The 55883-nt window shown below is 71.7% G+C and carries 49 protein-coding genes and 1 pseudogene (2 of these 50 cut by a window edge); 22 read left to right on the top strand and 28 right to left on the bottom strand.

The window, feature by feature from the left end; translation table 11 throughout:
* The 4 genes from IEZ20_RS24475 to IEZ20_RS24490 form a co-directional block, all read right to left on the bottom strand.
* On the bottom strand, positions 1 to 1242 hold the 5' portion of the coding sequence (locus IEZ20_RS24475; protein WP_189302346.1) for an NAD(P)/FAD-dependent oxidoreductase. The gene continues 42 nt to the left of window position 1, outside the view; 1242 of the gene's 1284 nt are visible here — the first part of the coding sequence; the start codon lies at positions 1240 to 1242; its stop codon lies beyond the left edge, outside the window.
* Between the two features lie 163 nt (positions 1243 to 1405).
* A complete protein-coding gene (locus IEZ20_RS24480) occupies positions 1406 to 1606 on the bottom strand; it encodes an SCO3870 family protein (RefSeq protein ID WP_189302348.1) in 201 nt (66 codons plus the stop codon).
* A gap of 1227 nt (positions 1607 to 2833) precedes the next feature.
* Entirely contained in the window at positions 2834 to 4558 is a 1725-nt protein-coding gene (locus IEZ20_RS24485) for an acyl-CoA dehydrogenase family protein (RefSeq protein WP_189302350.1), read from the bottom strand.
* Between the two features lie 180 nt (positions 4559 to 4738).
* Entirely contained in the window at positions 4739 to 5314 is a 576-nt protein-coding gene (locus IEZ20_RS24490; protein WP_189302352.1) for a PadR family transcriptional regulator, read from the bottom strand.
* Between the two features lie 192 nt (positions 5315 to 5506).
* On the opposite strand from IEZ20_RS24490, the gene IEZ20_RS24495 reads away from it, so the two are divergent.
* Complete coding sequence (locus tag IEZ20_RS24495) at positions 5507 to 7930, top strand: SpoIIE family protein phosphatase (RefSeq protein WP_189302354.1); 2424 nt, start codon at positions 5507 to 5509, stop codon at positions 7928 to 7930.
* Between the two features lie 82 nt (positions 7931 to 8012).
* On the opposite strand, the gene IEZ20_RS24500 is transcribed toward IEZ20_RS24495, so the two are convergent.
* Positions 8013 to 9068 carry a PP2C family protein-serine/threonine phosphatase gene (locus IEZ20_RS24500; protein WP_189302357.1) on the bottom strand — a complete coding sequence of 352 codons (1056 nt, stop codon included), beginning with the start codon at positions 9066 to 9068 and terminating at the stop codon, positions 8013 to 8015.
* 283 nt (positions 9069 to 9351) lie between these two features.
* Between IEZ20_RS24500 and IEZ20_RS24505 the strand changes: the two genes are divergently transcribed.
* A complete protein-coding gene (locus tag IEZ20_RS24505) occupies positions 9352 to 12162 on the top strand; it encodes a SpoIIE family protein phosphatase (protein ID WP_189302359.1) in 2811 nt (936 codons plus the stop codon).
* Here IEZ20_RS24505 and IEZ20_RS24510 read toward each other — a convergent pair.
* Positions 12159 to 12314: a hypothetical protein gene (locus IEZ20_RS24510; protein WP_189302361.1), complete on the bottom strand. Its 156-nt coding sequence runs from the start codon at positions 12312 to 12314 to the stop codon at positions 12159 to 12161. The two genes, IEZ20_RS24505 and IEZ20_RS24510, sit on opposite strands and share 4 nt — an antisense overlap.
* A 36-nt stretch (positions 12315 to 12350) precedes the next feature.
* Between IEZ20_RS24510 and IEZ20_RS24515 the strand changes: the two genes are divergently transcribed.
* Together IEZ20_RS24515 and IEZ20_RS24520 are read left to right on the top strand one after the other, a co-directional pair.
* Positions 12351 to 12683 carry a putative quinol monooxygenase gene (locus IEZ20_RS24515; protein WP_189302363.1) on the top strand — a complete coding sequence of 111 codons (333 nt, stop codon included), beginning with the start codon at positions 12351 to 12353 and terminating at the stop codon, positions 12681 to 12683.
* A 396-nt stretch (positions 12684 to 13079) separates the two neighbouring features.
* On the top strand, positions 13080 to 14267 hold the full coding sequence (locus IEZ20_RS24520) for a beta-ketoacyl-[acyl-carrier-protein] synthase family protein (RefSeq protein ID WP_189302365.1): 1188 nt from the start codon (positions 13080 to 13082) through the stop codon (positions 14265 to 14267).
* A 116-nt stretch (positions 14268 to 14383) separates the two neighbouring features.
* On the opposite strand, the gene IEZ20_RS24525 is transcribed toward IEZ20_RS24520, so the two are convergent.
* Positions 14384 to 16546: a SpoIIE family protein phosphatase gene (locus IEZ20_RS24525; RefSeq protein WP_189302366.1), complete on the bottom strand. Its 2163-nt coding sequence runs from the start codon at positions 16544 to 16546 to the stop codon at positions 14384 to 14386.
* 285 nt (positions 16547 to 16831) lie between these two features.
* A complete protein-coding gene (locus tag IEZ20_RS24530) occupies positions 16832 to 18091 on the bottom strand; it encodes a SpoIIE family protein phosphatase (RefSeq protein WP_189302368.1) in 1260 nt (419 codons plus the stop codon).
* 344 nt (positions 18092 to 18435) lie between these two features.
* Between IEZ20_RS24530 and IEZ20_RS24535 the strand changes: the two genes are divergently transcribed.
* Both IEZ20_RS24535 and IEZ20_RS24540 read left to right on the top strand, forming a co-directional pair.
* The gene (locus IEZ20_RS24535) at positions 18436 to 18681 is read left to right on the top strand and encodes a DUF2283 domain-containing protein (RefSeq protein WP_189302370.1); all 246 of its coding nucleotides are present in this window, start codon (positions 18436 to 18438) and stop codon (positions 18679 to 18681) included.
* A gap of 352 nt (positions 18682 to 19033) precedes the next feature.
* On the top strand, positions 19034 to 19264 hold the full coding sequence (locus IEZ20_RS24540) for a hypothetical protein (RefSeq protein ID WP_229896246.1): 231 nt from the start codon (positions 19034 to 19036) through the stop codon (positions 19262 to 19264).
* 148 nt (positions 19265 to 19412) lie between these two features.
* Here the strand turns inward: IEZ20_RS24540 and IEZ20_RS24545 are convergent, their stop codons facing one another.
* Positions 19413 to 20012: a YdcF family protein gene (locus tag IEZ20_RS24545; RefSeq protein WP_189302374.1), complete on the bottom strand. Its 600-nt coding sequence runs from the start codon at positions 20010 to 20012 to the stop codon at positions 19413 to 19415.
* A gap of 113 nt (positions 20013 to 20125) precedes the next feature.
* On the opposite strand from IEZ20_RS24545, the gene IEZ20_RS24550 reads away from it, so the two are divergent.
* From IEZ20_RS24550 to IEZ20_RS24560, 3 genes are all read left to right on the top strand, one after another.
* A complete protein-coding gene (locus IEZ20_RS24550; RefSeq protein WP_189302377.1) occupies positions 20126 to 21082 on the top strand; it encodes a GlxA family transcriptional regulator in 957 nt (318 codons plus the stop codon).
* Positions 21083 to 21225: 143 nt separating this feature from the next.
* Positions 21226 to 22224: a type I glyceraldehyde-3-phosphate dehydrogenase gene (gene gap, locus IEZ20_RS24555; protein ID WP_189302380.1), complete on the top strand. Its 999-nt coding sequence runs from the start codon at positions 21226 to 21228 to the stop codon at positions 22222 to 22224.
* 247 nt (positions 22225 to 22471) lie between these two features.
* Positions 22472 to 23071, top strand: a complete 600-nt coding sequence (locus tag IEZ20_RS24560) for an SUKH-4 family immunity protein (protein WP_189302382.1) — start codon at positions 22472 to 22474, stop codon at positions 23069 to 23071.
* Between the two features lie 660 nt (positions 23072 to 23731).
* On the opposite strand, the gene IEZ20_RS24565 is transcribed toward IEZ20_RS24560, so the two are convergent.
* Together IEZ20_RS24565 and IEZ20_RS24570 are read right to left on the bottom strand one after the other, a co-directional pair.
* Positions 23732 to 24238 carry a GNAT family N-acetyltransferase gene (locus IEZ20_RS24565; protein WP_189302384.1) on the bottom strand — a complete coding sequence of 169 codons (507 nt, stop codon included), beginning with the start codon at positions 24236 to 24238 and terminating at the stop codon, positions 23732 to 23734.
* 333 nt (positions 24239 to 24571) lie between these two features.
* The gene (locus tag IEZ20_RS24570; protein WP_189302386.1) at positions 24572 to 25486 is read right to left on the bottom strand and encodes a helix-turn-helix domain-containing protein; all 915 of its coding nucleotides are present in this window, start codon (positions 25484 to 25486) and stop codon (positions 24572 to 24574) included.
* A gap of 184 nt (positions 25487 to 25670) precedes the next feature.
* Here IEZ20_RS24570 and IEZ20_RS24575 point away from each other — a divergent pair, with 184 nt between their 5' ends.
* Positions 25671 to 26312 carry an NAD(P)-dependent oxidoreductase gene (locus tag IEZ20_RS24575; protein WP_189302388.1) on the top strand — a complete coding sequence of 214 codons (642 nt, stop codon included), beginning with the start codon at positions 25671 to 25673 and terminating at the stop codon, positions 26310 to 26312.
* A gap of 241 nt (positions 26313 to 26553) precedes the next feature.
* Positions 26554 to 27423 (top strand): SDR family oxidoreductase, encoded by an 870-nt coding sequence (locus IEZ20_RS24580; protein ID WP_189302390.1) that lies wholly within the window; start codon positions 26554 to 26556, stop codon positions 27421 to 27423.
* A gap of 345 nt (positions 27424 to 27768) precedes the next feature.
* Here IEZ20_RS24580 and IEZ20_RS24585 read toward each other — a convergent pair whose 3' ends face one another.
* From IEZ20_RS24585 to IEZ20_RS24610, 6 genes are all read right to left on the bottom strand, one after another.
* On the bottom strand, positions 27769 to 28539 hold the full coding sequence (locus IEZ20_RS24585; RefSeq protein WP_189302392.1) for a S1 family peptidase: 771 nt from the start codon (positions 28537 to 28539) through the stop codon (positions 27769 to 27771).
* A 258-nt stretch (positions 28540 to 28797) separates the two neighbouring features.
* Positions 28798 to 33543, bottom strand: coding sequence for a CHAT domain-containing protein (locus tag IEZ20_RS24590; RefSeq protein ID WP_189302394.1), 4746 nt, complete (start codon positions 33541 to 33543; stop codon positions 28798 to 28800).
* Positions 33544 to 33613: 70 nt separating this feature from the next.
* Positions 33614 to 34570 (bottom strand): hypothetical protein, encoded by a 957-nt coding sequence (locus IEZ20_RS24595; RefSeq protein WP_189302396.1) that lies wholly within the window; start codon positions 34568 to 34570, stop codon positions 33614 to 33616.
* Complete coding sequence (locus IEZ20_RS24600; protein WP_189302398.1) at positions 34567 to 34956, bottom strand: hypothetical protein; 390 nt, start codon at positions 34954 to 34956, stop codon at positions 34567 to 34569. The genes IEZ20_RS24595 and IEZ20_RS24600 overlap by 4 nt, the downstream gene beginning before the upstream one ends.
* 192 nt (positions 34957 to 35148) lie before the next feature.
* Positions 35149 to 35424, bottom strand: a complete 276-nt coding sequence (locus IEZ20_RS24605) for a hypothetical protein (protein WP_189302400.1) — start codon at positions 35422 to 35424, stop codon at positions 35149 to 35151.
* Entirely contained in the window at positions 35421 to 36239 is an 819-nt protein-coding gene (locus IEZ20_RS24610) for a phytanoyl-CoA dioxygenase family protein (RefSeq protein ID WP_189302402.1), read from the bottom strand. Before IEZ20_RS24610 ends, IEZ20_RS24605 begins: the two co-directional genes overlap by 4 nt.
* A gap of 73 nt (positions 36240 to 36312) precedes the next feature.
* On the opposite strand from IEZ20_RS24610, the gene IEZ20_RS24615 reads away from it, so the two are divergent.
* The 3 genes from IEZ20_RS24615 (at position 36313) to IEZ20_RS24625 (ending at position 40822) form a co-directional block, all read left to right on the top strand.
* Positions 36313 to 37107, top strand: coding sequence for an AraC family transcriptional regulator (locus tag IEZ20_RS24615; protein ID WP_189302405.1), 795 nt, complete (start codon positions 36313 to 36315; stop codon positions 37105 to 37107).
* A 356-nt stretch (positions 37108 to 37463) separates the two neighbouring features.
* A complete protein-coding gene (locus tag IEZ20_RS24620) occupies positions 37464 to 38963 on the top strand; it encodes a glycoside hydrolase family 43 protein (RefSeq protein WP_189302407.1) in 1500 nt (499 codons plus the stop codon).
* Positions 38964 to 39064: 101 nt separating this feature from the next.
* Complete coding sequence (locus tag IEZ20_RS24625) at positions 39065 to 40822, top strand: cellulase family glycosylhydrolase (protein ID WP_189302409.1); 1758 nt, start codon at positions 39065 to 39067, stop codon at positions 40820 to 40822.
* Positions 40823 to 40893: 71 nt separating this feature from the next.
* On the opposite strand, the pseudogene IEZ20_RS24630 reads toward IEZ20_RS24625, so the two are convergent.
* Positions 40894 to 41265 (bottom strand): annotated as a pseudogene (locus IEZ20_RS24630) (LacI family DNA-binding transcriptional regulator); the annotation flags it as partial.
* A 38-nt stretch (positions 41266 to 41303) separates the two neighbouring features.
* Here IEZ20_RS24630 and IEZ20_RS24635 point away from each other — a divergent pair.
* Positions 41304 to 41720 carry a DUF3592 domain-containing protein gene (locus IEZ20_RS24635; protein ID WP_189302411.1) on the top strand — a complete coding sequence of 139 codons (417 nt, stop codon included), beginning with the start codon at positions 41304 to 41306 and terminating at the stop codon, positions 41718 to 41720.
* Positions 41721 to 41810: 90 nt separating this feature from the next.
* Here IEZ20_RS24635 and IEZ20_RS24640 read toward each other — a convergent pair whose 3' ends face one another.
* From IEZ20_RS24640 to IEZ20_RS24655, 4 genes are all read right to left on the bottom strand, one after another.
* On the bottom strand, positions 41811 to 42032 hold the full coding sequence (locus IEZ20_RS24640) for a ferredoxin (RefSeq protein ID WP_189302413.1): 222 nt from the start codon (positions 42030 to 42032) through the stop codon (positions 41811 to 41813).
* Positions 42029 to 43228 (bottom strand): cytochrome P450, encoded by a 1200-nt coding sequence (locus IEZ20_RS24645; protein ID WP_189302415.1) that lies wholly within the window; start codon positions 43226 to 43228, stop codon positions 42029 to 42031. The genes IEZ20_RS24640 and IEZ20_RS24645 overlap by 4 nt, the downstream gene beginning before the upstream one ends.
* 318 nt (positions 43229 to 43546) lie before the next feature.
* Positions 43547 to 44806: an MFS transporter gene (locus IEZ20_RS24650; protein WP_189302417.1), complete on the bottom strand. Its 1260-nt coding sequence runs from the start codon at positions 44804 to 44806 to the stop codon at positions 43547 to 43549.
* 9 nt (positions 44807 to 44815) lie between these two features.
* Entirely contained in the window at positions 44816 to 45613 is a 798-nt protein-coding gene (locus IEZ20_RS24655; protein ID WP_189302419.1) for a GntR family transcriptional regulator, read from the bottom strand.
* A gap of 257 nt (positions 45614 to 45870) precedes the next feature.
* On the opposite strand from IEZ20_RS24655, the gene IEZ20_RS24660 reads away from it, so the two are divergent.
* Positions 45871 to 47877, top strand: coding sequence for an alpha/beta hydrolase family protein (locus IEZ20_RS24660; protein WP_189302421.1), 2007 nt, complete (start codon positions 45871 to 45873; stop codon positions 47875 to 47877).
* A gap of 60 nt (positions 47878 to 47937) precedes the next feature.
* Here the strand turns inward: IEZ20_RS24660 and IEZ20_RS24665 are convergent, their stop codons facing one another.
* Positions 47938 to 48411, bottom strand: coding sequence for a hypothetical protein (locus IEZ20_RS24665; protein ID WP_189302423.1), 474 nt, complete (start codon positions 48409 to 48411; stop codon positions 47938 to 47940).
* On the opposite strand from IEZ20_RS24665, the gene IEZ20_RS24670 reads away from it, so the two are divergent.
* Complete coding sequence (locus IEZ20_RS24670; RefSeq protein ID WP_189302425.1) at positions 48410 to 48610, top strand: hypothetical protein; 201 nt, start codon at positions 48410 to 48412, stop codon at positions 48608 to 48610. The genes IEZ20_RS24665 and IEZ20_RS24670 overlap by 2 nt on opposite strands.
* 19 nt (positions 48611 to 48629) lie before the next feature.
* Here the strand turns inward: IEZ20_RS24670 and IEZ20_RS24675 are convergent, their stop codons facing one another.
* Positions 48630 to 49295 (bottom strand): MSMEG_1061 family FMN-dependent PPOX-type flavoprotein, encoded by a 666-nt coding sequence (locus tag IEZ20_RS24675; protein ID WP_189302427.1) that lies wholly within the window; start codon positions 49293 to 49295, stop codon positions 48630 to 48632.
* A 202-nt stretch (positions 49296 to 49497) separates the two neighbouring features.
* The gene (locus IEZ20_RS24680) at positions 49498 to 50568 is read right to left on the bottom strand and encodes a zinc-dependent alcohol dehydrogenase family protein (RefSeq protein WP_189302430.1); all 1071 of its coding nucleotides are present in this window, start codon (positions 50566 to 50568) and stop codon (positions 49498 to 49500) included.
* A gap of 350 nt (positions 50569 to 50918) precedes the next feature.
* Here IEZ20_RS24680 and IEZ20_RS24685 point away from each other — a divergent pair, with 350 nt between their 5' ends.
* The 4 genes from IEZ20_RS24685 (at position 50919) to IEZ20_RS39850 (ending at position 53195) form a co-directional block, all read left to right on the top strand.
* Complete coding sequence (locus IEZ20_RS24685; RefSeq protein WP_189302432.1) at positions 50919 to 51923, top strand: Acg family FMN-binding oxidoreductase; 1005 nt, start codon at positions 50919 to 50921, stop codon at positions 51921 to 51923.
* Between the two features lie 80 nt (positions 51924 to 52003).
* On the top strand, positions 52004 to 52540 hold the full coding sequence (locus IEZ20_RS24690; protein WP_189302434.1) for an NAD-binding protein: 537 nt from the start codon (positions 52004 to 52006) through the stop codon (positions 52538 to 52540).
* Positions 52537 to 52911: an NAD-binding protein gene (locus IEZ20_RS39845; RefSeq protein WP_229896247.1), complete on the top strand. Its 375-nt coding sequence runs from the start codon at positions 52537 to 52539 to the stop codon at positions 52909 to 52911. The genes IEZ20_RS24690 and IEZ20_RS39845 overlap by 4 nt, the downstream gene beginning before the upstream one ends.
* On the top strand, positions 52884 to 53195 hold the full coding sequence (locus IEZ20_RS39850) for a TrkA C-terminal domain-containing protein (RefSeq protein WP_229896248.1): 312 nt from the start codon (positions 52884 to 52886) through the stop codon (positions 53193 to 53195). Before IEZ20_RS39845 ends, IEZ20_RS39850 begins: the two co-directional genes overlap by 28 nt.
* Before the next feature lie 30 nt (positions 53196 to 53225).
* Here IEZ20_RS39850 and IEZ20_RS24700 read toward each other — a convergent pair whose 3' ends face one another.
* Positions 53226 to 53669, bottom strand: a complete 444-nt coding sequence (locus IEZ20_RS24700; protein WP_189302437.1) for a universal stress protein — start codon at positions 53667 to 53669, stop codon at positions 53226 to 53228.
* Positions 53670 to 53925: 256 nt separating this feature from the next.
* Between IEZ20_RS24700 and IEZ20_RS24705 the strand changes: the two genes are divergently transcribed.
* On the top strand, positions 53926 to 54138 hold the full coding sequence (locus IEZ20_RS24705; protein ID WP_189302439.1) for a hypothetical protein: 213 nt from the start codon (positions 53926 to 53928) through the stop codon (positions 54136 to 54138).
* Between the two features lie 27 nt (positions 54139 to 54165).
* Here IEZ20_RS24705 and IEZ20_RS24710 read toward each other — a convergent pair whose 3' ends face one another.
* Positions 54166 to 54645 carry a hydrogenase maturation protease gene (locus IEZ20_RS24710; protein WP_189302441.1) on the bottom strand — a complete coding sequence of 160 codons (480 nt, stop codon included), beginning with the start codon at positions 54643 to 54645 and terminating at the stop codon, positions 54166 to 54168.
* Positions 54642 to 55883 carry the 3' portion of a Ni/Fe hydrogenase subunit alpha gene (locus IEZ20_RS24715; protein WP_189302443.1) on the bottom strand. The gene runs 105 nt beyond the window's last position, so only the last 1242 of its 1347 coding nucleotides appear in the window; the start codon falls outside the window, past its right edge; its stop codon occupies positions 54642 to 54644. Before IEZ20_RS24715 ends, IEZ20_RS24710 begins: the two co-directional genes overlap by 4 nt.

Consider the following 55883-nt stretch of genomic DNA (forward strand, 5'->3'; position numbering starts at 1 on the left):
CGCGGAAGAGTTCGTGGACGAGTTCGTGGGCGAAACCGCCGGCGTGCCCGCGGACGTGTCCAGGGACGTGTCCGGGGCGGCAACCAGGCTGCGTCGGCGTTTGGGCAACCCGAAGGTCGGGTGCGAGGTGGTCCACAGCGAGGCGTTGAGAATGCCCGCCTTGATCCGTGCGGCCTTCCGGCCGCCCATGTACTTCGGCTTCGCCCGCGCTTCGTCGTCGACCATCTGCAGGATGCCGTCCCGCCGCCCGAGGCTGATGTGGTTGCCCAGGTACTCCAGTCTGGTGTGGGGGATCCGGCGGCCGGTCAGGCGTCCCACGACCGCGGCAACCGCCTGCATGCTGGTGTAGCCGGCCGAGGCGCAGGACATCGGCAGGGGCCGGCCGTTGTCGCCGACGGCACAGACGCTGTCGCCGGCGGCGTGGACGTCCGGGTGCGAGACGGACCGCATCGTGCGATCGACGACGATCCGGCCGTCCCCGGTCACCTCCAGCCCGCCCGTGGCGGCGATGGGGCTGACCGCGAACCCGGCTGCCCAGACGGTCGCGTCGGATGCCAGCACAGTGCCGTCGGCGCACAGCACCCGGGTCGGTTCGACGGCTTCGACGCTGGTGTGTTCCAGGACGGTGATGCCCAGCCGGGCACAGGCCCGACGCAGGTGGCTGCGGGCTCCGGCGGACAAGTGGGCGCCCAGCCCACCGCGGGCGACCAGCGTCACCGACAGGCCGGGCCGGGACTCGGCGAGTTCGGTGGCGGTCTCGATGCCGGTCAGCCCGTCCCCGACGACCAGCACACTCCCCCTTTCGCCCCGCTCGTCCAGGCTGTCCAGGCGCTCGCGCAGGCGCAGCGCCGAGGGCCGGCCGGCGACGTCGAAGGCGTGCTCGGCCACGCCGGGGACGCCGCGGTCGTCGACGTGACTGCCGAGCGCGTAGAACAGCGTGTCGTAGCCGATCTCGCCGCCGCCCTCGGCGTCGGCCACGGCGACGGTCCGGCGCTCGGGGTCGACAGCGGTGACACGGGCCAGACGCAGCCGTATCCCCGTCCCCGCGAAGACGTCGGCGAGCTTGGGGGTCTCGATCTCCTGGCCGGCCGCGAGCTGGTGCAGCCGCAATCGCTGGACGAAGTCCGGTACAGCGTTGACCACGGTGATCTCGGCGTCCGCCGGAGACAGCCGGCGCGCCAGGTTCCCGGCCGCGTAGGCCCCGGCATAGCCGGCCCCGAGGACCACGATGCGGTGCTTCATGTGTCTCTCCTGCCTGTTCGCTTGCTCCCTCGGTGGGTTGAGCGGAACAGCAGCCCGATCCCTGACAGACATCGCATGTGTCGTGCGTCACATGGCCACGGGGTGCAAGGTGGCGGGCGCCAAGCCACCGGCTCCGCGCCCGCCGCCGTTGCCGCCGTGGAACTCAGTTCGAGTGCGGCCGGCCGTCACGGAGCCACGTCACCACGATCAGCGCCGCGGTCACGTACATCACGACGCTGAAGTTGGCCACTGATTCGACGTACTGCTCGTATCCGTCTGCGCGGAGCTGGAGCGCGAAGAAGCCGAGGGCCGTCCCGAGCGCCGCGATCGCGGCAGCCAGGGAGCCGAACGGGACCTTGGACATGGGTGTACTTCCTCCACAATGCGAGGCGACTGGTCAGTACCAGACTCTACGTGTCCGGGGTCAACGTCCCTTTGCCCGGCCTGAGTCGGGGTCGCCACCGGCACGGCGAGGGAACCGAAGGACGCCTTGGTCTGCCGGCCGGCGTGGAGCCCGGGTCCCACTCGGCTGCGCGGGACTTGAGTTCAGGGGTCAGCGGGCGGGGGAAGGCGACGTGCTCGGTGAGCCGCTCCTGGTGGGAGAGGGGCTGGTGCCGTCCGAAGGACTGGCGGAGGGACGCGTGGACGGGGTCGCCGTTCGCGAGGGCGGGCTGGAACGGCGGCTGCTGGAGGGCCGGGGGGTGGGCTTCTCCTTCACTGGTGGCGGCGCACTGGTGGTGGCGGCGGAAGGCGAGGAGACCGGTGGCCTGCGGCGAGGCGGCGCCGGTGCGGGGCGCCGGTCGTCGCCACTGTTCCGGTCCCGGACGCCGCTTCGCGCCGGATGCGTGGACTCCCTCTCCGGTGAGGCCGGGGAGCCGGTGACGCGGACCTCCGGCTCCACCGAGGACGACTCCGGGGGCGGGGCTGCTCGCGGGGCTGTCGACTGGAGGAGCACCGACGCGGTGGCCACGCCGCCGAGGATGGTGAAGGCGACCGCGACAACGGACTGGACGGCGTACTTCTTCAGCCGCGGCGGGCGGTCGTACCGGTCCGCCGGCAGGTCCTGCGGCGGAGTCGGCGGGCCGAGAAGGGGGGACTCGGAGGAGCCCGGATCCCCGTTGAAGAGGACTTCCGGCATCGCTCCGTCGACGGCCGGAGCACCGTCTCTCCGCTCGCTCGGCTGTGTCATGCCGGAGTCGTACGCCCCGCACTCGGGGCAGGTTACGGCGCCGTTGAGCGTGCGGTTGCACGGAATGCAGTAGTCCATGAAGCGGCCGTTCTCAGTTGTCGAGTTGACGGAAGGCAAGGGGTGACCCGAGCCGGGCAGCGGTCAGCAGCTACCGGGGTCAACGGGACGCAGGCAACGCGTGCTCAATCGTCGGCCGACAATGTGGGGTATGTAACGCTGCGGCAAAGTCGTTGGTGACCGGCCTCCCGTGAGGCGTGGGGTACGGCGGGGAAGGCCCAGCCGCCGTGACGCGCTCCCCCTGTGCTCTCACGGTGCGGACCAGGTGACCAGCGGCGGCAACCCGGGGGCCGGGCCCGCGCGGCCCGGCCCCCGTGAGGCGCTCCTTCGATGTGTACGGCGTGTCTACGGGGCCATCTCGTACGCGCCGGACAGCGCCTCGACCCGATGCCAGACCCGCTCGGTGCGTGCCGCGTCGACGACCGGCCGTCGGATCGAACCCAGCGCCCATTCCTGCTGCTGTGCGGTCGCCGAGTCCTTGCCGTGCAGCTCGACGGCGTGCGTGGAGAAGTCCCGGACGAGGACGGCGAAGAGTTCGTCGAGCACGTCCTCGTCGAGTCCGGTCAGGGCGACCTGCTCCAGGATGAGCTGCGCGTGCACGACGAGGGCGAAGAGCTGACCGACCGAGAGCACGAGGTCGAGGTCGCGGCTCTGCTCGGCATCGGGAGCGGCCGTGGCGACGAAGTCGCAGAGGGCGTCGGCCTGTTCGCGGAAGCGGCTCACGTTGGGCAGGTGCGCGTACGCGTCGAAGGCGGGCCGCCAGTCGTGGAAGCGCACCGCGCCGAGGCCGCGCGCCGGTCCCTGCCGGAACAGGAAGTCGTCGTCGGCCGCGTCGAGGCGGGTCGGTACGGCGGGGTACTCGACCGGGTCGAGGAGGTGGGCGCGCATGAACTTCAGGATCAGCGCCAGGTTGACGTGGACCGTGCCCTCCAGCTTCGGCAGGCCGCGGATCTCGACGGCCGCCTGGCCGAAGTAGTTGTCCTTCTCGAAGCCCTTGGCCGCGATGACGTCCCACATCAGGTCGATGACCTTCTCGCCCTCCGTGGTCACCTTCATCTTCGTCATCGGGTTGAAGAGCAGGTAGCGGCGGTCGTCCGGGCCGGCGGAACGGAAGTAGTCGACAGCGCGGTCGCTGAAGAACTTCATGCCGACGAGCCTGACGTACGCGTCGGTCAGCTCGCGCCGCACGTGCGGGAAGCTCGTCACGGGACGGCCGTAGAGGATGCGGTTGTGGGCGTGGGTGACGGCTTCGTACATCGCGTGCTCGCAGATGCCGATCGAGGCGGTGCACAGGTTGAACTTGCCCACGTTGACCGTGTTGAGGGCGGCGTCGAAGGCGGCACGGCCGGTGTGCAGGACGTCCTCGGCCGCTACGGGATAGTCCTCCAGGCGGAACTCGCTGACGAACTTCGAGGAGTCGACGACGTTCTTGACCAGATGGTAGGCAGGGTGACGGCTGTCGGCGGCGAAGAAGACGTAGCCGTCGGGGCCCTCGACGTCGGTACGGCGGCCGAAGACGGAGACGAGTCCCGCGGCGTTGCCGTTGCCTATGTAGTACTTGGAGCCGGTGGCCCGGAAGCCGCCGTTGCCGTCGGGTTCGAGCAGCATGTCGGTGGAGTAGATGTCGGCGCCGTGGGCCTTCTCGGACAGGCCGAACGCGAACACCTCTCCCTGGGCGAGGAGTTCTGCGGCGCGGGCGCGTGCGGCGGCGTTGTCGCTCTGCCAGACCGGGCCGAGGCCGAGGATCGTGACCTGCCAGGCATACCAGTAGTCGAGGCCGTAGAAGCCCAGGATCTCGTTGAGTGCGGCGATCCGGGCGGTGTCCCACCGCTTGTCCGGTTGCCCCTCCCCCGCGGCGGACGACGGCGTCAGGAAGGTGGCGAACAGGTTCTCCTTGGCCGCGAAGGCGAGGAAGTCACCGAGCCACGCGCGGGTGCGGTAGTCCTCGGTCAACCGCCGCTTCCCGCGCTCCTCGAACCAGTCGACGGTGGCCCGCAGCAGGCGGCGCGTCTCGGGGTCGAAGTGCGCGGGGTCGTAGGTGCGCGGGTTGAACAGCAGCTGGTCAGCCATGGGGATGACGCCTTTCGGCTGGTGGACGGGGAATGGGATCGGGGGTCTGACGGCCGGCCCGCCCGAGGCGGGACGGGGCGGACCGGGACCGGGCGGATCAAGGCCAGGTGGATCGGGGCCGGGCGGATCGGGGCCGGGCGAGGCAGGTGGTCGGGAGTACGGCGGCGGGTGCGGCGTCGGTCAGCGGGCCGGGCCGAACCGGGCCAGCGTGGCCAGCACGTCGTCCAGCCAGCCGATCATCATCCGCTCGTACGCGATGCCGCCGCGCAGCACGACGTGCTGCAGCTCCCGTTCCGCGTCGAGCGGCGCCCCCGGGCCGGCCCCGCTCGCCTCCGGCGCCGGGAAGTCCCGCGCCTCGCCCGCGAGGTAGTGCGCCAGCCGGCCGCGATGCGTCTGCCGGTGCCGTTCCACCTCGTGGATCAGGGCGGACGGGTCGTCGTCGAAGGCGGCGCCCCGGATCTTCACGGCCAGGTCGTGGCGGACGCTCTCCGGCTCGATCGGATCGTGCAGCCAGGAGGTCAGCGCGGCCCGGCCGAGGTCGGCGACGGAGTACTCCTTCTTGTCCGGGCGGCCCTGCTGCGGGACGTCCCGGACGTCGACCCAGCCGTCGTTCTCCATGCGCTTGAGCACGCGGTAGATCTGCTGGTGGGTGGCGGTCCAGAAGTAGCCGATGGACCGCTCGAAGCGCCGGGCCAGCTCATAGCCGGAGCCTGGCTTCTCCAGAAGTGACACGAGGATCGCGTGTTCGAGCGCCATGACGACGATCATGCTATGCAACTCGTTGCATAACAAGCCTTCCCGCCCGGATGCGACACGGCTCACCCCGCGGACGGCCCCTGTCCCCGTTGCCCGCCCCGTGCCGGCCACCCGGCACGTCGTGATCACGGGTGCGGTTGTCGTCCGTCCTGCCGCACGGGATCCTGAGGGGGCACGAAGGGAAGCGGTGCCATGGATCGTTTTCCGAATGCCGCCAACGTCGATTTCCACAGCCCCCTGGACCTCTCCAAGGCCGCCGCCGCGGTACTGGACGCCGAGGGCCGCGTGTGCGGATGGGGATCCTCGGCCCGGCGCCTGCTCGGACATTCCCCCGAGGACGTGCTCGGGCAGTCGGCTGCCCGGCTGCTGGCAGCCACCCCCGAGCAGCGACTGTCCAGCCTCTGCAAGCTGTGCACGGCGCACAGGCCCCGCAGCACGGTGCTCGACCTCTGCTGCCGGGACGGCCGTACCCTGCGCGCGGCCGTGACGTTCAGCCCGCTCGCGCACCAGGGCGCCGCTGCGACCGTCGTGGTCGCGGCCGACCTGGCAGTGCTGCGCGGCTGGGAGGCTCAGCTGGCGATGCTGCAGGGACTGGCGACCGAGTCCGCCGTGGGCTTGACGATCTTCGACACCGACATGCGCGTGGTCTGGGGGAACGTCTCCACCGATCTGGAGCTGGCGGGCATCGGCCAGTACATCGGCCGACCGGCCGCGGACCTCTTCCCCGAGGGCGAGTTCATCTCCCGCCACCACCCTCCGGACGAAGACCAGATCATGGAGCACGTGCTGACGACGGGGGAACCGATCATGGGCATGCACTATCGCGGGCGTGCCCCTGCCGACCCGGTGCGCGAGCACGTCTGGTCCTGCTCGTACCACCGCATGGTGGACGCCCGGGGGGAACTGCTGGGGCTCTTCGAGGAGTCCCTCGACATCACGGACCGCTACCGGGCCCAGGAACGACTGTCGCTGCTCGTACGGGCGGGAAAGCGCATCGGTGCCTCGCTGGACGTGCGGCGTACGGCCGCGGAACTCGCGGACGTGGCGGTACCGCAGCTGGCCGACGAGGTGCTGGTGGACCTGGCGCCGGCGGTCATCGAGGGGCGGCAGCCGCCCACGGGCTCGGCGCCGGGGCACAGCCTGCTGCGGATGCACGGCCGGACACCGGAGGAGTTCCGGACCAGTCCCGTCTCCTACCCGCCCTCCTCGCCGCAGGCGCAGAGCCTGGCCTCCAGCCGCCCCGTCGTCGACGCCGCCCCGCCAGGAACACCGGTCGGCTCCCCGCCCGGGACTCCGGTCGGTACGGGCCCGGCCTCCTCGCACTCCCCCCACCCCTCGCACTCCTCCCTCTTCGTCCCGCTGCTCACCCGCAACGCGGTCCTCGGTCTTGCCACCTTCCGGCGCAGCAGCAACCCCGACCGCTTCGGGCCCGAGGAGCAGACGCTCGCCGTGGAACTGGCCGAACGAGCCGCCGTCGGCATCGACAACGCCCGCCGGTACACCAGTCAGCACGCGGCGGCCCTGGTCCTCCAGCGGAGCCTGCTGCCACAGCACCTGCCCGAGCAGAGCGCGGTCGACGTGGCGTACCGCTACCTGCCCGCCGACAGCCGCGTGGGCGTGGGCGGCGACTGGTTCGACCTGATCCCGCTGTCCGGTGCCCGAGTGGGCCTGACCGTCGGCGACGTGGTGGGCCACGGGGTGCACGCGGCCGCGACCATGGGCCGGCTGCGCGCCACCGTACGGACCCTGGCCCTGCTGGACCTGGATCCGGCCGAGCTGCTCACCCGGCTGGACGGCCTGGTCGCGCAGGACGCGGAGACCGATGCCGACGACGGGCTCGGCGACGAGACGCTCGGGGTGACCTGCCTGTACGCGATCTACGACCCGGTCGGCGGCCGGTGTGTCTGGGCGAGCGCGGGTCATCCCCCGCCGATCGTCGCCGACGCGAGCGGCTCGGTGGCCCTGTCCGCGCTCGCACCGGGACCGCCCCTGGGCCTGGGCGGGCTGCCCTACGAGAACGTCGAGCTGAGTCTGCCCGGTGGCAGCGTCGTGGCGTTCTTCACCGACGGGGTCGTGGAGGACCGGCACACCGACATCGACAGCGGCATCGACCGGCTGGCCCATGTACTCACCTGGCAGCGCTGCCCGCTGGAGGAACTGTGCGACCGCGCCCTGTCGGCCCGGCCGCCCGGCCCGCAGCCGGACGATGCCACGCTGCTGCTCGTCCGCACCCGGCGGCTCGGCGCCGACCGCGTGGCGGACCTGGAGCTGCCGCCCGACCCGGCCATGGTGGCGCGGGCCCGCACGGACACCGAACGCCAACTGGCGGACTGGGGCCTGTCCGAACTGTCGTTCAGCGCGGCACTCGTGGTGAGCGAGCTGGTCACCAACAGCATCCGGTACGCCACCGGGCCCGTCATGCTGCGGCTGATCAGGGACCGCTGCCTGCTGTGCGAGGTCTCCGACAATGCGCACACCGCACCCCATCTGCGGCGAGCGCGACGGGACGACGAAGGAGGCCGCGGCCTCTTCCTCGTCGCCCAGATGTCCCAGCGCTGGGGCACGCGCTACACCGCGTCGGGGAAGACCATCTGGGCCGAGCTGGCCATTTCCTAGCAGCGCGTTGCCGCAGCGGGCGCACCCGAAGGCTGCGGTGAACCGCCGAGCGCCTCGAGCCGCGACGGTGGCTCCCGGCCGCCTATGCGGAGCCCTGTCGGGCCCCGGGGTGTCCGCAGCGGACGGCGACGGCAGCGATGTCGTCCTCGAGCCTTCCGCCGCTGTAGCGGAGCAGGTCCCGGTGGAGCCGGTCCAGCAGCTCACGGGGCGCCGCCGGGCCGAGTTGCCGGATCCACTCGGGCAGCGGGAAGAACGTGCCGGTGCGGTCCCGGGTCTCCGTCACTCCGTCGGTGTAGAGCAGCATCTGGTCGCCGGAGGCGAAGGGGACGGTGTCGATGGTGTAGTCGCCGCCGAGGAGCGCGGCCAGGTTGAGGGGCGGTGAGGGCACGGTGGGTTCGAGGACGCGGATCTCTCCGCTCCGCATCAGCAAGGGCGGGGGATGCCCGCAGTTGAGGATCTTGACCTGCCCTCCCCCGTACTGGATCTCGGCGATCAGGGCGGTGGCGAAGTGCTCGGGCTGGTCGGGGTCGAGCATCGCCACGCTGTAGCGGCCGATGCTGGTCTCCAGGCGATGGATGACGCCCCTCAGGTCGGGCTGGTCGTACGCGTTCTCCCGGAAGCAGTTGATCACCGCCGAGGCGGCCCCCACCGCGGACAGCCCCTTACCGCGCACGTCACCGATGAGCAGCCGCACCCCGTAGGGCGTGTCGGCCACCTCGTAGAAGTCGCCCCCGATGCGGGCCTGCTCCTGGGCGGCCAGGTACAGCGACTCGATCTCGACGTCCTGGACCCGGCGCGGCAGCGGGCGCAGCAGCACCTGCTGGGCGGCGTCGGCGACGAGCCGGATCTGGAAGATGGTCTCCTCCCGCAGGAGCCGGAGATGGCTCGTATAGGCGGCCGCCAGAGTGACCGCGGCGATCGCAGCCGCCGTGTAGGGCGTTCCCAGGTCGGAGTAGACGAGGCTGAGCCCGATCATGACCAGCAGGCAGAACACCCCCAGCAGGATCGTCGGGACCACGGGCCACATCGCGGCGGCGATGGCGGGTGCGACGGGCAGGAGACGACTGAAGGCGATCTCCCTGGGGGTGGCGAAGGCCAGCGCGGAGATGACGACGGTGAGGAGCACCGGGGACAGCATCACGGGCTCGCGTCGGCCACCGTAAGGAGGGCGGTGACGCCGAGGCCGTCCTGTCCTGATCACAAAAGTATCTTATCGGGGCACAACGGTCTTCGTTCCGTGAGAGCGCCCGCCCCGAGCGCACCGGCCGGCCGCCGGACGCGCGAGGGGTGCCGGACGCGCCAGGGGCCGCCGGACCCGCCAGTACGGTCCGACGGCGAACGCTCCTCGTGGACGGTGACACGGCGGCCGCGCGACGGGACCGAGCAGCGCCGACTGCCCACAGTGGTGTTATCAAGGGTGTATGGAGGTCTTTTCCGGGCGCTCACGGGGCCCGGAACATCATCCGCTCGACGGACGTCCGCGTGAACGTCGCACCTCCCTGCTGGATCCGCGCAGTGCGGCCGGTCAGGTGTTCCTTCTCCAGGTCGCCATCGTGCTCCTGCTGGTCGTGGCCGCCATGGCGGGCATGTTGCTCCAGGCGGCGCGTGACGCTCTGCTGCAGGGGCGGCGGGCGTCGGTCATCGCGGCCGAGTCGTTCGCGAGCGCCCCCGGCACGGCCGCGGCCCTGCGGAGCCGGGACCCGTCGGCGGTGCTCCAGCCGCGGGCCGAGGAGGCACGCAAGCGCACGGGCATGGACTTCGTTATCGCCATGAGCACGACAGGAATTCGTTATACGTACCCCTATCCGCGGGAGATCGGGAAGAAGTTCGTCGGCACCATCGAACCGGCGCTGCACGGCCGTACCGTCATCGAGGAGGCCGGCGGACCGCCTCTGCCCGCGGGCAAGGGGACGACCGTGCAGGCCGTCGTCCCGGTGACCGACTCCCGCGGCAAGGTGGTCGGCCTGGTCTCCGCCGGGCTCGAGGTCAAGAACGTGGCGGCGCTGTGGCTGCCGCAACTGCCGATCGTCCTGGGCAGTGGCGCGACCGCGCTGGCGCTCGCCGTGACGGGAACGACGCTGGTGTCCCGCCGGCTGCGACGGCACACGCACGGCTTGTCCCCGGAGGAGCTCGCGCAGTTGTACGAGCACCACGACGCGGTCCTGCACGCGGTGCGGGAGGGGGTGCTGATCACCGGCGCCGACGGACGACTGCTGCTCGCGAACCCCGAGGCGACGCGGCTGCTCGGGCTGCCGGACGACGTGCGGGGGCGCCCGGTGCGGGAGCTGGGGCTGCCGGATCCGCTCATGCGCCTGCTGACGTCGCCGGAGACGGTCACCGACGAGGTGCATCGCGCAGGGGACCGGCTGCTCGCGGTGAACAAGCGGCCGACGTACCCGCACGCCGACCGGGGAGGCAGCGTGGTGACCCTGCGGGACACCACCGAGCTGGCGGCGGTCTCGGGGCGGGCCGAGGTCGCACGGGAGCGGCTGAAGCTGCTGTACGAGGCCGGGGTGAGGATCGGTACGACCCTGGACGTGGGGCGTACGGCCCAGGAGCTGGCCGAGGTGGCGACGCCGCAGTTCGCCGACCTGGTGACGGTGGACCTGCTCGACGCGGTGCTGCGCGGGTGGGAGCCGACCGCGGAGGGCTGGCGGCAGCTGCGCCGCGTGGCGATCGGCGGTGACCAGCGGATGGTGCCGGTGTATCCGCTGGGCGAAGCGATCACCTTCTCGGCCCGGAGCCCGCAGCTGCGGACGCTGCAGGAGGGGCGGGGCGTGCTGGAGCCGGACCTGCGGCAGGCGCACGGCTGGCGGGAACAGGATCCGGAGCGCGCCAGGACGGCGCTGGAGTGCGGGCTGCGGTCACTGGTGACCGTCCCGCTGCGGGCGCGGGACGTGGCACTGGGCGTGGTGAACTTCTACCGCACGGTGGACTCCCCCACGTTCGAGCCCGAGGACCTCACCTTCGCGGAGGAACTGGCCGTACGGGCCGCGGTGGCCATCGACAACGCCCGGAGGTTCACCCGGGAACACGCGATGGCGGTGACACTCCAACGCAGTCTGCTGCCGCGGGGGCAGCCGGAACAGGACGCGCTGGAGGTGGCCTGGCGGTATCTGCCGGCGGAGGCGGGTGTGGGCGGGGACTGGTTCGACGTCATCCCGCTTCCCGGGGCCCGCGTGGCCCTGGTGATGGGTGACGTCGTCGGGCGCGGCCTGCACGCGGCGGCGACGATGGGCCGGCTGCGTACGGCGGTACACAACTTCGCCGTCCTGGACCTGCCCGTGGACGAGGTGCTCGGGAACCTGGACGACCTGGTCGCCCGCATGGACAACGAGGAGCAGACGGGTGGCGCGGAGGAGGAGCGCGAGGGCGAGGGCGTGACCGGGGCGACCTGCCTCTACGCGGTCTACGACCCGGTGGCGGGGGTCTGCACCATGGCCCGTGCGGGGCACCCGGAACCGGTCGTGGTGCGCCCGGACGGGACGGTCACCTGTGCCGGGGTGCCGGCCTCGGCGCCCCTCGGTCTGGGCGGCTACCCGTTCGAGACCACCGAGCTGTCCCTGCCGCAGGGGTCACAGCTGGTGCTGTACACCGACGGCCTGGTGGAGGACCGCACCCAGGACATCGACGTGGGACTGGAGAGGCTGCGCCGGGCCTTGGACGGGTCCGGGAGCCGTACCCCGGAGGAGACGTGCCAGACGGTGATCGACGCCCTGCAGCCGTCCCACTCCAGCGACGACATCGCGCTGCTCACGGCACGTACGCGGACGTTCCCGCCGTCGCGCGTGGCCGAGTGGGAGGTGCCGCCGGACCCGGCGCTGGTTCCCTCGGTGCGGGCGCGCTGCAGGGAGACGTTGCGGGAGTGGGGGTTGGAGGAGACCGGGTTCGCCACGGAACTGATCGTCAGCGAACTGGTCACGAACGCGATCCGGTACGGCTCGCCGCCGGTGGGCGTGCGGCTGCTGCACGGACGCTGCCTGATCTGCGAGGTCTCGGACGGCAGCGGCACCTCGCCGCGCCTGCGGCGGGCGGCGACCACGGACGAAGGCGGGCGGGGGCTGTTCTTGGTGGCACAGTTCGCCCAGCGGTGGGGGACGCGGTACACGACCCGCGGCAAGGTCATCTGGGCGGAACAGGATCTCCGGGACGGCACGTCCGCGGCGCCGCGGCTCGCACCGGTCGACTTCCTTCTCGACCAGCTCGACCTCGACCAGCTCGACCTGGACTAGCTCGACCTGGACCAGCCGGCCTCGGCCGGCTCGACCTGGAACCAGTGGGTCTCGACCGGCTCGGCCTCCAGCCGCCTGGTCCGTGCGGCCACGGCCACCCACACGTCCTCGGCGCGTCGGCCACCTCGGCAGCGGCGGACCACACAGACCATGGAGGCAGCCAACACGAAGCCCGTCGAGGAGCTTGAATGATCTTCATCACCGCGAAGTTCCGGGTGCTGCCGGAACATGCCGACCAGTGGCCGGAGATCTCGGCCGCGTTCACCGAGGCGACACGCGCCGAACCGGGTTGCCTGTGGTTCGACTGGTCCCGCAGCGTCGACGATCCGACCGAGTACGTGCTCGTCGAGGCCTTCCGCGACGAGGAGGCGGGTGCCGCGCACGTCCGCTCCGCCCATTTCCGCAACGCGCAGCAGACGCTGCCGCCGCACCTCGCCGAGACCCCGCGCGTCGTCAACATGACGCTTCCGCAGGAGGACTGGTCCCTGCTCACGGAGATGGCCGTACAGAACCGGGGCTGACCGCCTCCGCGTCTCCACGGCGTACCGGCTCATCGGTGCGAGGGGGCGAGGTCACCTCGCCGGTGCCAGGTGACGGTGTGTCCGGTCACCCGGTGCTCGGCGAGGTCGCCGCCCGAGTCGCTCCCCGTGCCGGCACCGGCCTGGGGAGGACCTGGGGAACCGTCTGAGGGTCCCTCACCGCGCTGTGTCCCGTGTCACTCGTTCCATGGGCGCATACGTTGCCTGCATCACAGCGGAAATGTCCATTTATCGCCCATGCTCGAAACGGACACCGCCCCCCAAAGAGGGCTAATCGGCGTCACTTTGGGCTCGCACGTCCGAAGTGACCCATGACACAGCACTCGTGACGCTCCTCCCCCTCACCCCACCCCAGGTTCCCCGAAGAGGTGCCCCCTTATGGCCGCTTACGTCTGCCCTCCTGCCGTGATGAACGGCGAGCACACCGTGAAGACCAGCCAGATCGTGGCGGAGGTGCGCGACCGGCACCCGCACGCGGCGTGGGCGCCGCGGATCGACGGCATCGCGGCCAGTACGGGCATCGAGACCCGCGGGTGGATGCTGCCGCTGGAGACCGCCGTCGCACGCGGCAACGGCAGTGGCCTGCGGGCTGTCGGGATCGAACCGGCCCAAGAGGCGCTGGCACGCGACGGGTTCACCCAGCAGGAGGTGGACCGCGTGCTCGCCGCCTTGGAGACCGTACCCGCGCCGCAGACGGTCCAGGAGCGAACCGCCCCGGCCTGGGAGGCCGTTCAGTCGTACGGGGAGCGTGCGGCGCGCGGGGCCCTGCAGGCGGCCGGACTGGACGCCGCGGACGTCGACTGCCTGATCACCAGTCACTCCACCACCCCGGCACTGCCGGGCCTGGACATAGCCCTGGCCAACAAGCTTCCGCTCCGTGACGACGTGATGCTCCTGCCGGCCACACAGTGGGCCTGTGTCGCGGGGACCCGCTCCCTGGCGCTGGCGGCGGACCTCGTGGCGGCGGACCCCGACCGAGTGGTCCTGGTCGTCATCGCGGAGGCGCTGAGCACGACCTACCAGCCCGCGGACGACACCCTCGAGTCCCTGATCGTCCGGCTGCTGTTCGCGGACACCGCGGTCGCGGCGGTCGTCACGGGCCGCCCGAGGCGCGAGTCGGTGCTGCGCCTGGACGCCGCCTGGCACCACACCCTGCCCGGCACCCAGGACCTGCACCGCCTGGAGACGCGGGCGGACGGCACCCACTTCGTGATGGACCGGCGCGGGCCGCGCGCCGTACAGGCGACGGTCAACGCGATGTGGGAGTGGCTGCGCGCCCGTTACCAGGACACCCCCGACTCGTGGCACCCCGACGTGCTGCTCGCGCACCCCGGGGGGACCCGGGTGCTGGAGTACATGGAGCAGACGATGCCCGACGCGTGGCCGGCGGGACTGCTGGACTACAGCCGGGCCGGCTACGCCACCGGCAACCGAGGGGGCGCTGCCGTGTTCGACATCCTGCGACGGGCGCACGACGCCGGGAAGCAGAAGCCCGGCGATCGGGCCGTCCTCTACGCGGCGGCACCGGGCCTCACCGCCACCGCCTTGGAAGGGGAGTGGCTGTAGTACGAGGCCGCGCCACCACTCGTCGCCCCGACGTCGCATGTGGCCCCGCCATCGCACGTCGCTTCACCGCACGTCGCCCCCCCGTCGCACGTCGCCGCGTCACCGCACCTCGCCCGTCACCGCGCGACTTCGGCCCAGACCACCTTCCCGGTGTCCGTCCACCGCACCCCCCACCGGGTGGTGAGCCTGTGCACGACGTGCAGGCCACGACCGCCGTCGTCGAGCAGGCCGCCGCGCCTCAGACGCGGCCTGCCGTGGCCGGTGTCGCCCACCTCGCACAGCAGGCCGTGGCCGGACCTGATCAGCCGCACCGTGACGGGACCCGTGGCGAAGCGCACCGCGTTCGTGACCAGCTCGCTGACCAGCAGCAGTACGGTGTCCCGGGTGTCGTTCCTGGAGGACCATCGCCGCAGCAGCGCGGCGACCTGCGCGCGGGCACGGGCGGGGGCGTCGTCGCGGGCGGGCAGCCGCCAGGTCGCGGTGTCCCCCTTGCGGTAGCCGATCATCCGTGCGAGCAGCAGGGTCACGTCGTCGCGCTGGTGCACGGGCGCCAGTACGGAGACGACGTGCCGTGCCGCCTTCTGCAGGGCGTCCCAGGGGTGCACCGTGGACACGGCGTCCGTCAGCCTCCCGATGCCCTCGTCGATCGATATGGCCGGATCCTCCACCAGTCCGTCGGTGTAGAGGGCGAGCAAGGAGCCCGGGGGTGCGCCGAAGGTGTGCACGTCGAACGGTTCCCGGAGCGCGAACTCGGCGCCCAGACCGGGGTGGGGGCGGACCGCGAGCGTGTCCGCGTGGCCGTCCGGGAAGACCAGGACCGGGGGGAGGTGGCCGGCGCTGGACAGTGTCACCTGGTGGCCGACCGGATCGTAGAGGGCGATGCAGCACGTCGACCCCAGGGCGCTGTAGCCGGCCGTCAGCCCTGACTCCGCGTCGTCCAGAAGCGCCACGGTCTCGTCCAGGTGCTCCAGTACCTCGTCGGGCGCGAGCCCCGCGGACAGCAGCGCGCGGGCCTCCATGCTCAGCTGTCCCATGGTCGCCGCGGCTCCCAGGCCGTGCCCCACGACGTCACCGACCACCAGCGCGGTCCGGCCGTCCGGCAGCGGGAAGCTGTTCACCCAGTCGCCGCCGACGCCCGCGCTGTCGGGCGTGGCGGGCTGGTAGACGCTGGCGATCTCGATGGTGTCGCCGCCGCTCCGCGGCAGGAGCCGGCGCTGCAGGGCCAGCACCTGCGTGTGCTCGCGCTGGTGCTGGCGGGCCAGGTCGACGTGGTGGGCGGTCCTGGCCACCAGTTCCTGGAGGTCGAGCAGCTCGCTGTCGCGGAAGGGGCAGTCCGCCCGCCGCCAGACCTCCGCCACGCCCAGTACGACGGGCGGCGTGCCGTCCAGGACCAGCGGTACGCAGGCCACACCCGCCGACCGGTCACCGGGCACCAGGGCCCGCACGACCCGGGGACTGCCGAGGACCCGCTCGACCGCCTCCCGGTCGGGTATGACGATGGTCTGCGGGGCATCGTCGCGCAGCACCGCCTGTGCCAGCAGGCGACTCGCGTCACTCGGAAGATCGTCACCAGGGGTCACGTAGCCCTCGGGCCACGGCCGGTCCGGCACCAGGGCCGCCCGCCGCAGCCGGATGCGTCCCTTCGGCCGGGCGCTGACTCCCTCCCCCGTCCACACCGCGAAGTCGAGGTCGACGGCGGCGACGTCCCCCCAGGCCAGCAGGGACTCCGCCAGCGACTGGGCGGTCTCGCCGATGTCCAGCGAGGTGCCGATCGCGGTCTCGGCGGCGTACAGGTGCAGCCTCCTGGCCATCGCGATCAGGGAGACGGTCAGGCCCCCCTCGGGCGCCGCGGCGGGCAGGATGCTCATCGATACCACCAGCTCGGACCTGTCGCGGCGGCGCAGACGTTGGATCCGGGCGACGTGCGCCTCACCGGTCTCCACGACCTGCCGCAACCGGCGGGTGACCGTCGGTACGTCCCCCGGCGGCAGGAGATCGACGAACGGCGTCCCGACCACGGCGTCCAGACCCGCGAACACGGGGGCGTCCAGATTGCAGCGGGTGACGACCAGATCCCTGTCCAGGTTGACCGCGCCGAGAATCTGCTCCTGCCGGGCCTCCGCCGGATCCTCCGGTACGCGTCGGCGCGTCGCGCGGTCGCCCTGCGCGTCGCCGGAACCGGCGTCCGCCGCTGCCCCGCCACGCGGGATGTAGCGCCCCAGGGCGCTGCTGACCAGGTCGAACGCCGAGGAGGACGAGGGGGAGGGTGTGGAGTCCATACGACTCTCCCAGCAATCCCCGGCGCACTGCCGGGGCCGTACTCGGACCCGTGCGACGGGGCCCCCGAGATCCCTGACCGCACACCTCATTGAATAACAGCGGGGGTCGCTTCGCCCACACCAGCGAACCGCGCGGTGAAAGCGGAGGCGGAGGATGGCCGGAGCCGTAGGACGCCGCGCGCTTCGAACCTGTCGGGCAGGGCCCGGGCCGCCCCGAACCGCCTCTCCCCCACGGCCTCACGTCCACCGACACCGACACCGACACGGGCACCGGCAATGCCCTGATCAGTACGGTCGGGTGCTTCGGTCGAGGCGGACGACGACGATGGCGATGTCGTCCGCGGCGCCGCTGGCGACGTCGAGGCGGGCGAGAAGGGCGTCGGCGAGGTGCTCCGCGCTGAACTCGGAGCAGGTGGCGAGCGTGGAGGTCAGGCGGTCCAGGCCGGTGTCGATGTCCTCGCCGCGGCGTTCGACCAGGCCGTCGGTGTAGAGGACGAGTGTGTCGCCGGGGGTGTAGGTCAGGTTGGCCTGGGGGCGGGGGACGTGTTCGGGGCGGGCGCCCAGGGGTGGGTCGGTGGCCTGGTCGAGCAGTTCGCAGGAGCCGTCCGGGTGCAGCAGGACGGGCGGGGGGTGGCCGGCGCTGCTGTAGATGAGCAGCTGGCTGTGGCAGTCGACGAGGACCTGGACGGCGGTGGCGGCCAGAGCTCCCTCGACCGAGCGGGCGTACAGTCCCAGGACCTCCAGTGCCTGGGCGGGGCCGTGGACGGTGCGGGTGGCGGCACTCAGTGCGCTGCGGAGTCTGCCCATGACGGTCGCGGCCATCAGTCCGTGGCCGACCACGTCGCCGACCGTGACGGTGAAGCGGTCCGCGGGCAGGTCGACCGCGTCGTACCAGTCGCCGCACACGTTCAGTGATCCGGTCGCGGGCAGGTAGCGCACGGCGATGTTCGGGTGGTCGGCCAGGTCCGGCGAGTGGAGCATGGCTTCCTGGAGGGCGACGGCGATGCGCCGTTCACGGGCGTGTGCCTGCCGCAGTTCCTCGTTCAGCTGCTGCAGCTGCCGCGCACGGGTGTACAGCTCGGCTTCCATGGCCGCTTCCCGGCCGGGACTGACCGACGGCAGCTGCGCCGTGCGACGGGCGTGGACGACGTCGGTCATGTCCTCGGACCGGTGGATGATCCAGGCGACCTTGCCGTCCGGGCCGCGGACGGGCACGTTGATCGCGGTCCACCAGCGTTCCTTGAACGCTTCGGGGTTTCCGGCGATCGGGATGTCGTACTTCTGCAACGCCATGTGATCGGTCTGGCCGGAGGAGAGGACGCGGTGCAGGGAGGCTTTCAGCGTCTCGACCCCGCTGGCCTCCGGGTCGCCGGGATTGTCCGGGAAGGCGTCGAAGAGGTACTGCCCGACCAGCTCGGCCCGGCTCCGTCCGGTCACCTCGCAGAAGGCCACGTTGGCGTCAGCGATCGCCAGGTCCGTGCCGAGGATCACGCACGGGCTCGGGAGGGCCGCGAAGACCCCTATGTAGTCGATCTTCGGCGTCACACGCATTCCCTGCCAGTCACTCGCTCTCAATCTACGAAAGGTCCAGCCCCGGCGCCCACCGGACTTCTCCGGCCGACTCCTCCGGCACGGCTCCTCGGTCCGGCTCCTCCGGCACGGCTCCGGCGGCCAGGCTGGTCGCTCCGGTGGCCCGGCCGGTCGAGGCGCCGTCGGTGGACCGCGCGGACGGCCCCACCCGCACAAACCCCGTTGCGACGCCACCCGCGTCACCGGCATCGTCAAGCCCGTCCTGGCCTTTTCGGCTTGCCGGCCCCGCCTGAGCCCGGGACGCGCTCAGGCTGACCATGCCGGTCGGCCCCCCCTCGCACCGAAGGAGCCCGCCAGCCATGGCGCATGTGAACGTCACCTACGACAAGACGGCGGATGCCGCCTATGTGTACTTCACAGATCCACGAGCACGTCCGCGGGTGGCACGCACGTACCCCTGTGATCCGGTGGACGTCGACGGCATGATCAATCTCGACTTCGACGAACAGGGACGCGTGATCGGTGTCGAGGTGCTGGCGGCCGGCTCGAAGCTGCCGGCATACCTGCTCGAAGCAGCGCAGCGTCTGGATACCGAAAGCGCGTGAACCGGCACGACCAGGCACGTCGCGACCATCCCGGGTCCCCGCCGGCAGGAGGGCCGGCCCGCCAGCGGACGGCAGCCGGGGTCATGACGGCTCGGAGGACGTCGGACGACCCGCGAAGGGCCCGTTCGACAGGGCCCACGGGATTCAGGTAGCCCGCCAGGAGATACCTGGCGGTTGCTGCGAACGGAGTCCCGTGGCACGCACCGCTCACCATCTCCCCCCTTCACACAGTCGGAACGCGGACGACTACTCGTCAGGAAGGCCTTGGCGTTCTGTGGTTCTCCACGACCTCAGGTACAGCGCGGACAGCTTCGCCGACGCGGCACGAGAGTCCAGGAGGCCCCGACCCCGCATGGTCCGCCGCACGGTGGAGGTCCGCTCCTTCGCCCGGCACCGGCGGGACCGCTCCGTCGCCCAGTGGTCCGCGCTGGAGGAGCGCCGGGCGAGACAGCGGCTGCGCGCCCACGTGGGGACTCTTCTGAAGCTGGTGAACTCCATGGCCGGCGAACTCGCACTCGACGCCGCGGACATGGTGGACATCCCGCCGGCGCGTCATCGGCGCAACGCGCTCTGGCTCGCGTAGCCGCCACCGGGGAGACGCCCCACCCGGACGCCACGCCGGCCGACGCCCCTCGCGTCGGCCGGCCGTGGAGGCCGCAGGCGCCTCGCGAGGGGGGTGGCCGGCGGATACGCGAGCGCCCCCGTGAGTGACGCCGAGCGACAGCGGCTGCCTACGACGAGACCTTCCGTTCGTCGGCCTGGAGACCGCGCAGTGTCCAGAGTCCGTACAGAGCCAGCAGCGGTTTGACGACCGTCCACTCTCCGGGACGGTAGTCATCCGCCCGCACCAGCCTCTCCGCGAGATCGGGGCGCTGACGCCGCACGTACGCACGGGCCTTGAGCGCATGAGCCGGCTGGGAGGCGATCTTGATGCGGTCCACGTCTTCCAGCAGCGGGATGACGTTGGTGATGTTCTCCCACGTCGTCGCGCTCTGGTCTTCGAGAAGCACCGTGCCGTCGAACCCGAGCACCGTCTTCGCATACTCGGCCATCAGATGGGCCTCCGACGCGCCGCTGCCGATCGCACCGCCGCTGAAGACAACCCGGGTCTCCTGCGCACCGTCAGCGGCGACGGACCGGATTCCGGCACGGACTCGCCATCGGTTGATCAAGTTCACCGTCATTCCGGGATTCCGGTACCCCAGCACCACCACGGCCTCGGAAGCGCCCCCGCTGTTTCCCACCAGAGCCCGGGACCAGCGCCAGTTCAACCACTCACCCCAGGCCAGGGCCGCCACCCCGGCTACCGTCAGTCCCGTCCTCCACCGCATGCGGCGACTCTAGGGCACCTCGGTGCGAAGCAGCGCGACACAAGGAGACAGAACCCTCTCGTGCACCGGCCGCGGCCGGAGATCGAAGGGCACGCCCCCGTAGCCTCTGTGCCATGCCAGCCTCCCGCCTGCACCGCGTCGCCGTCCTCGTGCTCGAGGGCGCCAAGCCGCTCGATGTCGGAATTCCCGCACAGGTCTTCACGACCCGCGCGAGCATGCCGTACGAGGTGCGGGTGTGCGGGGCGGCACCCGGGCTCGTGACCGGCGGTGACGGCCTGTCGTACTCCGTCGCCCACGGCCTCGACGCGCTGGCGTGGGCCGACATCGTCTTCGTCCCCGGCTACCGGTTCCCGGGCCGCGAGGACCCGCCGCAGGCCGTCGTCGACGCACTGATCGCCGCCCACGCCCGGGGCGCCCGGCTCGCCGCCATCTCGACGGGCGCCTTCGCGCTCGCCGCCACGGGCCTGCTCGACGGCAGGCGCGCCACGACGCACTGGCACTACACGCGGGAACTCATGGTCAGGCATCCGCTCGTCCAGGTCGACGAGAACGTGCTGTTCGTCGACGAGGGCAGCGTGCTCACCTCGGCCGGTGCCGCCTCCGGCATCGACCTGTGCCTGCACATCCTGCGCGGCGACCTCGGGGTGGCCGCGTCCAACCACGCGGCCCGCCGCCTGGTCGCGGCCCCCTACCGCAGCGGCGGCCAGGCCCAGTACGTTCCGCGCAGCGTCCCCGAGCCGCTCGGCGAGCGCTTCGGCGCCACCCGCGAGTGGGCGCTGCACCGGCTCGGCGAGCCCCTCACCCTCGACATACTGGCGCGGCAGGCCGGGGTCTCGCCGCGCACGTTCTCGCGACGCTTCGTCGAGGAGACCGGGTACACGCCGATGCAGTGGGTGATGCGCGCCCGCATCGACCTGGCCCGCGAGCTGCTCGAACGGTCGCAGCGCAGCGTCGAGCAGATCGCCGCCGACGTCGGCCTCGGCACCGGCGCGAACCTGCGCCTGCACTTCCAGCGCGTCCTCGGCACCACACCGAGCGAGTACCGGCGCACCTTCACCCAGGGCGAATGACGCCCTGTCGAGGTCCTTGTGAACGCCATGGCGAGATCCCTGTGACCCCCCATGGCGGGATCCTTGTGAACACTGGCGATCTCGCCACTGTCAGCGGTGCGCGCCGCGGGCGAGCCTGGTGGCGAACCGAAGGGACATCACTCATGACTCGCATCGCCATCAACGGATTCGGCCGCATCGGACGCAATGTGCTGCGCGCACTGCTCGAACGCGACAGCGCCCTCGACATCGTCGCCGTGAACGACCTCACCGAGCCCGCCACGCTCGCCCGGCTGCTCGCCTACGACAGCACGGCCGGCCGGCTCGGGCGTCCGGTGACCGTCGACGGGGACACCCTCGTCGTCGACGGCCGTCGGATCAGGGTGCTGGCCGAGCGGGAACCGGCGGAGCTGCCGTGGGCCGAACTCGGCGTCGACATCGTCCTGGAGGCCACCGGCCGCTTCACCTCGGCCAAGGCCGCCCGCGCCCACCTCGACGCGGGTGCGAGGAGGGTGCTCGTCAGCGCGCCGTCGGACGGCGCCGACGTCACGCTCGCGTTCGGGGTCAACACCGACGCCTACGACCCGGCCGTGCACACGATCGTCTCGAACGCCTCCTGCACCACCAACGCGCTCGCGCCGCTGGCAGCGGTCCTCGACGAACTCGCGGGCATCGAGCACGGGTTCATGACGACCGTGCACGCCTACACGCAGGAGCAGAACCTGCAGGACGGTCCGCACCGCGACGCCCGTCGCGCCCGGGCCGCCGGCGTCAACATCGTGCCGACCACGACCGGCGCCGCCAAGGCGATCGGCCTGGTGCTGCCGAACCTCGACGGCAAGCTGTCGGGCGACTCGATCCGCGTACCCGTGCCGGTGGGTTCCCTTGTCGAACTCAACACGGCCGTCGCCCGCGACGTGACGCGCGACGACGTGCTGGCGGCCTACCGCTCCGCGGCGGAGGGACCGCTGGCCGGCATCCTCGAATACTCGGAGGACCCGCTCGTCTCGTCCGACATCACGGGCAATCCCGCCTCCTCGATCTTCGACTCGGCCCTCACCCGCGTCGACGGCCGCCACATCAAGGTGGTCGCGTGGTACGACAACGAGTGGGGCTTCTCGAACCGCGTGATCGACACCCTCGAACTCCTCGCCACCCGCTGACCGGACGCCGGAGCGGTACGGCTCCTCCAGCGACCGCTCCGGCCAGTACCTGCCTTGAGACCGCTGGTGTGGCACCCGATCCGTCCGGTGCCCGGTACGAGGGCGTGGGAACCTGTGTCCGAGGCGGCGGCTCCGCGGAACCGGGGTCGCCGCAAGCGCCTCGACCCGCAACGCCGTCGTGGGGACCGCTCCCGTCCGCCAGGAGTCCCACGGCGCCCGTGCCGCCACTGAGTTCGGAGTTCTGGCAGTGCTTTTCGACATCACCCGCGAGGGAGTCGCCGCCACGTTCGGCGAGGACCGGCTCGCGACCCTGCCCGCCGCCGCGGACACCGAGGGTGCCAGGCTCCTGGGGACGGTCGGTGTCCCCACCGGGACGCTGTGGCTGCGTCAGCCCGACGGTGACTCCGGCCGGCTGCCCCTCGTCCGGGACGTCGTCGACGTGGAGGACTTCGAGGACGCCTCGGAGGACGCCGGCGCATGGCCCGTCATCGGCTGGCTGCTCAACGCCCACCTCGCCCTCGACCCCGGTTCGGGCAAGGTGCACGCCTTCGACGCCGACGAGGAGACCGTGCGGGAACTGCACACGGACGTCTCCTCCCTGGTCCAGGTCACCCTCCGGTTCCAGCGCCTGCTCGAAGAGTTCACCTTCAGCGGCGACGACGCCGACGAGGAAGCCGACTTCGAGCGCCTGGGTCGCGAGGTGGAGCGGATCCGTCAGGAGACGAGCAGCATCGACCCGCTGCCCTTCCAGGACGACGAGACCGTCTGGTCGGTGGTCGGCGAGGAGATCGCCGCGGGCCGGCGCTTCACGGGCGACAGCCCCGGAGCCCGCTCGCTCTACGGGTGACCACCCGCCGATGCCGCCTGGCCGCGGCCCGGAAGTCGCCGACGAGGCCGTGCACATCGGGGCCGAGACGGGACGTCGTCACGGTTTGTTCGCGTACCCGACCAAGAAGACGACGCCGGCAGCGAACAACATCAGCACGATCGCGAGGATGCTCGCGCCCGGCCCACCCGGCCCACCTGGACCGCCGTTCCGGCTGCCCCCGCTGCCACCGCTACTGGAGAAGACTCCCCCGTCGCTCCCTCCGTGAGAGCCGCCACCGTCGCCACCGCCACCGCCGCCGTCCATACGCACTCTCCTTCGCCTGTTGGGCCGGCACAACGCCCCTGGAAGAATGTCGCCCCGAGGGCCAGGCAACGCCCGCTTCCCACCCTCGGTGGCGGCACTCAACGCCCGGTACGGCGGCGTCATCTTGAGCCTGCCGGACAAGCGGCACCATGTCGCTGGCGGAGAGTCCACACTTGCTTGGTATTGCGTCTACTCGGCTGTGGGACGGATGTGGCGGCTGGCCTCCGCCGTGGTCCGCGACCGGGAAGACCGCTGGCCGCTCACGCCGAGCACCTCACCGGCATGAACCGTTGGGGGTTGCCGGTGGGACGGAACCCGCACGAGGCAGCCGTCGCGGTGCGGGACGCGGTGACGCGGCCCGCACCGCAGGGTGGGTCAGATGCCGAACGGTGCGGCGTAGCGGACGGTCCCGGCGGGCAGCGGGTGGTCGGCGTCGAGGGCGAGTGCCATGAGGGCCTCGTCCGGGACGTCGATGGTCAGGCCGATGCCGTGGGCGGAGGCGCGGGTGAAACCGAACCGCGGGTAGTAGGCCGGGTGTCCCAGGACCACGACGTGGTGCTCACCCCTCTCCCTGGCCGCCGTCAGAGCGGCGCGGACGGCCGCGGAGCCGGCGCCGCTCCTTTGGTGCTCGGGCCGTACGGCGCAGGGGGCCAGGCACAGGGCCGGCTCGTCGCCGATGTGGCAGCGGGTCAGCAGTGCGTGGCCGACGGGCCGGCCGTTCTCGTCCGTGGAGACGACGGACAGGCCCTCGATCCAGGAGGCGTCGGCGCGCAGGGCGTCGACGAGGTCAGCCTCCTCGGAGGTCTCGAACGCGGTGAGGAGGATGTCACGGATGGCGGGAATGTCGGCGCCGGTCTCGGCGCGCGTGATCCAGTTGCGCATGGTGGAGGAAGGTCCGTTCCGGAGTGGTGTTCGTGTGGGCCCCTCGCGAGCTCACGCTCCCAGCGAGGGCGGACAGGACGAGGTCAGGCCACGGCCCGGGACGTGAGGGAGACCCGGACGCCGTACAGGGCGGCCTTGCACGCGGTCATCGACCTCACCTCCCTGTTTCTCCGCTCCTGGTCGCATACGAACGGGTCCCAGCGTACAGGAGCTTGCCTCCGGCCAGGAGGTGGTTGCGTCGGCGAGAGCGAGCAGCGTTGGCCGGTGGTTCCGGGCGGCGGGGAGCGATCGGGCAGCTCGAAAGTGTCGACGAGAACGCGTCGTCTGTCGTCGTCACCGAGCAGGCCCGGCAGTGCCTCCACGTCCCCGGACGGCCGTACGGAAGGCGATGGGGGTCTGGCCGGTGCGGTGGTGGAAGTACTTGCTGAAGTGGGTGGGGCTCGGGAAGGTCAGCCGGTCGGCGATCCGGCTGGCGGTGTGGTCGCTGTGGGCCAGCAGCCGCTTGGCCTCCAGGACGACGCGGCGGTCGATGAACTCCTTCGCGCCGACGCCTGCGGCGGCCAGGGTCGCGCGGGACAGGGTGCGCGGGGAGTAACCCAGCAGGCGGGCGTAGTCCTCCACACGGCGGGTGTGGGCGAAGTGCCGCTCCACCGCGTCCCGGAAGCGCGCATATGTCTCGTCCGGTGCCGGGGCGGTGCCGCCCGCCGAGCTGTCCGGCTGGGCCAGGCGCAGGACGAGGACGGCCAGCAGGTGGCGCAGTGTCGCCGTGTGGACGGTCAGGGGAAGCTGTCCGAGGGCGCGGAACTCGTGTGCGAGGTGCGCGGTGGCCAGGTCCAGCGACCGGGCCTCGTCACCGGCCGGCGTACGCAGGACGGGGTCGTGGAGGTCGTCCAGACGGGCCGTGGCGGCGGTGGTGGAATCGAGGAAGTCCTTCTCGAACAGCACGAGGGTGCCTTCCACGTCCGTGAGGTCGCCCCACTGCTGCACCTGGCCGGGGCGGACCCACATCCACGAGCCCGGCGGGAGGACGTGGGCGGTGAAGTCCACCTTGTGCCGCAGTGTCCCGGCGGTCACGTGGAGCAGGTGGTGGAAGGCGGGTCGCTGCGGCAGGGCGAGGCTGCGCGCCGGGAGGCGCCGGCGCAGGTCGGCCAGGGACAGCACTTCCACGCCGGCCGGAGTGCCGGCCGGGGCGGCGAACGGGACCTCGGGAATGTCTCCGGAACCGTCGTGTCGGATTTTGGCCGTCATCAGTCGCAAGCGTATCCAGACGTGCGCAGGAAGCCGCCTTAGCGTAGAGATATCGGGAACCGGCTACAGCCTGAGAGTGGCGGAAAAAGGGAGCAGGCAGGTGACGGCCGGGTGGCGCGAACCGCCCGACGCGCTCGACCACACGGGTGCCGTCGAGCGCGCCACACGGAGAAGGGACAGACCCATGAAGATCGTTCTGCTCGGTGCCACCGGTATGGTCGGCAGCCGCATCGCCGCCGAGGCCGTCGCCCGGGGTCACGAGGTGGTGGCCGTCTCCCGCTCCGGCTCCGCACCCGTCGACAGCCCGCGGCTGACCGCGGCCGCCGGTGACGCGGGTTCGGCCACCGAGGTCGCCGGCCTGGTGGAGGAGGCCGATGCGGTGGCCTGCGCGCTGGTCCCGCCGCGGGACGGTTCCGACCCGTGCGCGCCGTTCGCCGCCCTGTACGACGCCGTCCTGAACGGTGTGCGCTCCGCCGGTGTGCGCCGCGTCGTCATCGTCGGCGGTGCCGGCAGCCTCGACGTCGCCCCCGGCACGGTCCTGCGCGACACCCCCGGCTTCCCGGACGAGGTCAAGCCCGAGGCCGACGCCCATGCCGCGCTGCTGGCGACGCTGCGCGGGGTGAGCGACCTGGAGTGGACGTACGTGTCCCCGGCCGCGCTCATCGCTCCGGGCGAGCGCACCGGCACCTTCCGCGTCGGCGGTGACAGCCTGCTCACCGACGCCGAGGGCAACAGCAGGATCAGCGCCGAGGACTACGCCGTCGCCTTCGTCGACGAGATCGAGAAGGCCGCACACCCCAAGGCCCGTATCTCCGTCGCCTACTGATCCCGGCCGGAAGAGGCCGCAGGACGGCCCTGCGGGACAACCCCGCGGGGACGATCCCGCAGGACAGCTCCGCAGAACCACAGCAGACCACCGCAGAAGGACATCGCAGTCGCTCCTGCATCCGGACGTCCCCGACCACCTCGCCGACCGCGCCCCGGCGCTCGCCCACCCCGCGCGGCAGGTGATCGCCGCGCTCGCCCCCCGGAACCGCCGCACCCGCACCCGCACGAGGAGACCCACGATGGCTCCCACCGAGCCCACCTACGCCGTCACCGGTGCCACCGGCCGCCTGGGCGGACGCATCGCCCGCCGCCTGGCCGCCGCCGGCATCCCCCAGACCCTCCTGGCGCGTGCCCCCGCCCGCGCGCCCGAGTTGCCCGGCGCGACCGCGGTACCCGGGGCCTACCACGACCACGAGGCCGTCGTACGCGCCCTGCGCCGCACCGACCGTGTGCTGATGGTCTCCGCCTCGGAGTCCCCCGACCGGCTCCAGCAGCACCGCGCCTTCGTCGACGCCGTGGCCCGGGCCGGCGTCGCGCACCTGGTGTACATCTCCTTCTACGGCGCCGCACCGGATGCGACCTTCACCCTGGCCCGGGACCACTGGCACACCGAACAGCACATCCGCGCCAGCGGGGTGCCCTTCACCTTCCTGCGCGACAACCTGTACGCCGACTTCATGCCCGGCCTCGTCGGCGACGACGGCGTCATCCGCGGCCCCGCCGGTGACGGCCGGGTCGCCGTCGTCGCCCAGGACGACATCGCCGACGCCGCCGTGGCGGTGCTCCGCGACCCGGCCCCGCACGTCGGCCGCGTCCACGAACTGACCGGCCCCGACGCTCTCACCCTCGCCGACGTCGCGGCCACCCTCACCGCCACCACCGGCCGCCCCGTCTCCTATCACCCGGAGACGGTCGAGGAGGCCTACGCCTCCCGGGCACACCACGGTGCCCCCGACTGGCAGCTCGACGCCTGGGTCTCCACCTACACCGCCATCGCCGACGGCTCCCTCGCCCGGGTGACCACGGCCATCAGCGAGCTGACCGGCCACCCCGCCACCCCGCTCCATCGGGTCCTGCGGACCGGCCCCGGCCCAGCAGCCCAGGCCTGACCCGTCAACCACCGCCCGCGGGCTCCCGCTTGAGGGAGGAGGCGCCCGGGTGCCGGGGCGCCGGGGTGCCGCCACGGTCACCTGGCGTTCAGTAGCCGATGGTGAAGCGGCGCTGGATGAAGGGGACACCTGCACGGCCTGGTGTCCCTGGAGGTCTACGGCCACATGCACACCCAGACCACCAACCCGGACAAACTCTTCCGGGAGGAACTTACCCAGCTTCTCGGCATGCTGGGCGTTCCGCACCGGAGCTGAACGTCCCGGGCGCCGGCCGGCTCCCCGCACCGCCGCGTTCGACACCGCGCCGTGGGAGGAGACGGCCGCACCTCACCGCGTCAGGACCTCCTACTCAACCCCGGCCGGCACCGGACCGGACCCGCGGGCGCCCTTGTGGCCCCTGCCACGGATGACACCCGTGATCCACGCGCGCAGGCGCGTGACGTCTCCGAACGACGCGACGTCCGTCCTGTCCGATGCGGACAGCACTCCCACGAGCACCTCATGGCCGGCCTGGTCGAACGCCGTTGCCGGGCCCCCCGAGTCGCCCCCGGCCGGAAGGCCGCTGCCGCGCTGTACGCAGAAGTCTCCGGCTCCCACCAGCAGATCACATCGCCGATCCGAGTGCGCCACGATCTTCACCTGCGCCTGCTTGAGCACGTTCGACTGGCACGAGGCCTCGTTCTTCGGCGGCGCACAGGTGGCTCCCCATCCGTAGGCCCGCACGCTGCGCCCCTCCTTCACGCGGTCACCGCGTCCCAGCTTGATCGGCTCGACGCCCAGGCGGGGCACCCGCACGAGGGCGACGTCGGCCCCGGGCGCGAAGAAGGTGGCGTTCGGGACCCGGTGGACGACCTTCCCGCGCCGCTGATCGAGACTGCCGACGCGGAAGGCGACGTCCCAGTTGTCGTACCGGACGCAGTGCCCCGCGGTGATCACCCACTGGGGGTCGACGACGGTGCCCGTGCAGGACGGCTCGCCGTCCGTGTACACACGCACCGCCCACGGGCCGTGCTTGCTGACCGTGCCTCCCTGGATGGCGGAGGCCGGTTCCGCCATCGTCAGAGAGACGGCGACGAGACCCAACGCCGCGCCGCACACGCGTAGTTTGCTCCACATGAGTGTTCCTCAGGTTTGGTAGGGGGAGACGGGTGTGACGTCATGCCACCCCGTCAGTGACTGCCAGTTGTCTGCATCCGGCAAGACCGACGGCCCTTCGGGGCGGTTCCGCGGCCGCGCGGTCTGTGCACTCCTGGACCTGCCACTGACGCTGTTGAGTCATGTCGGCGCCGGCGAGCGGTGGTTGTCGCGGCAGGGCCCTGGGCATGACGCGTGAGGCGTCTCACGCCGCCGCCGGTGGCCGTCTCCCCGTGACCGTCACGCGCCGGTGTGCAGGTGGGCGGCCCAGGTGCTGACCAGCCTGGGGTATTGGTCCCGCAGCGACCGGAGCGTCCTGTGCAGTGCCAGGGCCGCGTCGTCCGGGCCGGCTTCGGTTTCGACGAGGTGGCCGTAGAAGGCCGTGGCGACCCGGAGGGCGGCAGCGTCGTTCACCTGCCACAGGGTGCCGATGACATGGGGGAAGCCGGCGAGCTGGAACGCCGATGTGAGGTGGATGGCTTCGTCGAGCAGGGGGTCGGCCGCGGTGGCGGCAGTGCTGCAGGCGGACAGGTAGGCGAGCTGGCCCTGCTGGAGGTGCAGGGTGTTCAGGCGTCGCACGGTCATGGGGGCGCCCTCGTGGTCCGCGAGCAGCAGCGTGCTGTGGGACGGGTCCGTCGGATGGCACAGGGCGTGGCAGGCGAAGTGCACGATGGGGTAGTCGGCCACGTGTGTCATGACCTGTGCGCTGGTCGGAGCCGACAGGTGGAGCGATGCGGGGAGCAAGGCCTTCAGGAGGTCGGCTTCTCGACCGGCGCAGTCAAGTGGCGCGTCAAGTCCGGGAGTTGTCGGCATGGCGACCACGAGCGCCTTGTCCGGGCGCCGGTGGTGGTTCCTGCTGCGCGCACGGGAGAAGTCCAGCGCGCGGAGACTGGGTGAGAAGGAGGAGACCACGCGGTCCATCACCGTCCGGCGGTCCACGGCGTCGGGGCTGTCGTCGTGGTGGCCGGCCGCGTGCAACGGGAGTTGTCCCAGCAGTCCTCCCGGTACCCACCACACGCGCGGCCACGGCGTCGACGTCCGGTGCGTCGTGTCGATACCGAGGTGATGCAGCACGGGGCCGGTGGCGTTGTCCCAGAGCCAGGCGAGACCCGCCCGCAAGCGGTCCTGGGCGCCCTGGCGCTGCACGGGGTCCAGTCGCGCGTCCGCGGTGTGCCGCAGCGCCCGCTGGAAGGCCCGGAGCTGACTCCGTACCGCCTGGGGATCGAGTGCGGGCAACTCCAGGTTCGTCACGCCGCCTTCCGTGATGATCAGGGCATCACTGCGGTACGTGCTGATGTTGTGGACGACGATGGGACCCTGCGCGGCCTGGGCGGTCAGCGACTCGAGGGTCGGGGGCATGGCGAACGAGGCGAAACCGGGCTGCCGGCGGATCTCCTGGAGCAACGTGGTGAGTTCCTCGGCCGGATGACGGCTGTGAGGGGAGGCCAGCGCCGGTGAGCCACCGGCGGTCTCCTCCTCCCCCTCCCAGTCACCGTCGGGAAGATGCAGGGCGGAGCGGATGTCGACGAGGTGCCGTGCGAGGGCGGGATGGTGCTGTTGGAGGAGTGCGACGTCACCGCGCACCTCAAGCGCCTGACCGATCAGTACCGCGCGGCCCGCCTCCAGCAGCGTCAGAGCCCGCAGTGGCGCGGGATCCAGCCCTTCCACCTCCCCGCCGGCGAGTGTGAGCGCAACCGCGTCGGCGACGAGGCCCGGGAACGCCGACAACGCGCGCTGCTGCACGTCCCGCGTCTGCTGTCGCGGGGCGGTCTCGGGCAGCAACCGCACCGCTGTACCGAGAACCCGGGCGGCTTCCCCGGGGTCGTCCGGGGCCAGGATGTCGGCGGCGGCCCGGGCGGCGTGGATCCGGGCCGTCGGCGCCGCGGTGGGGTACGCGGATGCGCGCACGTAGGCGTCGATCGCCGCGGTGCGGTCGGAGTCGTCGCCGTCGGTGCGGTGACGGTGGTGCAGCAGTGCGGCCAGTCGTGTGAGGTCGGTGGCGCGGGCCGCCCGCGGCACCGCCGTCGCCTCGACCACACGCCGGGAGACCTCCACGGCTTCGTCAAGGGACCGGCGGTCCCCGGTGCGAGCGTGACGGAGACGCAGAAGCTCACCGAGACTCGACTGGCATGCCACCCGGTCCGCATCGTGACCGGGCAGAGCGCGGAGTACGGCGCGGCACGCCGCGATCAGGTCGTCGAGCGGGCCGAGAGGACCTGCGGGATCCGGTCCCCCGTGCGACCACCAGACGCACAGCGCCCGGTACAGCTCGTGATCAGGGTCCTCGGCGGTCAGACAGGCCTGTGCCTGTTCCAGCGATCGCAGGACCTCTGCACGATCCCGTTCGTCCCGCCACCGCTCGAAGGCCAGCCGATGGGCGCACGCGAGATTGAAGTACAGCCGGGCCGGCCCCTGACCGGTGGTGGGGAGCATCCGCGCCAGCTGACGCAGTGCGGTGATCGCGCCCTTGAGGTCTTCCGGCTCCCCGGCCCGCTCGTAGCGTTCTCGTAGGGCATCGGCCAGGAACCAGTGGTGCGCGGCCTGCTCGTGGTGGCCCGGGGGCGTCGCCGCCATGGCGGAGCGCACGGCACGCAGGGCTGTGTCGAGTTCGGGCAGCCGCCCCGAATGCTCGTACAGGGCGAGCCTGGCGCAGGCCAGGGCCAGGTGGGAGTACCTGTGGCCGCCGGATTTCAGGTCCTGGAGCAGAGTTTCCTGCATGTCGATCGCCGTGTGAACGCGAAGCTCCGCGTACGGCTGTGTGTCGGGGTTGTCGAACTGGGCTCTGAGTTCTTCGAGGAAGGCGTCGAAGTCGAGGCGCCCCCCGGCGGTCTGCCGCACGGGGATCGGTACAAGGGCCGCGCTGTAGTCGTCGACGGCCTTCTGTACGCCCGGTAAGCCTCCGAGTGTTTCCGGTGGCTCGCTCAGGACTTTCTTCAACTGCTGCGCGTAGGGCCACTCGGGAGATGTCGTCGGGATGGCGGCCAGCGTCTCGCGTACCTTCACGAGGATCGGCAGCAGTCCGCCGTTCCAGCGGTTGTTCTCAAGGCGCACGACGCCGTGCTCGTCCATGAAGTAGCCGATGTTCTCCCGTTGCGGAAGGCCGGCGGAGGCGGGGACGTACGGTTGGGCCTTCGTGGCCGCAGCGGCGGCCTCCATGTCCCGCCAGTCGCGGGTGACTTGGGACCGCAGTCGGTAGGCGTCCCGAAGGGCGTGCTCGAGCATCGCCACATGCGGGCTGTCGTCGTCCGCGAGCTCCAGTCCCGTGCGGAGTACGTCGATCGCCTCGTGCACGTTCGCGGCTTCGTCCGTCACATGGAACCGGAAGGCCAGTGCGTGGCCGAGGCGAAGGAAGTACAGGGGGTACTCGGGATCTTCCGGGCGCGCAGAGCCTTTCAGCAGCCTGTTGATCTCGATTTCCGTGTCGAGATCCGTGACGCTGCCCGTCAGACGGTAACGGGCGTTGTGTGAGGCGGCGAGATTGGTCTGCAGGGAGGCGAGCAGCGGGTGACCGGGCGGCGCTTCGTCGACGGACTGGCGGCATGCGGCCACGGACGCGTCGATGTCGCTTTCGCTCCCGGATTTCTGTGACCGCTTACGCAGGGCCGAGCCCAGGTGGGCCAGCGCGTTGAGGCGTACCGTCGGATCGGGCCCGGGAACCGCCGAGGCCCACCGGTACCGGCCGATCGCGGAGTCCAGGTCCGCGGGCTCCGACAGGCGCTCCTCCCTCAGCTCCAGGACACGGCCGTGGAGCAGGAGCACCTCGGCGACCTGCGGAGCACCGTCGGGCAGTCGACGCCTGGTGGTCTCCAGCAGCGCCACCGCCGCGTCGATGTCCTCCCGCGTGCCGGTGGTCTCGAAGCGGGTCGTCAGCATCCCGGCCAGGCTGTGGACGACCTCGCTGTGCAGAGGGCCGGCTTCGTCGGTGGTGTGGAGCAGCAGCGTCAGGAGGTGGATGCTCTTGTCGAGATCCGTGCTCCGCCGGTGCAGTCGGTACAGCTCGGACACCGCCTCGGCGAGGTCGCTGATCTCTGCCACCCGCAGCTCGCGGGGATAGCCGGCAGGGGTGCTCCGGACCAGTTCGTCGAAGGCGTCGGCGGCTCCCTGAAGGTCCGCTGCGGACCCGGTCCTTCGGTACCGGCTGTCCAAGGCGGTGGCCAGGGCGTGGAGGCAGGTCCGCCGATCGGCTTCCTCGGCGTCCGCCAGCGCGCGGTGGGCGTCCTTGACGACTGCGTCGAGTTCCTGCGACCGCGCCGTACGTCTGAGGTGGAGGCGCGCCATCATGCGCCGTCGGCTCGTCACGTCAGGAGGGGTCGGATGGCCGGCAGGAGTGATCTGCTGGGCCGTGCGGCTCGCTTCGTAGGCTGCCTTCAGATCCGCCTCGGCGTCCTCGGAGAGGAAGCGTCCGAACAAGGCGTTGGCCAACGCGTCCAGGCGGCGGGCTCGGTCACCGTGCTCCGGAGGGGTTACGGAAACGATGGCTCGGCCCACGTCGACCAGTAGGTCGACCTGCTCCGGCCCATAGGTGCCGCCGGTGGGCAGCACCCTGGCGATGATCTCCTCACGCGGGCCGCTGGGTGCTTCCCGGAGGCTGCGTGCCCAGGCGGACACCAACACGCTGGGCGGGGGGCCCGCCGAACCGGCGAACGTCTCGTCCAGTCGGTCGGTGAGCAGCCGCAACGAGCGCTCGGCCAGGACCGGCACCAGGGGGGCCGGGAGGTCCGGCCGCCCAACGCCGTAGCACGGCAGCAGGAGTTCCTCCGCTCTTGCGCGCTCCCGCGGGGTGTCGCGCCCGGAGCGAACGCGACTGCGGTACCAGTGGAACAGGCCAAGGGCGAAGTGGCTGCGAAAACCGGGGTCGGAATCGAGCGTACCGGCCAGCTCTCTCGCTTCGGCCTCTGCCTTCTCGTCGAGCAGACGGCCCGGATCACCGTGCGCGTGGAACCACCGCAACCGCGCTTCCATGGACGCCAGTGCGTCTCGGCCCACGGCTGTTCACCCCCCGGTCACGCTCCCCGACTCACCTTCCCACGCGAGGAGTCGAACCGCCATCGTGTGGTCACACCGGCTGCCTGGGCTGCGGCCATCCGACGGTCAGGGGAATCACATGGCTCTGCCCCTGCACCAGGAGTGTCATCGCCCGGCCGGTGCGGGCATCGAGTGGACCGTGGTGGTCCAGGCCCAGCCCACGGGCCAGTTCGGGGGCGTGCAACCGGGTCGCCGCCTCCACGAGTACGGCGTACGTCTCCACCGCCCGGCGGCCTCGCTGCCGTGCCGTCACGAACAGGCCGGCGACCACAACGGAGGCGGGCCACCAGAGGACGGCGACCGCTGTGTAGAGCACGGCCCAGCCGGCCAGCGTCGTGGCCCTGGTGATCCGCTCCCGGGCCTCCCGGATCTCGGTGCGTGCCTGGTCCGGCAGCATGAGCCACAGAAACGGCCAGACACTGGGCAGGTCCAGACCGCACTCCTGCCGGTAGCGCGTCACGACGGCCTGCACACGGTCCCCCATCCACGTGGGACGGGCGGGACGCTCCTGGGCGGTCGCCAGGACTCTGCTCAGCGCCAGGTCCAGGTCCAGTTCGCTGACACCGGAAGGCGGGTTGCCGGGAATGCGGCCGCTCAGGTACCGCTCCCTCAGCGCGCCCTCGACCCGATGGGCGTCGTCCCAGCGGCGCTGCCGGGCCGACACCCGCAGCAGGGCCAGTGCCCGGAGGGGCCGCGGCCAGGACTGCCAGCCCTCCGCGAGCCACAGCCGCTCGACCAGCGAGCCGACAGCCGAGGCGGCGAGCCCGACGGTGGCCGCGGCCACCCCGAGCACCACCATGTACACGAGCGCGGAGGCGTTGTCCCGCGGTGCGAGCGTCTCCACCCGTCCGGCCAGAGACGCGACGTCGAAACCCTTGAGGCGCCGGGCGGCAGCCACCGCGCACACGTACAGCACCCCGGGCAGCACCAGCAGGGTCAGCCAGCGCTCGGCGAACTTCTTGCCCACCTCCGCGAGCAGACCGGTCACGAGGCGATCCAGGCGAGATCCTCATCGAACAGGGTGCAGCGCGGACGGGTCGCCACGGTCGCGTCCGGCCGTACCATCCGGGCACAGCGTCCGCGAGGGCAATGGAAGACGATCTCCGTACGACGTGCGGGTCCGAGTCCGCCGGAGGGCACCGTGAGCGGGCCCCTGCCGACCTCGCCGTACAGGCCCAGCTCGTCACCGGCCTGCCGCAGGGCGTCGTCCAGGGCGTCGAGCGGGCCGGTCAGCACGGCGGTGCCACCGCCGCCGGACCGCAGCAGATCGAGGACGGCGTCGAGCGGCGCGGGATCGTCCAGGAGCCGACGGATGCCGTCGGACGTCTCACATATGCGGGCAACGGCCTTCTTGGCCCTCATCTCCATGTCCACGCGCTCACCCTAGAGTCTGCCGGAGCGGGGTATCCGGGAATCGGCGGCGACAACCGCCCGATCACGGACTTCGGCCGGACCAGGAGGAATCAAGGAGGTTGGTGGGGCGCGTGCGCACCGGCCGAGGCAGAGCAGCTGGTCATCAGCCTCTCCCCCGTTGCGTGACCGCCGGGGCGAACCGCTCGCCCCGGGTCAGGGGTGGGCGCCTTCCTCCAGCTTCTCGAAGAAGAACTCGTGCTTGGGGAAGGAGACGTCGTACTCGTGGCCGGGATGCGGCGGCAGCAGCTGGGAGGCCTGGAAGAGGCGCCACCCGTCCTGCAGGGCGGCGAGTGCCGTGGAGTAGGGCGGCTCGTCGCCGTCACCGGTCGTCGGACGGGTTCGGCCGGTCCCGTCGTACCGGGACCAGCCCACGACGTCCGAGTCGAGCGCCGAGGAGGCGAGGTAGAGGACCAGAACCTGCTGTCTCATGCGGTCCTCCGCGGGGCCGGCCGGTTGCTGACGCGCGTGACCCAGTGGTCGATGTCGAAGGACTCGTCGCCGGTCAGCGCCCGCCACAGCAGGACCCGGTTGTAGACCTCCAGTCGGGCGGCGGCTTGCTCGTACCAGGGGAAGTACGTGCCGAGCTCCGCGGTCACGGCCGGGTCGTGCAGGTCGGAGGTGTCCCAGAGCCGCACCTGCGGCACGGTCGGGTTGAGGCGGAGCTTGTACAGGGAGCGACGGTGCGCGGTGTCGTTGCGGCGGCCGCTGTGCCAGATGCCGTGGTGCACGAGGACGACCGTGCCCGCAGGACAGGTCAGGCGCGTCTGCCCCCTGAGGTTCTGGACGCGGCCGATGTCCGTCTCGTTGATCCTGCGCAGATGGCTTCCCGGCACGCTGAGCGTGCCGCCCATCTCGGGGGTCACATCGTGCGGGTAGTACATGAGCTGGATGTCGAACGCGTCCGGCCGTACGTCGATGATCGCGTCCGCGTGCAGGGCCTGTGCCTTCCCCTCGTGGGGCTCGCGCACGTGCACCGCGTGGTGGTCCACGGTCGGCTCCGGGCCGACCAGGCTCTCCACGGCGCCGGCGACGTCCGGGAGGGCGAGCAGTCCGTGGATGAAGGTGTCCCGGGTGAACGCCCCGCTCAGCGGAGCACCGTAGGGCACCTGCGGTATGCCCTCGGCCAGGGTCGCGAGGGCCCGTTCGTTGATCTCCTGCGGCACCACCCCGTCCAGGCGCAGGAAGCCCTGCGCGACGAAGCGCGCCATCTGAACCGACGTCAGGAGGTGCTTGCTGGTTGGCATGCGACGAACGTACGGGCCGGGCTCGTCCGGGTCGTGGGCCGAAATCGTCCACTGCTGGTTAGTTTTCACCCTCATGGAGTTCACCACGCCACGGCTCGACGAGCCGCCCGCAGTGGTCGATGCCGGGATCGGGGTGCACGGCGTCTCCACCGCGCACGACGTCTTCCGGCTGCCCGACCTGTGGCAGCTGCACCTTTACCACTACGAGGGTGTCCTGTCCCTCGGGCGGTCGGTCCACCCCATACGACCCGGCCACGTCAGCCTGGTACCGCCGGACACGGAGGTGCACTTCCACTACCGGGGCCGGTCGGAGCACGTCTACGTCCACCTCCGGCTGCACGGCGGCGGAACCGCGCGGAGAGTCCCGGTGATGCAGGACGCCGCGGCCGAGAGCACCCGCCTGGCCGATCTGCTCCGGAACGCCGTGACGGCCATGCCGACTTCTCCCGCGCGAACCACCGCCGAGGTGTGGGCGGCTCTGTGGCGCATCGCCGAGTTGCCCGGGATCGAGGGAGCCGGACCCGGGCGCCACCATCCCCTCGTGGCCGCCGCACAGGCCCACGTCGAGGAGCACCTGGCCGGCCCGCTGTCCGTACCGGACATCGCTCGCGCGGTCGGGATCTCCCACACCCACCTGACGCGCGTGTTCCGTGCCGAGACCGGCCGCACGGTCGTGTCGTACATCCGGCACCGGCGCCTCCAACGCGCACGCCACCTCCTGCTGTCGTCCACCCTGTCCGTCACCGCCATCGCCGCGGCCGTGGGCATCGCCGACCTCCAGGCCTTCAACAAGGCCTGCCGCCGCGAGCTGGGCGCGAGCCCGCGTGACGTACGTGCGAGGGGGCGGGAGGGAACAGGCCGAGGCTGAAGCCGGGCTGACGGCCCCGCTGTCGAAGCGCATCGACTCCGCCATTCGCCGTCGCAGACTCTGCCGGACTCCGGCAACCGAGCCTGCGAAAGAAACTTTCTTTGTGCGCGCACTCTTGTTTCGCGCGAAACAGGTCCGTTAGCTTCGCCTGTCGAGTGAAGCGCTTCGACACCCTTCCACCGGGAAATGGGCCGCCACCATGCCACACGAGTCGAACCGCGCAAGCGTCGGCGGCGCAGCGGCGTCGGTCGCGGGGGCGGTCGTGCCGAGCCGGTGGAGCACCGACTTCCGCGTCGGTCAGCCGACCGGCTCCCGGCTCGCGGACCCCCTCCCGTACACCGAAAGGACCTGGTGGCTTGTCAGACACCGGCCCCGCCAACCCCGTGATCCCCGGCTTCCACCCCGACCCCAGCATCTGCCGGGTCGGCGGTGACTACTACCTCGCCTGTTCCAGCTTCGAGTACTTCCCCGGCGTACCCCTCTTCCACAGCCGGGACCTGGTGCACTGGACGCAGATCGGCAACGTCCTGGACCGTCCGGGCCAGCTGCGTCTGACGGCCGACGTGCCGTCCTCCGCCGGGGTCTACGCCCCCACGCTGCGCCACCACGACGGACGCTTCTGGCTGATCGTCACCGATGTCCGGGAAGGCGGCGGCCACCTGATCGTCACCGCCACGGACCCGGCCGGCCCCTGGTCGGATCCCGTCCGGCTCCCCGATGTGCCCGGCATCGACCCCGACCTGGCGTGGGACGAGGACGGCACCTGCTGGTGCACCGTCGCCGGGGTGTCGCAGGTCCGCATCGACCCGTACACCGGGAAGACCTACGGTCCGCTGCGCAAGACGTGGTCCGGCGCGCCCGGCGACAAGGCCCCGGAGGCGCCGCACCTGTACCGGATCGGCGACTACTGGTACCTGCTCATCGCCGTGGGCGGCACCGAGCGCGGCCACGGCGTGGCGGTCGCCCGCGGCCGCAGGCCCGACGGCCCGTTCGAGCCCTGTCCGGCCAACCCGATCCTCACCCACCGCAGCACCGACCACCCGGTGCAGAACACCGGGCACGCCGACCTGGTCCAGGCTCCGGACGGCTCCTGGTGGATGGTGCTGCTCGGTGTACGACCGCGCGGCGGCACCCCCGGATGGCACGTGCTCGGCCGGGAGACCTTCCTCGCGCCCGTGACCTGGGTGGACGACTGGCCGGTCGTCGGCGAGGTCGCCCTGGACCTGTCGGATCTGCCGTGGCCCCTCGTCCCGGGCCCGGAGGAGGAACGGAGGGACGACTTCGACCGGAACGCACTGCGGCCGGCGTGGATCTCCGTGCGGGACCGTCCGGCCGAGCACTGCACCACCGAGGAGCGCCCCGGATGGCTGACGCTCCGCGCGCGGGACGGCAGCCTCGACGCGCCCGGCGTCGTCTTCACCGGCCGGCGCCAGCAGCACCCGTCGTGCCGGGCGCGCACTCTGGTCGACCCCTCGGAGGGCTGCGGGGGCCTGGCCGTGCGGCTGGACGAGCGGCACCACTACGCGGTCGAGGCGTCCGGCACGGAGGTGCGGGTCGTCGCACGCGTCGGCCCGCTTCGCACGGTCGTCGCCACGCACCCCGTTTCCGACGGGCCGGTGGTCCTCGGCCTCACCGTCACCGACCCGCCGCCTCCGCACGGGCCGTGCACGGGACCCGACGTCGTCTCCCTCGGCTACGAGCAGCCGGACGGCACCTTCACCGTGCTCGCGGCCCTCGACGGCCGTTACCTGTCGACCGAGGTGGCCGGCGGCTTCACCGGTCGCGTCATCGGCATGTACGCCGCCGCCGGCACCGTCCACTTCGACTGGTTCGACTACGAGCCCCTCACGTCATGACACATGACCACCGGTCCGGCCACCGATCCGAACAACGTCCCGGCCAACGTCCCGGCCACCGATCCGACCGCCGTCCGACGACCGACCGAAAGGAACGACAGGTGAAGGACATACGCCACCCCTCACCGCACCGCGGGCGCGGTCCCGGGCACCTGGCCGCCCTGCTGCTGACACTGCTCGTCGTCGTGGGCCTGTCCAGCGGCACCACGATGGCCACGGCTGCCGGTAACCCGGCGCACCCGGCACGGTCGCAGCTGCGGGTTCCGGCCTCCGCCATGGACGCCGTGGCGGCCATGCAGCCCAGCTGGAACCTCGGCAACACGCTGGACGCGATCCCCGACGAGACGTCCTGGGGCAACCCGCCGGTCACCAAGGCCCTGTTCGACACCGTCCGCGCGCAGGGCTTCCGCAGCGTCCGCATCCCGGTCACCTGGACCGCCCACCAGTCCGCCACCGCCCCCTACGCCATCGACGCCACCTTCATGAGCCGTGTCAAGCAGGTGGTCGACTGGGCGCTGGCCGACGGCCTGTACGTCGTGCTCAACGTCCACCACGACTCGTGGCAGTGGATCTCGGACATGCCCACCGACCACGACACGGTCCGGGCCCGGTTCGACGCCGCCTGGACCCAGATCGCCGCCACGTTCCGGGACGAGCCGCGTGCCCTCCTCTTCGAGAGCGTCAACGAACCGCAGTTCAACAACGCCACGGACGCGCAGAAGACCCAGCTCCTCGACGAACTCAACACCTCCTTCCACACCCTCGTCCGCGGCTCGGGAGGCGGGAACACGAGCCGTCTGCTGGTCCTGCCCACGCTGGGCTGCACGCCCTCGCAGGCCCTCATGGACGACCTGTCCGCCACGATCGGCGAGCTGCACGACCCCAACCTGGTCGCCACCGTGCACTACTACGGCTGGTACCCGTTCAGCGTGAACATCGCGGGCGGCACCCGGTACGACGCGACCGCCCAGAAGGACCTGACCGACGCCTTCGCCCGCATGCACGACGTGTTCGTCGCCCGGGGCATCCCCGTCTACCTCGGCGAGTACGGCACCCTCAGCTGGCCCGACTACACCCACCCCGACCCCATCGAGCGGGGTGAGGGCCTGAAGTACCTTGAGCAGCTCGGGTACCAGGCGCGTGTCGCCGGGGTCACCACCGCCCTGTGGGACCCGTTCTCCTTCCTGAACCGCTCCACCCTCCAGTGGCGGGACCCCGCGCTGTTCGCCTGGATCAGGTCGAGCTGGACCACCCGCTCGGGCACCGCCTCCTCCGACAAGGTCTTCGTGCGGAAGTCGAGCCCGGTCACGGCCCAGACGCTCACCCTGAACCCGAACGGCACCACCTTCCGGGGCCTGTGGCAGGGCGGCACCCGGCTCGTCCCGGGACGCGACTACACGCTCTCCGACAGCCGGCTCACCCTCACCGCCGCCGCGCTGACCCGGCTGACCGGCGACCACGCCTACGGGGTCGACACGACGCTCCAGGCCCGGTTCTCCCGGGGGCTGCCCTGGAACATCGACATCGTCACCTACGACCCTCCGGTGCTGTCGAACGCCACGGGGACGACGGCCTCGTTCACCGTGCCCACGCAGTACCGCGGTGACGTGCTGGCGACCATGGAGGCCACGTACGCGGACGGCGGCAACGCCGGCCAGGCCGACTGGACCCCGTACCAGGAGTTCAACCGCGCGTTCTCGCCGGACTACTCGGCCGGCCGGATCAGTCTGACGCCCGACTTCCTGGGCGCGCTGCGCGACGACGCACCCGTGACGCTGACCTTCCACTTCTGGAGCGGTGCCACCGTCACCTACCACGTCACCAAGTCCGCGGGCTCGGTCACCGGCACGACGTCCTGACCGATCGGCCGCTCGCCCTGGTCGCCCGCTCCCCCGGGCAACCAGGGCACACCCGTGTTCCGGCCCGGCTCTCACTCCTCCTTCGGCGGGGCCGTGCTCTCCCGGACGGTCAGGGTGGCGGCGATCTCCAGCCCCCGCTGCGGCACGGGCTCGCCGCGGCCTAGCGCCAGGGCCGGCTCGGTGGCGGCCATCGCCGTCTCGGCCAGCGGCTGATGGACGGTGGTCAGGGGCGGATCCACCGAGGCGACGACCGGGACGTCGTCGTGGCCCACGACGCTCAGGTCGTGCGGGATACGCAGGCCCAGCTCGCGTGCGGCCTGGTAGACGCCGAGCGCCTGCATGTCGTTCGCGGTGAACACGGCGGTGGGACGGTCAGGGCGGGACAACAGCTCGACCGCCGCGCCGTAGCCGTGCTCCCGCCTGAGCTGGGTCTTCACCACCATGATCCAATAGGTCCGGCGGACAAGGGAGTGTCGGATTCATGGGCGGATTGATCGGGGCGGGTGTTCCGCTGCTGCTCGGGACGGTGTTCATGGCTGTCGGCCTCGGCCTCCGGCGTCGCACACGGAGGCTGCGGCAGCAGGGGGCGAAGGCCCGGGGGACGGTCGTCCGGTTTCACACCCGGCGCGACGTCGACTCCCACAGCACGATGTACAGCCCGGTGGTCCAGTGGGTGACCGGCGACGGCCGGACCGTGGAGGCCGTGTCACCGATCGCCAGGAACACGGTCGGTGATCTCCGTGCGGGCGCTGCGGTGACGGTCTTCTACGATCCGGACAACCCGAAGCGGATGCTCGTCGACGGGCACGACGGCGCCGCGCTGGCCGTCGTCTTCTGCGTCGTCGGGACCGTGGGCCTGGCGGCCGGCCTCCTGGTCGTCGGCTTCCTGGTCGCTTGACGGGCCCACGGCAGCACACCGGGGGCCCCGCGGCGGCACACCGGGGCTGCTCGGCGTCCCCGCTCCACGCCACCCGCTCGCGCCCGGGCGTCAGGAACCGCCGGGTTCCCGCTCGTGCAGGGTGATCGCCCCGGAGGGGCAGACACCGGCGGCCATCCGTACGGCCGCGCGCTGGGCGGCGGGCGGTTCTGGGTTCAGCAGGAGCACCCGACCGTCCTCGGCATCCTGGTCGAAGACCTCCGGCGCGGTCAGTGCGCACATCCCGGCGCCGATGCAGCGTTCCCGGTCGGCGTGCAGGCGCGTCGTCGTCATGACGTCTCCTTGTCCCAGGTGACCGGGAGGCTCTTGACCCCGAAGATGTCCGCCGTCTCCGGGCGCAGGACGACCTCCTCAGCCGGTACGGCCAGACGCAGCGTGGGGAAGCGGTCGACCAGTGCGCGGAACGCGACCCGCATCTCGATGCGGGCCAGTTGCTGCCCCAGACACTGGTGGATGCCGTGGCTGAAGGCGAGGTGCCCCTCGTACGGCCTGCGGAGGTCGAGCACGTGGGGGTCGGTGAAGCGCTCGGGGTCGCGGTTGGCGGTGTGGTACGACAGGACCACCGTCGTGCCGGCCTCGATGGTCCGGCCGCCCAGCTCGACGTCCTCCAGTGCCGTCCTCCAGAACGTCTTGGCGACGCTCAGATACCGCAGCAACTCCTCCACGGCCTGGTCGGTGAGCGCGGGATCGGCGCGCAGCGCGGCCAGTTGTGCCGGGTTCTGCAGCAGTGCGAAGGTGCCGAGGGAGAGCATGTTCGCGGTGGTGTCGAATCCGGCCGACAGCAGGAGCAGGCTGATCCCCTTCAGCTCCTCGTCGGTCAGGTCGCTGCCGGTGAGTTCGCTGAGCACGTCGTCGGTGGGGTTCGCGCGCTTGGCGGCCACCAGCCCCGCGAGGTACTCCTGGGTCGCGGTGTAGGCCGCTATCAGTTCCTCGTCGCTCGCCTCCCCGCCCATGAACGTGTCGATCTGCTCCTGGAAGGAGCCCCGGTCCTCGTACGGCACCCCCAGCAGTTCGCAGATCACGACCGTGGGGATGGGCTTGGCGAACGCGGTCACCAGGTCGGTCGGCGGCCCGGCCTTCTCCATGGCGTCCAGGCAGTCGGCGGTGACCTGCTCGATGCGTTCGGTGAGCAGTCGCATCCGCCGTACGGTGAACTTGCCCACCAGCGGCTTCCGGTAGCGGCTGTGCTGCGGTTCGTCCATGAGGAGGAACTCGCCGGGCGGCGCCGGCGGGATCTCGAAGTCGACCACGTTCATGAGCTCCTTGCGGGAGCTGAACCGCGGGTCGGCCAGCACCGACCTGACCATGTCGTATCCGGTGATCATCCAGCCGGGTTTGCCGCCGGGGTGGGTGTAGCGGCTGATGGGTCCGTGCCGGCGGGCGTCGAGCAGCTCCGCCGGCGGGTCGAAGGGACAGCCGGGACGACGCTGCGCCGGCAGCGGCGTGACGGTGTGGAGGGACTCGCTCATGACCGTTCCTCATCTCACGATATGACGTTCGGGACGCTTGAAAGCTACGTTGCATTTACAAGTCCGTCAATCAACTTGAACACGTTATCCCAGCTCACACGCGGAAAACTGATGCAATGACACTGACGTTGAATGCAACGCCGCGTTGCAATGAATGGCCCCTGAACGCAATGCCGGAGGGCGCGTGCCCCCTCCTGCGAGGAAGCGGACCGAAGGACCGGTGAGGTCGCGGCCTCGTCGGCCGGGTCGGCGCCGCTGTACCCGGCCGGGTCGGCGCCGCTGTGCCCTTGGGGGAGCCGTGCTCCAGGGCCCGCACGCTCAACCCACCGGCTCGGGAGTGCTTTCAGCGGGCAGTGTGCGCATGGTTCTGAGCGGCGACAGGACGTTGGGGAGGGCGCTCAGCGTCATACCGGCTGCGCCCATCCACAACGTGGGCGCTGCGCCGAACACGGAGCCCGACGCCCCGCCCAGGACGCCTCCCAGAGGAATGCCGCCCCAGGACACGAACCGGGCTGTGGCGCTGACGCGGCCGAGGAGCCGGTCCGGCGTGAGGGCCTGCTGCAGGCTTGATTGGGCCACGACCCGCACCACTCCCCCCAGAGACAGCGTCGCGAGCCCGATCGCGGCAACGCACACGCTCCAGCCCGGTCGGGCCAGCGGCATCAGGACGGTCCCCGGGCAGGTGACCAGGGGGGCGAGCCAGATCACCGGACCGTACCCGACGCGTTTGGTGGCCCTGGTCGCCGACAGCGCGCCCAGCAGAGCACCGCAGCCCATCCCCGACAGAACGAGACCCACGCCGAAGGAACCGATTCCCAGCTCCCGTTCCAGGTGGACCAGCAGCATGGTCTGGTAGACGACGAGGGAGAGGTTGAACAGCGAGTCCCCCAGCATCATGGCCCGTAGAGCGGGTCGTTGGAGAACATACGCCAGCCCTTCCTTGATCTCTCGGCCCAGATGGGGACGTTCACTCGACTCGGGCTTCTGCTCGCGTCTGCCGATGGTGCTCGCCAGCAGCCCTGACATGGCCATCCCCGCCGCACTCACCAGCAGTGTCGCGGGCGCACCGAGCAGGCCGACCATCGGCCCGGCGATCGACGGTCCGCTGATGCTGGTCACCGAGCGCATCGCCGAGAGCTTCGCGTTCGCTTCGACGAGGCTGACGCGTCCCACCAGGTGGGGCAGATAGCTGACGTAGGCGACGTCGAAGAAGACGGTCAGGACACCATGGACCAGGGCGACCGCATAGAGCCACCAGATCGTCAGGGAGCCGGCCCACCACGCGACCGGTACCGTCAGCAGGACCAGCGAGCGTGCGGCGTCGGTGCTGATCATCACGGATCGCTTCCGCATACGGTCGACCCACGCGCCGGCCGGTAACCCGACCAGGAGTGAGCCTGCCGTGGTCATCGCTGTCAGCAACCCGACCTGAAGGTTGCCGGCGTGCAGGGCCACGATCGCGACCAAGGGCAGGGCGAGGAAGAGGACGCGATCGCCCAACTGCCCCAGGGCGGTGGCGGCGAAGAGACGTCCGAAGTCGGGATCACGCAGAAGCCCGAGTCGGGAGGGTGTCGGCATCCGGCTCTCCTACGGGTGTTCGCGCCGTCGCGGTGCCGACTGCCGTGGCTGGGGAAGCTCGGCAGCGAACTCGTACACCACTTCCCGGCGCGCGTCAGGGATGACGATGTCGGCGGTTTCGACGGGCCGTCCGTCCGTGTCGTAGATGGTCCGCTCGATCTGCAGCACGAGGTCGCCGGCACTGATCCCCAACAGGTTCGCCTGCGTCCGCGTGGCCCTGGCCGGGCGAGGCACCTCGACCACCGTGTCGATGAGCACGCCGATGGAGCGCATGCGTTCGGGCACCCCCTTCCCCGCCAAAGGGCCCGTCTCGGGCAGCACGATCGGCGTTCCGTCCGTGAGGGCCATCGGTTCCCACGACTCGGAGAGCTGGACGGGCTGACCGTCGGCGAGGAACTCGTAGTGGGTACGGACGCAGAGGTCCCCCGGGCGGACGGCGAGCCGCTCGGCGATCGCCTCGGGGGCGGGGACGCGCACCTGGCTGTACGCGTCCCAGGCGTCGGCCCTGCCCCGCTCCCTCAGGCCGGCGCCGTACGGGGATCCGCCCCGGCGTTCACGGTGGCGCGAGCGGACCAGTCGCAGGCGCTCGCGCGGTGTGCGGACGTAGGTGCCCGAGCCGACGCGGCCTTCGAGAAGGCCGTCGATGATCAGACGGTCCATGGCTCTCTGGACGACGTTGCGCCCGACGCCGTACTCCTCCGCGAGCCGCACCCGGGACGGCAGCCGCTCCCCGACCTCCCACTCCCCCGCCAGGATTCGCGTGCGGAGCATGTCGGCCACGGCAAGGTACGGCGCTTCTCTGGGCACGGCTGAAACTCCGGTTGTTCCGTCGCGGAGCAGCGGGTGATCCGGGCTGCGTCGGCAATCTACTGAACGCTCCGAAAGCTACTGGAGTAGAAATACGCTCGGCGTCCGGAGTCCCCGGGGATCAGCGCGACCGGTTCGGCGCGCGGTTCCCTCGGACTCCCGCCACGGTCGGGTACGAGGCGATGCGTCAGGTCCCCTTCCCTCGGGGCCCGTGAGTCGGCTGTCCCAGACAGGAGGCGGCAGGCAGGATGATCGGCATGACCCCCTCCTCGAACGAAACCGCCGCGTTCCACGGGCAGTTGGCCGGGCACGCCCGTCTGTCCGACTTGGCTCTGGCACCCGACGGGGCCCGCCTGGTCCTGACGGTGTACTCGGTCAACGGCGAGGGAACCGGGCACGATGCGACGCTCTGGGAGATCGACCCCTCGGGTCAGGACGAGAGCCGGCTCGTGGCCAGGTCTGCCGAGGGTGACTTCGATCCCGCGTTCGCTGCCGACGGGACGCTGCTGTTCCTCTCGGACCGCCAGGGTCCCGACTCCGCCGGTGACGACGGAACGGGTACGTCGCTGTGGGCGTTGTCCGCCGCCGGTGAGGCCGAGCGGATTGCCCGCCACCCGGGCGGCATATCCGCCTTCACCGTCGCCGCGCGTGCCGACGCGGTCGCCTACACCGCCGGTCTCCTGCCCGGCTCCGCGGACACCGAGTCCTACGCCGCCTCTCTGCGTGCGCGCGAAGACGCCAGGGTCACCGCGGCCTTGTACGAGGAGACCACGACCGGTGTCTGGAGTGCGGCCCTCGGACCGGACGAACCGCACACGTTCGTCCTGCGTTCCGACGGGCCCGCGGTGAACGCCGGCAGCCAGGGCCTGGCGGGCGACGCGGACGTGGCGCTCTCACCGGACGGCTCGCTGGTGGCCTACACGCGGGCAGCGACCGGCCGTGAACCGGACACGAACACGGTGGTGGTCGCCGACGCGGCCACGGGTGTCCGGCGCCGCGCCTTCTCGCGCCCGGGTCACCAGTACTACCGCCCGGCGTTCACGGCCGACGGCTCGACGCTGGTCTGCCAGCGCCAGCGGGAGGAGACGTACGACACCGAATGGCGCGTCACGCTCGTCGCATTCGACCTGAACTCCGGTGAAGAGACGGATCTGCTCCCGGAGTTCGACAACTGGCCGTGGCCGGGGCGGGCGGTCCTTTCGCCGGTTCCCGGGGACTCCACCTTGTGGTTCACCGGGGACGAGCGGGGGCACTGCCCGGTCTTCCGCCGTGACACGGACGGCACCGTCACCCGCCTGACCGCATCCGGCGCCTACACCTCGCTGTGCGTGACACCCGACGGGACCGCTCTCTACGCGCTGCGCAGCGCGATCGACAGCCCTCCCCGGGTGGTCCGGCTGGAGGCCGCGACACCTGATCAGCAGCCCGTGTTCCTCCGGGCGCCCGGCGACCTCCACCGGCTTCCCGGCACTCTCACCGAGGTGCGCACCCAGGCGGACGACGGCTTCCCGTTGCGCGCGTGGCTCGTTCTGCCCGAAGGCGCCTCGCCCGAGCGTCCGTCGCCTCTGCTCGTCGTTCCGCACGGGGGCCCGCAGGCGTCCTGGAGCGCCTGGACCTGGTCGTGGAACCCCTGGCCGTTCGCGGCCCGCGGCTACGCGGTGCTGCTGCCGGACCCGGCCCTGTCCACCGGCTACGGGCAACGGATGCAGGAACGCGGCCGGGGACAGTACGGCGGCCAGCCCTACCGTGACGTCATCGCGCTGACCGACGCCGCACTGGCACGCGCCGACCTCGACGCGACCCGGACGGCCCTCGCCGGCTGGTCCTACGGCGGCTACCTGGCCAACCGGGCAGCGACCCGCACCGACCGTTTCAAGGCCATCGTCTCCGCCGCCGGGATGTGGAACCTGGAGGCCCTGCAGGCCGACACCGACATGCACGCCTACTTCCGGAAGATCTTCGGCGACCCGCGGACGCGACGGGAGCGGTACGAGGCCGACTCGCCGCATGTCGACGCGGCGAGGGTGACGACACCCGTGCTCGTCGTGCACGGAGGCAGGGACCACCGCGTGCCGATGGGCCAGGCACTGAGCCTGCATCACGATCTCCAACGGCTCGGCGTGCCGGTCCGGTTCCTGCACTTCCCGACCGAGGGCCACACCGTCGGAGCGCCGAACCACATCCGCGTCATGTACGAGACGGTGCTGAACTTCCTCGACCACCATGTCCTCGGACACGAGTGGCGGCGCCCCGCGATGCTCTGAGTGCCGCCGCGGCACCCCTGTCCGACCGCGCCCGGGACGAGGGCTGCGCGAGTCGCCGCGTCACTGCTCGGCGAGGGGTGGCTGGCGGGCGAGGAACTCCTCGAACGCCGCCTTCTGCTTCGGGTCCATGAAGCCCTGGCGGACGCTGCGCGCCTGTTCCCGGAGCCAGTGCGCCTCGCCTGGGTTCAGCAGCTCGGCTACGACCACGCCTCCGCGAGCGACCGCCGTGCGTCCTCCCACGCGGCGGCGAAAGAGCGTGAACGGGCCGTATTCCGCCGGGTGGGCCAGTTCCGGTTCTTCCGTCTCGGCCTGCTCCTCGTCCCCGGGGTCACTCGTCGGGTAGGCGGCGGGGGCCCAGTGCTCCCAGAGCGCCAGCGTGGCCGCGGGCACGAGCACGGCGTGTTCCGCCTCCGCGCGCCCCTCCCACAGGAACGTGACGTTGACGGGCTCCCCGACCGCCTCGGCCAGCCCGAGCACCCGCTCCATCTCGTCGTTGACCGGGTAACCCGCCTCTACGTCTATCCGAAGTCCCATGGAGCCCGAGGCTACCGGCCGCCTCCGCCGTGCCTGGTTCGACTGCGACAGGCTCCTGGATCCCGGATCGGCCGAGAAGGCCATGGAGTCCATCAGCCGGTCCACAGGGGCCCGCACCGGGCACGCCGATCGGCTGAGCGTCCGGCCGCCCGACAGCGGTCCCGTGCCCGGCCTTGCTGACCCGGCGGCCGACCAGTGAAGGCACGCACGGTCCGCGTTCACTCGTAGCGCAGGCGCAGTGACTCCCGTTCGTCCTCCTCGATCTGGTCGACGGTCAGGCCCGGCAGGTTCAGCTGGGCCAGCGTCACCTCCGCGCTGGTCGGCTGGGCGTCGGCAGGCACCCACCGCTGCGGTTGCCAGGCGTCGGCGCGCATCAGCGACTTCGGACAGTGCGGATAGACCTGCTCGACCTCCACCACGATCGCCGTGACCGGCGGTTTTCCCACGGCAGTGAGTCGGGCGAGCAGTTCCGGGCGTGCCGAGACACAGGCGCGGCCGTTGACGCGCAGCGTGGTCGGGCGGCCGGGGATGAGGAAGACCAGTCCGACGCGTCCGGTCTGCAGCACGTTGTGCAGGGTGTCGAGCCGCTTGTTGCCCGTCGCGTCGGGGAGCACCAAGGTCCGCTCGTCCAGCACCGAGACGAACCCGGGCGGGCCGCCACGCGGCGACACGTCCGCCCGGCCCTCGACGTCCGCGCTGCCGATGAACACCAGGGAGGAACAGCCGATCAGCGCCCGGGTCTCCTCGGTCAGGCGGTCGACCTCCTTGCGGAGCGCGTGCGGATTCGGCTGCGGGTAGAGCTCGCGCAGCGCCTCCGGGCTGGTGAGGGCGTCCGCCTGGAGGGATGCGAAGAGCGAGCCGCCGGCCTCATCGTCGATCATCATAGGGGCGACCCTAGAAGACGACCCGGGCAGTGCGCGGGTCAACGGGTCATCACGCCGGCGTCCGACCGGTCGCTGCCCTCGGCGCAGTCGGGTGCCGGATGAGCTGTGGGAGCGAGTCGAACTGCTGCCGCCGGTGCGGGAGCGCAGCGATCCACGGTGCTGCCCCCACGTGCCGGACACCGCTCACCTCGCGGCTGCCCCGTCACGCCGCGGGAACGGCGACCTGCGCGTGCTGCTCCCCGCCGAGCACGACCTTGAGGGCACCGGTCTCTGCGGCCTTGGAGAAGACGTCGTACGCCTCCTCCATCCGGTCCAGTGGGAAGGTGTGCGTGACCAGCTGCCCCGTCGGGAGCCGGCCGGCGGTGGCCATGTGCAGCAGGGTGGGCGTGGAGGAGGTGTCCACCAGGCCGGTCGTGATGGTCACGTTCTTGCTCCACAGGTGTTCGAGGTGCAGCGTGACGGGCTTGCCGTGCACCCCCACGTTGGCGACACGGCCTCCGGGCCGGACCATGCGCGTGCACAGCTCGAAGCTCTCCGGAACGCCGACCGCCTCGATCACCACGTCCGCCCCCAGCCCGTCGGTCAGGTCGGCGACCAGCTGGCCGGGAGCCTCGTGGACGTCCGCGACCGCGTCGGCGCCGAGCCGATGGGCGGCCTCCAGACGGGCCGGGGCCAGGTCGACGGCGATGATCCGCGCGGGCGCGAACAGACGTGCCGTGGCGATGGCCGCCAGGCCGATGGGGCCGGCACCGACGACGGCCACCGTGTCACCGGGACGGACGTTCCCCTTGAGGACGCCCACCTCGTAGGCGGTCGGGAAGATGTCCGCGAGCAGAACGGCGTCCTCGCCGCGCAACGACGCCGGCAGCGGGTGTACGGACAGGTCGGCGTACGGCACGCGGACGTACTCGGCCTGCGTGCCGTCGACGAGGTGGCCGAGGATCCAGCCACCGCCGCCACGGCACTGGCCGTAGGCGCTCTCGCGGCAGTACCGGCAGCGTCCGCAGGAGGTGATGCAGGAGACCAGCACGCGGTCGCCGGGCCGTACGGTGCGCACGTCGCTGCCGGCGTCGACGATCTCCCCGACCGCCTCGTGGCCGAGCACGGTGCCGGGGCGGACCTCGGGCACGTCGCCCTTGAGGATGTGCAGGTCGGTCCCGCAGATGGTCACGGCTCCGACCTTCACGATGGCGTCGGTGGACTCGCCGACGGCCGGGTCGGGGACGTCCTGCCAGGACGCCTGTCCGGGACCGTGGAAGACGAAGCCTTTCATCGGGCCTCACCCCCTTGCGCCGTACGTCTGTTCAGCCCGCACGTTCAGCTTGGCCGGTGGGTGGGGGGTGCCGCTTGGGCCGTCCGGCCCTTGTCCCCCCCCCGGCGGGCGGTCCAGGAAGCCGCGGTGCCGCCACACCTTGCACATGCCGAGCGATCGCGGCCCCGGCGGCCTGCGGCGCACGCGGTGGCCGGGGTCCGTGCTGCGGAGGGCCGGCAGGTCCGTCGTGGGGACCAATGGCCCCTGGCAGGACGACGACCCCGGAGCTATCCATGGAATCGGCGGCGCGCACTCCCCGACGCCACCGCTGGTAGGACCGGCGCCACCGCTGGTAGGAGGCGAAGGCGATCATGACCACGGGACGTGTGGACCTGAGCATCGTCAGGTCGCTCGTTGCGGACGCCACCGCGGCGCCCTCACTGCACAACGCGCAGCCCTGGGCCTTCCGCTGCCTGCGGGACGCCGGTGTGCTGCGTCTGTACGCCGACATGGAGCGCGACCTGCCGCGGACCGACCCCGAGCACCGAGGCCTGCACCTGGGCTGCGGCGCCGCGCTGCTCAACCTCCGGGTGGCCGCCGCGGCGGCGGGGCTGGCGCCGGTCGTCCGATTGCTGCCCGACCCGGCTCACCCGGACCTCCTCGCCGAAGTGCACCTGTCCGGCACCGGACCACCGGACGACACGCTCGCCCGGCTGGGCCCCGCGATCCACCGCCGCCACTCCAGCCGCCTTCCCTTCCGTGGGGAAGCGGTTCCCGCCGCCGTACGGGAGGGGTTGTGCGCAGCCGCCCGCGCCGAGGGCGCACAGCTGTTGTTCCCCGGAGCCTGGCACATCCAGTCGCTCCTGGAACTGGTACGGGACGCCGAGCACAGGGAGACGCTCGACCAGGAGCTGCGTGCGGAGGCGGCACGGTGGACGCGTACGCAGCCCTCCGAGGCCGTGCCGGCGGCCGACGGCATCCCGGGCGAGGCGTTCGGCCCCCGGCAGCGCGGCTCCTCCTCCCCGGTCCGTGACTTCGCGGCCGGCCGTCCGGTTCCGGGACGCGGCTGGGCGTCCTTCGAGCCGAATCCGACCATCGCCCTGCTGGGTACGGCTCGCGACGGGCCCGTGGACTGGCTGCGCGCCGGTCAGGCACTGGAACGGGTCCTGCTCCGCGCCACGTCGGACGGGCTGGTCGCCTCGGTGACTTCCCAGCCGCTGGAGTCGGAGGCGACCCGGTGGGCCGTCCGCGATCCCGTCTCGGCCATGGGCTACGTGCAGATGGTGATCCGGCTGGGCTACGGCCCCGAAGGCCCCGCCAGTCCACGGCGTCCGGTGGCCGACGTACTGGACGTGAGCTGTCCGGACGTGACCTGACGCGCCCCACCGGCGACTCGGAGGGCTCCGGGCAGCGAGGAGGATCCACGTGAAGGTCTCCGCGGTGACGGCCGGACACCGTGACCCGCCGCAGCCTCGTCGCCAACCTGGCCGCGCAGCTCGTCACCGAGGGCCATGACGTACGGCTCATCGACCGGCGGCCCAAGGCGCGGCAGATGTTGTCACCGGGTTTTCCGGGCGCCTTCCACGTCGGCAACGGTTTCAGCCGGGCCGTGCTGGAGGCGGCGGGGATCGTCCACGCGGACGCCTTCGTCGCCGTCACCTCCGGGGACAACGGCAACATCGTCAGCGCGCGGACCGCCAAGGACACGTACCGGGTGCCGATCGTCCTGGCAAGCATCCAGGACCCGCACCGCGCCGATGTCTGCCGGGAACTGGGGATCCCGACGATCTCCAGCGTCCGCCTCACCGGACGGCAGGTCACCGAGTTCGACGTCGACGGGGAGATCCGGGTCGTGGAGATCACGCGCGCCGGACGCTCGCTCCTGCCCGCCCACGGGGTCCTGGCAGAGTCCGGCGATCTCGTCACCTTCAGCGTCACCGCGACCGCGCTGGGCCGGCTGGGCGGCTTTCTCGACAAGGAGCTGGGCACGTGAAGGTGCTGATCGCGGGCGCGGGGCGGCTGGGCACACAGATCGCCCAGGTGCTCTCCGCCGCGCGCAACGACGTCACCCTCGTCGAGTACGACGACGACCGCGTGGCCGAACTCGACAGCCTCCCGCACGTACGCCTGGTGGCCGGGGACGCGTGCGATCGGGACCTGCTGGAGCACGCGGGGGCCCTCGCCTGCGACCTGGTCCTCGCCACCACCGGCCGCGACGAGGACAACCTCGTCATCAGTCTGCTGGCGAAGCGGCGGTTCGGGGTGGGGTGGGTGGCCGCTCGTGTCAACGAGGCGGAGAACGCCTGGCTGTTCGACCAGCGCTGGGGGGGGTGGACGTGGCCGTACCCGCGGCGACCCCGCTGATCTCCCTGATCGAGGAGGCCACCGGTGCCACGGACACGGTGGCGCTGCTGCGGCTGAGCAAGGCGGGCGTGGAGGTCATCGAGACCGCCATCAGCGAACGGTCCCGGGCCGCGGGGCACCCGCTGGGCGAGATCGCCCTGCCCGCCGGCACCGTGGTCGCCACCGTCGTACGCGAGGGCCGGCCCACCCATCCCAGCCCCGGTCTGCGGCTGCTTCCCGGTGACGAACTCCTGCTCGTGTCGCACGAGGCGACCGAGCAGGAGATCCACGCGGCGTTCCAGTGAGCCCGTCCCGGCGAGGCGCCGGACCCCGGCTCACCGCTTCCCGGAGCGCACGATCACGACCGGGCAGCTCGCGTGCTGCGACACGTGCTGGCTGACGGAACCGAGCAGGGCGCGCGCGAACCCGCCCCTTCCCCGGCTGCCGACGACCAGGACCTCGGCTCCTTCGGCGGCTCGCAGCAGCACGTCCGCGGGATTGCCGTGCACCACATGGGTGCGGACCGACCCTGCGGCGTCCGGGCCGAGCACGTCGGTCAGTTCCCGGCTCATCTTCTCGCGGGTCTCTTCCTCGTCGACGTCCATGTCCACGGCGGGCCCCGACCAGCCGTACAGACCCGGCAGCTCCCACACCGCGACGGCGTCCACGGCTGCGCCGACCAGTCCCGCGTAGCGCACGGCCCAGCGCAGGGCCTCGTACGAGGACTGCGATCCGTCGACACCGACGACCACCCGGCGCTCGGAGACATCCTCTGCCATGCGTCCCACCTCTCCTTCGGTGCCTGTGCCCACCGGGCCGGTCCGCCTCTGCTCCCCACGCTGCGGGACCCGGCGCCGGAGCGCCAGGGGAGCGCATCCGGCGGCATGAACGGACGCCGGGACCGGATCCCCCGGGTGCCGTTCGGTGCCGTTCGGCTCGCGGCGAGGCGGGTACCCGGGGAGCGGTGCCGGGGTCCGTCACCGGCGACGGTCCCGGCACCGGTCTTCCTCACTTCCCCGCTGGACGGAGGGCCGGATGAAGCAGCGCACCGGGGCTGGCCGGCAGGCGAAGCGCGCCTGCTACGGCACCGTGCTGCCGTCGGCCAGGCAGACCCGGCGGCGGGCCGCGCCCCCCGCGGCCGGCTCGTCCCGCGCGCGTGCCCGCAGCGCGAACGGTGAGCGGATGCTGCTGCCGGACGGCACCTGGCGGCGGGTGGAGACCATCCGGGTCCGCAGTCTCTTCGGGTGAGGGCGTGGCCCACGCGTCCGGTCGGCCCTACTGTTCGCCGTCCCGTCCGTGGGCCTGTCGTACGGAAGCGGCCACCCGGTCGATCAGCTCGGGGAGCGCCGACCGTACCGGTTCGCTCAGGTGCGCCCCCAGTTCCACGTCGGCCGCCTCCACGGCGTGCACCACGAGCGTCGGCGGCAGCCGGTCGAGGGCCTCCGCCAGCGCGAGGGACGCGCCGAGGCCGAGCGCGTGCGTACTCGCCGTACCCGCGGTCCGGGAGGCGGCGTCCGCCGCCGTGAGGGTGTGCAGCCGCCCCGGCCGGGCCAAGCCTGCCCGGAGCGCCTCCACCACGACCACCGTGTCGGCGCCGTCCCACAGGTCGAGCATGCGGGCGGGTTCGCCGTCGCTGACCGTCAGCACGGTGCCGTCGGGGACACGGCCCCGCAGGCCCTCCACGGCCGCCGGTCCGACCCCGTCGTCACCGCGCAGCGGATTGCCCACGCCGATCACCACGACCCGGCCGCTCATGTGCGCTCCACGGTCACGTCGACGAAGTGGGCGGCGCAGGAGATGCAGGGGTCGTGGTTGCGAATGGCCCGCTCGCACAGGTGGGTGAGTTCCTCGTCGTCGGCGGCGGGGCCGGCCCTGTCCAGGCGTGCCTGGACCGTCCTGCGCACGTCCTCCTCGATGGCCGTCTGGTTCTGGGCCGTGGGCGGGACGATGCGGGCCTCGGTGAGCGTGCCGTCCTCGGCGAGGGCGTAGCGGTGGTACAGCAGCCCACGCGGTGCCTCGGTGGCCCCGGCGCCGGCGCTCCGGCGTGGCGGGACCTCGACGGCCGGCCGGGGTGGCCGTTCGTATCCGCCGATGATCCGCAGGGCCTCCTCGATGGCGTGCACCACCTCGACGGCGCGTACGACGATGCTGCGGAACGGGTTGTCGCAGACCGCGCCCGCCAGCGGGTCGCCCAGTCCGGCGTCCCGCGCCGCCTCGGCGGCCGCGGGGTGCAGCCACCGGCCGCTGATGGCGTACCGGGCCAGGGGACCGGTCAGGAAGCGGCGGCCGTCGAGAGTGGCGGTCAGGGCGGTGGAGTGCGGTACCTGGCGTTCCTGCACGTGCTGTCCGAAGTCGGCCAGGGGGATGTCGCTCGGTGCGCGGCCGTTGCCGTCAGCGGCCATGACCACGGGCGTTCCCGTGTCGATGGCATAGCGGCCGGGGTCGCGCAGGGCGAACAGGTCGTGGTCGCAGGCCGCGTCGGGAAACTCGAACGCGGCCACCCAGCGGACGGTCTCCAGGGCGTCCTCCCGGGCCTGTCGCAGCCGCTGCGCGAGCGGACGGAGTTCCTCCGGTGCCGGGGTCCGGTAGAAGCCGCCGATCCGGACGTTGACCGGGTGGATGGGGCGGCCGCCGAGCTGTTCCAGGATCGCGTTGCCGGTCTGCTTGATCCTCAGGCCGCGCTCGACGGCGGCGCGCTGGTCGCGGGCGAGTGCCACGACGTCCGCGCGTCCGAGGAAGTCGGGAGCGTGCAGCAGGTGGATGTGCAGGGTGTGGCTCTCGATCCACTCACCGCAGTACAGCAGGCGGCGCAGGTCCGCGAGGGGGCCGTCCACCGTGACGCCGCAGGCGTTCTCGATCGCCTGGCAGGCGCTCATCTGGTACGCCACCGGGCAGATGCCGCAGATGCGGGCGGTGATGTCGGGGGGTTCGGTGTGGCCCCGGCCGGTCAGGAAGGCTTCGAAGAAGCGCGGTGGTTCGTAGATGCGCAGCCG

Origin of the sequence: Streptomyces cinerochromogenes (assembly GCF_014648635.1) — a bacterium.
GTDB lineage: Bacteria > Actinomycetota > Actinomycetes > Streptomycetales > Streptomycetaceae > Streptomyces > Streptomyces cinerochromogenes.

What these genes read in the sequence shown, in the direction of transcription:
- IEZ20_RS24480 (WP_189302348.1), bottom strand. Translation starts at nt 1,606, where the DNA reads ATGTCCAAGGTCCCGTTCGGCTCCCTGGCTGCCGCGATCGCGGCGCTC.
- IEZ20_RS24485 (WP_189302350.1), bottom strand. Translation starts at nt 4,558, where the DNA reads ATGGCTGACCAGCTGCTGTTCAACCCGCGCACCTACGACCCCGCGCAC.
- IEZ20_RS24490 (WP_189302352.1), bottom strand. Translation starts at nt 5,314, where the DNA reads ATGGCGCTCGAACACGCGATCCTCGTGTCACTTCTGGAGAAGCCAGGC.
- IEZ20_RS24495 (WP_189302354.1), top strand. Translation starts at nt 5,507, where the DNA reads ATGGATCGTTTTCCGAATGCCGCCAACGTCGATTTCCACAGCCCCCTG.
- IEZ20_RS24500 (WP_189302357.1), bottom strand. Translation starts at nt 9,068, where the DNA reads ATGCTGTCCCCGGTGCTCCTCACCGTCGTCATCTCCGCGCTGGCCTTC.
- IEZ20_RS24505 (WP_189302359.1), top strand. Translation starts at nt 9,352, where the DNA reads ATGGAGGTCTTTTCCGGGCGCTCACGGGGCCCGGAACATCATCCGCTC.
- IEZ20_RS24510 (WP_189302361.1), bottom strand. Translation starts at nt 12,314, where the DNA reads ATGGTCTGTGTGGTCCGCCGCTGCCGAGGTGGCCGACGCGCCGAGGAC.
- IEZ20_RS24515 (WP_189302363.1), top strand. Translation starts at nt 12,351, where the DNA reads ATGATCTTCATCACCGCGAAGTTCCGGGTGCTGCCGGAACATGCCGAC.
- IEZ20_RS24520 (WP_189302365.1), top strand. Translation starts at nt 13,080, where the DNA reads ATGGCCGCTTACGTCTGCCCTCCTGCCGTGATGAACGGCGAGCACACC.
- IEZ20_RS24525 (WP_189302366.1), bottom strand. Translation starts at nt 16,546, where the DNA reads ATGGACTCCACACCCTCCCCCTCGTCCTCCTCGGCGTTCGACCTGGTC.
- IEZ20_RS24535 (WP_189302370.1), top strand. Translation starts at nt 18,436, where the DNA reads ATGGCGCATGTGAACGTCACCTACGACAAGACGGCGGATGCCGCCTAT.
- IEZ20_RS24540 (WP_229896246.1), top strand. Translation starts at nt 19,034, where the DNA reads ATGGTCCGCCGCACGGTGGAGGTCCGCTCCTTCGCCCGGCACCGGCGG.
- IEZ20_RS24545 (WP_189302374.1), bottom strand. Translation starts at nt 20,012, where the DNA reads ATGCGGTGGAGGACGGGACTGACGGTAGCCGGGGTGGCGGCCCTGGCC.
- IEZ20_RS24550 (WP_189302377.1), top strand. Translation starts at nt 20,126, where the DNA reads ATGCCAGCCTCCCGCCTGCACCGCGTCGCCGTCCTCGTGCTCGAGGGC.
- gap (WP_189302380.1), top strand. Translation starts at nt 21,226, where the DNA reads ATGACTCGCATCGCCATCAACGGATTCGGCCGCATCGGACGCAATGTG.
- IEZ20_RS24565 (WP_189302384.1), bottom strand. Translation starts at nt 24,238, where the DNA reads ATGCGCAACTGGATCACGCGCGCCGAGACCGGCGCCGACATTCCCGCC.
- IEZ20_RS24570 (WP_189302386.1), bottom strand. Translation starts at nt 25,486, where the DNA reads ATGACGGCCAAAATCCGACACGACGGTTCCGGAGACATTCCCGAGGTC.
- IEZ20_RS24575 (WP_189302388.1), top strand. Translation starts at nt 25,671, where the DNA reads ATGAAGATCGTTCTGCTCGGTGCCACCGGTATGGTCGGCAGCCGCATC.
- IEZ20_RS24580 (WP_189302390.1), top strand. Translation starts at nt 26,554, where the DNA reads ATGGCTCCCACCGAGCCCACCTACGCCGTCACCGGTGCCACCGGCCGC.
- IEZ20_RS24585 (WP_189302392.1), bottom strand. Translation starts at nt 28,539, where the DNA reads ATGTGGAGCAAACTACGCGTGTGCGGCGCGGCGTTGGGTCTCGTCGCC.
- IEZ20_RS24605 (WP_189302400.1), bottom strand. Translation starts at nt 35,424, where the DNA reads ATGAGACAGCAGGTTCTGGTCCTCTACCTCGCCTCCTCGGCGCTCGAC.
- IEZ20_RS24610 (WP_189302402.1), bottom strand. Translation starts at nt 36,239, where the DNA reads ATGCCAACCAGCAAGCACCTCCTGACGTCGGTTCAGATGGCGCGCTTC.
- IEZ20_RS24615 (WP_189302405.1), top strand. Translation starts at nt 36,313, where the DNA reads ATGGAGTTCACCACGCCACGGCTCGACGAGCCGCCCGCAGTGGTCGAT.
- IEZ20_RS24635 (WP_189302411.1), top strand. Translation starts at nt 41,304, where the DNA reads ATGGGCGGATTGATCGGGGCGGGTGTTCCGCTGCTGCTCGGGACGGTG.
- IEZ20_RS24640 (WP_189302413.1), bottom strand. Translation starts at nt 42,032, where the DNA reads ATGACGACGACGCGCCTGCACGCCGACCGGGAACGCTGCATCGGCGCC.
- IEZ20_RS24645 (WP_189302415.1), bottom strand. Translation starts at nt 43,228, where the DNA reads ATGAGCGAGTCCCTCCACACCGTCACGCCGCTGCCGGCGCAGCGTCGT.
- IEZ20_RS24650 (WP_189302417.1), bottom strand. Translation starts at nt 44,806, where the DNA reads ATGCCGACACCCTCCCGACTCGGGCTTCTGCGTGATCCCGACTTCGGA.
- IEZ20_RS24660 (WP_189302421.1), top strand. Translation starts at nt 45,871, where the DNA reads ATGACCCCCTCCTCGAACGAAACCGCCGCGTTCCACGGGCAGTTGGCC.
- IEZ20_RS24670 (WP_189302425.1), top strand. Translation starts at nt 48,410, where the DNA reads ATGGAGCCCGAGGCTACCGGCCGCCTCCGCCGTGCCTGGTTCGACTGC.
- IEZ20_RS24665 (WP_189302423.1), bottom strand. Translation starts at nt 48,411, where the DNA reads ATGGGACTTCGGATAGACGTAGAGGCGGGTTACCCGGTCAACGACGAG.
- IEZ20_RS24675 (WP_189302427.1), bottom strand. Translation starts at nt 49,295, where the DNA reads ATGATGATCGACGATGAGGCCGGCGGCTCGCTCTTCGCATCCCTCCAG.
- IEZ20_RS24680 (WP_189302430.1), bottom strand. Translation starts at nt 50,568, where the DNA reads ATGAAAGGCTTCGTCTTCCACGGTCCCGGACAGGCGTCCTGGCAGGAC.
- IEZ20_RS24685 (WP_189302432.1), top strand. Translation starts at nt 50,919, where the DNA reads ATGACCACGGGACGTGTGGACCTGAGCATCGTCAGGTCGCTCGTTGCG.
- IEZ20_RS24700 (WP_189302437.1), bottom strand. Translation starts at nt 53,669, where the DNA reads ATGGCAGAGGATGTCTCCGAGCGCCGGGTGGTCGTCGGTGTCGACGGA.
- IEZ20_RS24705 (WP_189302439.1), top strand. Translation starts at nt 53,926, where the DNA reads ATGAAGCAGCGCACCGGGGCTGGCCGGCAGGCGAAGCGCGCCTGCTAC.
- IEZ20_RS24710 (WP_189302441.1), bottom strand. Translation starts at nt 54,645, where the DNA reads ATGAGCGGCCGGGTCGTGGTGATCGGCGTGGGCAATCCGCTGCGCGGT.